We start from the raw sequence: 54,939 nt of genomic DNA, 5'->3' as shown, positions 1-54,939 counted from the left end.
AAGCGGTAGCGCAGCGTGTTCACGTGCACCGGAACGCTGCGCGCCGCCGCGGGAATGTTCATTCGGTTGTTCAGGTAAGCGCGCACCGACTCGAGCAGCTCCAGCCGGAATGCTCCAGCGTGCTCTAACGGCGCAATGTAACGCTCGCGCAACAGCTCGGTGGTCTCCGGCGACGTGTGCACTCCCAGCCGCCACGACAAAGAATCCAGGTCCACCAGGCCTCGCTGTCCGAGAGCCTCGGCCGCCCGCAATGCGAGCGACGCGGCATGAAACGACCTGGCAAGATTGTCCAGCCGCTCCGGCTGGCCGATGCCGACGGTCGTCTCCGGCTCCACCGCATCCTCGTCGATCTCCCCCATGACGATGCCCACGATCACGCTCGACTGCACCGACGTAATGAGGCGGACCCCGGCACGATTAGCCCACTCACGCAGGGAATTCGCTGCCCCCGCTTCCTCCTCGGCATGTGTCGGGGCAGCCAGCACGCGCAGCGGCACGTCAGTAGGGACGTTGTACATCGCCGCGCCCCACAACAGTTCGGAGATGTCTCGATCCTCCGAGACCGCCTTGCCGATCCACTCCGACCGCCGAGCCTCATCAGCCACCGCCCGCGAAATCTCCCGGTCGCGGTAAACGGACGTCGCCCGGGAGGAAAAGACATCACCGAGCGACCACAGCAAAGCCGAGCATTCCACCACTTCATCCGAGGGCACATCGAAATCCGGCGCCATCTCAATGAGCCGCCGGAGAATATTGATCATCGAGATCCGGAAGCCACTGAGCACGCTACCGAGCGGCACCCCCTGCCCCATCCGCTCATTCGCCAAAGCATCCGCCTCCGGCACCTCGTCGGGCCGGGGATCGACCCCAGCGCGAATGATACGGATGCTCAGGGCGATGTTTCGCCTTGCCGATGCGGCCAACGCCTCCCGGTTGACCATTTCGTAGCCCGGTACAGTTTCCTGCAATCGGCGCACAGTCCCCTCAACGACGACGTCATCCTCCGTGCACAAGGTCTCCAGGAGGGCGTCCCAGCGCGGCCCCTGCCCGACAGTGGTCTCGGCCACACTCCGGTCTGTCATGTCAGCGAGAATAATGGCACTCCCCTGGCTACGTCGGCATCGCCCCGGGCCGCCACATCGCCAGCTCCGGATCGTCATCGTCGGCCGGGAGCGGCGTCAATCCAAGCGGCACAAAGCCCATCCGCTGGTAGAGAGCCGCCGATTCCGGGGTCGACGCCTCCAGGTAAGCGGCCTCATCCCCCGCCCGATCGAGGCCGTGTCGCAACAGGGCCGAGCCCACGCCGGCCCCCTGCGCCTCGGGGCGCGCGCCGATCATGAACAAATACCAATGCGGGAACTTCGGGTGGTAGGCCTGGACCCGGAAACTCTGGATCGCCGTCTTTGCTAATCGACGCCCCAGTACCCCCACCACCGACGGCGCCATCGCCAGCTGGGCCCGCAGGCCCAGCGAAGAACCAGGTCGGTCCCACAAAGCAGCACCGACCACCTCACCGTCAGCGGCTACCGCCACGTCGACCTCGCCATCGGGAAAGTAGTAGAGCCGGATCAACGGCTCAAGCAGATCTTCCAGTGCCGTGCGGGTCTGTTCACGGGGACGGACGCCGACGATGCGGTGTGCCGCAGGGTCAGTGGCAAAGGCCTCGCTGAGCAGCGCGGCCACAGTAGGTAGCTCCGAATCGAAAGCGGGGCGCACGGTGATATCCATTGATCCTCAGCTTACGGATGACTTAGCATTCTCGAGCCAAAAGCACAGCCAAACTTCACCCTGCCTCGGCGGCAACATTCGCCCTGACCACACCCCACGCGAGCACAGCGATCTGCACGACGAACGCAGCAACGGGCACGACATACTCTCCACCCGCCAGGAAAGACAGAAGTGAAGCCAACGAGGTCACAACTCCGACAATCCCCACTAAGGCGGTCGCCCGAAGATATGGCCTCGCCGGAAGAAGGAATCGCCCAAGTCCTGATTCCCATAGCTTTGTCTCGTTCCAGGCTCCCCGACATCAACAGCAGCCCTATTACAAACGAAACGTATCCGAGTGCTTCCTGTCCACTTGCTTTGTGTGCCACAAGGCTAAGACAAGAGCAGGTAGGTATCTCGGATTCCACTCCCGTCGCGATCAGGAAGTCGGGATCTGCCAAAATTCTCTAGAATGCGAAAACTGTTTCTCTACGACCTGCGGAAACGGTAGATAGTACCATTCATTCTAGAGAATTTTGGCACCCCACCAGCGATCCGGGCACATGCGGATAGAGAGACAAGAAGTGCTGGGAATCCATCCTCACATCACCAACAGACCAGCGAGCAACAGATCTCACACGAGGCAGTGAACCTTGAGACCCTTCGGCTGGCCGACGATGGAAGACACCCAGGCATTCGAACTGCCATCACCAGCACCCTTCTTAGGTAGCTGCATCAATCAAGCAGCGGGCGGATCTGAGCTCTGACCAAGGTCGAGCCCCGGTGTCGTGCCGGAGGTCCAGCACACTTTGCCCCATGGCCCTTGCTGTCAGTCTGGTTGTGAAGTTATCCCCAGCTTCTAAGGAGACAACCATGACCGTGACCATCCCACCCACAATTGTTGTGTCCCGTGTTTAATGGAGGGTGCAAACCTGCGCATCCTCAAGGAATCTATCAATGCCTAAGAAGTACCCCGACGAGCTCAAAGCACGCGCCATCGAACTCGTCATCCACGCCCAATCCGACTCAGTCACCGCACGCGGTGCAGCCGGTCGGGTAGCTGAACAACTCGGACTCAACCGTGAAACCCTGCGTAGCTGGGTCAGCGCCCACAAGAAATCTGGTGCCACCACCGTCGATGAGTCCCTCGATCTAGAGGCAGAAAACCGGCGGCTACGTGCCGAACTCGCCGAATCCCGGCGTGCCAACGAGATCTTGAAGAGGGCTTCGGCTTGTCTATCGCGGCGCAGCCACGACCGCCCACACCGGTAATCGTCGCCTTCATTGACGACAACCGTAAGGAGTTTGGTGTCGAGCCGATCGTACGGGTACTAGCTAGTACTCCCGCGCGTATCGCGACGAGCTCCTATTACGCCTTCAAGTCCCGACCTACCTCGGCCAGGGCCATCCGTGATGTGAAGATCGTGGCTGCTCTTCGTCGAATCCACGCCGAGAACTACTCCTGTTACGGGGTGCGGAAGATGTGGCACGCGATCAACCGTGACGGCAGCTGCGGGCGTGTCGCCCGCTGCACCGTGGAACGGCTCATGCGTGAGGCCAGCCTCGATGGTGTGCGTCGCAAGCGGAAGAAACCATCCACACGCTCGGCTGACGCTGCTGACTGTCCTACAGATCTGGTTGACCGGGTATTCGGGGTACTGGCACCGAATCAGTTGTGGGTCGCGGACATCACCTACATTCCCACTGCGTTGGGCTGGGTGTATACCGCGTTTGTCTTAGATGTCTACTCCCGACAGATCGTCGGCTGGCAGGTCACCAATCACCTGCGGCAATCATTAGCTACTGATGCGGTGACCATGGCGTTAGCTGCCCGTCGGCGTGCGGGCGAGTCGGTCGCCGGGCTGGTCCACCACAGCGATAGAGGCGTGCAATACCGGGCGGTGCACTACACCGACACCCTGGCCGATAGTGAGGTTGTCGCCTCTGTCGGATCCAGGGGCGACTCCTACGACAATGCGATGGCCGAAGCATTGAACTCGGTGTACAAGGCCGAGTTGATTGACCGCCACCACTGGGACGGCCTCATCGATGTCATGGCTGCTACAGCGCAGTGGGTCGGGTGGTACAACTCTGCTCGGCTTCACTCCCAGATTGGGTATCGCACGCCTGATGAAGCTCACTCACAGTTGGCGGTTATGGCCGCTGCTGGTTGAGTTCTCCAATTTCCAGACCCTCCACAAAACCCGGGGCTTGACATTGTGTGTAGGTTCCCAACCCACACAAGGAGATAAGCCACAATGACTACCGTGACACGACGAGACCCGGCTGATAAAGCCAAGATTGACGCGATCGAAGCCAAGCTGCTCGCCAACCCAGAAATCGCCAAACTCATCGACGAGCTCGGCACATCAACAACCGACGCCAACGACCTCGTCCGGGGCATGCTCCAAGCATCAATCACCCGGGGGCTGCACACCGAAATGGACGCCCACCTTGGCTACGGCTGCGGTGACCGGCAAGCAAAGGCCGCGGCAGGGACCAATAACCACCGCAACGGCACCTACCAAAAGACAGTCGATTCCAACTACGGGCCAGTGACCATTGATATCCCCCGAGACCGGGCAGGAACGTTTACCCCGATGATGGTGCCGAAAGGCTCCAGACGTCTCACCGATGTCGATGACATGATCGTGAGCTTGTACGCCGGGGGCATGACCATCCGCGATATCCAACACCATATGGCCACTGCCATGCGCGTGGATATCTCCCACGAGACGATCTCGGCGGTTACTGATGCAGTCCTTGAAGAGGTCATGTGGTGGCAAAACCGCCAGCTTGACGAGTTCTACCCCGTGATCTTCCTTGATGCCTTGCGCATCAAAGTTCGTGATGGTGGACGAGTGGTCAATAAGTCCGCGTATATGGCCATTGGGGTGGATATGGATGGTGTCAAGCACATCCTGGGCTTGTGGATCGCGAAGGAAGAGGGCGCTTCCTTGTGGGCGCATGTATGCGCTCAGCTAGCTAATCGGGGTATCAAAGATGTGTTCATCGTCTGCTGTGATGGGCTGAAAGCCTTGCCGGAGGCAGTGGAGTCAACCTGGCCGGATTCGATGGTCCAGACCTGCATTGTGCACTTGATCAGGGCAGCGAACCGGTGGGTGAGCTACAGCGATCGTAAGCAGGTATCGGCTGCGTTGAAGAAGATCTATACCGCCCCGGATGAGGCTGGTGCGATAGCGGCGTTGGATGATTTCGCTGCGTCGGCACTAGGGGTGAAGTATCCGCAGTCGGTGAAGGTCTGGCGTGATGCTTGGGATCGGTTTACACCGTTTTTGCAGTTCCCGCCGGCGGCGAGGAAGGTGATCTATACGACGAATTCGATTGAGTCGTTGAATAGTCAGCTGCGGAAAGCTACGAGGAATCGGGTGCAGTTCACCAATGATGAGTCCGCGATGAAAACGTTGTGGTTGATGATCTGCACTATTGAGGACCGGCGTGCTGCCAAGCGGGCTAAGGAAGGTGCGCGTGCGTCGGCTACGGCTGGTCGATTGGTCGAGGGCGCGCGTGTTGCTGGGTGGAAGCAGGCCATTAATCAGATGGCTGTGGCCTACCCGGAGCGCTTTGAGGAGTACCTGTAAGAAATCCCCCGCACACAAACAACTTGACACGCCCCGCCGAAGGTCTGGACGGTGCCGCATGCGGTGACGATCAATCTTGCTAAGCCGCCTGAGGAGTTCGTCCTTGCCCAGTAGTCACCCCCCTTTTTTCTTCACAACTACTTGACACGCAGCGTGGTGGGCCTAAAACCGGCACTTCCTAACAACTCCGAGGTCAATCCCCCTTCCAAACCCGCCAAGTTGTTAGGAAGTGCGGGTTTCAATCGACCCAGTAGGCCTGAAGGGCTAAGTAGCAAAAAATGTGTCCCGTCTTCCTAATAGTCACAGCTCACCACCCCCAACGTCTTTTCCCGCACCTACCAACGAAAGACTCAGGGCCTCCCAACCGAAACCGGTGGGAGGCCCTGAGTATGACCATGTCCGTAGACATAAAATTGGTGCCCGGGGGGGGACTTGAACCCCCACGCCCTTGCGGACACTGGCACCTGAAGCCAGCGCGTCTGCCATTCCGCCACCCGGGCTGGGTGATTGATCAGCGTCGTGCTTGCGCGGTCTGCTGAGCGACTCAACTAAGATAACACGGCCGTCGGTTGTTAGTGCAAATGGCCTGGTCACAGTAAATTTCAGCAGGTCGTGACAGGCTTCCGTCTACGTTTCTACAGGGTTGGCACCCTATACTGGTCTTCGTCCTGTGCGCGAGGTCTTATAACTGCCATTGAATTTGCAGTGGCCTCGCGTCTGAAGCGTTTTCTTTGTGTGTGGGAGGAGGCCGCGCGTTATGGCCCTGATGGCTCAACTTGCCAGGTTGGATAGTGCTTTGCAGCGCGGTCTCGATAATGGGTTTGCCTTTATCTTTGGCGGCAAGATCGTGCCGGCGGAGATTGAGGAGCTGTTGAAGCAGGAGGCGGAGGACAACCTGCATGATGCAGGTTCGGGCGCTGAGGCCCCGAATGTATTCATGGTGGGTGTCTCGTCGAAGGATCTGGAGTCTCTGTCGCAGGCGGATCGGGAGTTACCGGCGTCGTTTGCTGATCAAATGACGCGCTTTATCCGTAATAAGGGTTGGCAGCTGGCTGGTCCGGTGGTGGTGCAGATTGCGGAGGAGTCGGGTTTGCGGACTGGGCAGTTACGCGTATCTTCCTACGTCGATGAGCAACCGGCGGACGATAGTGGCTTTGATGCGATCCTCGCTGACATCTCACAACCCACAGCACCCAATAAAGAGAGCACCCCGCAAGTGATCCAGGAGGAGAGCATGACTGACTATCTCGACGCCCCGACCGAGTTCACTGAGCTGCCGAAGGATCCGGTGGTGAGCCTTTTGTTGCAAGATGGTTCGTCACGGACTTATTTGGTGCATGAGGGTTCGAACATCATCGGGCGTAGTAATGATGCGGATCTGCGGTTGCCGGACACCGGTGTGTCGCGGCAGCACGCGGAGGTGACCTGGGATGGCCAGGATGCGGTGTTGGTGGATTTGCAGTCGACGAATGGCACGACGGTCAATGACACTCCGGTGGAGAATTGGCTGCTGGCTGACGGCGACGTCATTACGATGGGCCATTCCCATATTGAGGTCCGCATTGTGGACCCGAATAATAACTGACGCTCGCGAAGGAGGTAGTCGTGGATTCGATCGTTCTGCTGGTGTTCCGCATCGGCCTGCTGGTGCTGTTGTGGTTCTTTGTACTCATGGCCCTGCGCGCGATGCGCAAGGATGTCCAGGTGGCAGCAGGCGTGCCGACGTCCGCGACGGGCACCGTCGCCGCACCGCGGCGGGCGGCTGCGGCGGTGATACCGGGGCGTCGAGAAGCAGCGCGGCAGCTGACTGTCGTGGAGGGACCGTTGACGGGTTCCCACATGGAGGTGGCGACGTTGGAGTCGATCGTGTTGGGCCGCAGCCCGGACAGCGATTTCCAGTTGGGCGACGATTACGCTTCCTCCCGTCATGCGCGGTTGTTCCGGCGCGGTTCGGAGTGGTTCGTGGAGGATCTCGATTCCCGGAACGGCACTTTTGTTGATGGTTACCGTATTGATCAGCCCGAGCGCGTGGGCGTGGGCACCGACGTGAAGGTCGGTCGAACGACTGTGAGGCTGGTTCCGTGAGCGATAGACAACTAAGACTTAATTACACCGTCCGCTCCGACCGCGGTTTGGTCCGCGGCAACAATGAGGATTCGGCCTATGCGGGCCCCAACCTGCTGGTCATCGCCGATGGTATGGGTGGGCACGCGGCCGGCGAGGTCGCCAGCCAGCTCATGGTGCAGCATCTTGAACGCCTCGATGCGGATCCGGAAGACAATGACATGCTCGCCCTGCTCGGCGGGGTGGCGGATGATGCCAACCGGGTGATCGCGGAGACCGTGCGCCAGCAGCCGGAGACCGACGGAATGGGCACGACGCTCACGGCGCTGATGTTCAACGGGCATAAGTTCGGCATGATTCACGTCGGTGATTCCCGCGGTTACCGCCTGCGCGACGGCAAGCTGGAACAGATCACGATCGATGACACCTTCGTCCAATCGCTCGTCGATGAGGGCAAGCTCGACCCCGAGGATGTGTCCTCGCACCCGCAGAAGTCGCTGATCCTCAAGGCGTACACCGGGCGCCCCGTTGATCCGACGCTGCACAATCTTGATGCCCGGCCGGGCGATCGTCTGCTGCTGTGCTCCGATGGGCTCTCTGATCCGGTCACGGCCTCGACGATCGAGACCACGCTGTCCACCGGCACGCCCAACGACGCCGCGCTGCGCCTCATCGAGTTAGCTCTGCGCTCGGGTGGCCCGGACAACATCACGGTCGTCGTCGCCGATGTCGTCGATGAAACTTCGCTTGACGACGCCGCCCGCGCCGCCCTCCCCGGCACGCCCGTCACCGCGGGCGCTTTGCTCGGCGAAGGACAAGAAAACTCCCACCCGGACACCGCGGCCGGCCGCGCCGCCCTGCTGTCCCGGCAGCCGAAAACGATTTCCCCGGATGGTGACGTGCAGTCCCAGCCGCTCACGGGTGCCGCCCCGGTGCCCCCGACGGCGCAGGAGGATACCTCCGGCGGGGGTGATCAGCGCCGGCGCGGTTCGTTTCGACTCCCCGCGCTGATCATCGGCCTGCTGCTCATCATCGGCCTCGTGGCGGGCGGCTGGTGGGCCTATTCCACCATCGACCGCACTTATTACGTCGCAGTCGGCGAGGAGGAGCACCTGGTCATCGAACATGGTGTGGATTACTCCATCTTCGGCCGAGACCTGCATTCGCGCTACCAGGAGACCTGCCTCAACGCGGCCGGTGATCTGCAGTTCAAGGATGTCGGCAGTAGCCAAAGCTGCTCGCCGTTCTCCCTCCAGGATCTCCCGGAATCGGCCCGCTCCTCCGTGGATGGCCTAAGCAGCGGTTCCTACGACGAAGTGACCCAGCAGCTGCGGCGCCTGGCCGACCAGGCCCTGCCAGTGTGCATCGCTCGCCCCACCCCGGCCGCCGAGGGCGCCACTGCCGGCGGCGATCTTTCCCGCCCGGGCGTCAACTGCCGGGAGGTGGGCTAAATGTCAGCGCTCTTCTCGCGCCGCACAGAGATGGGCCTGCTCATCCTCGCTGCGTTGCTCCTCAGCGTCACCTTGGCCAACCTGGAGTTGAGCCAGGGCAACGCCCTCACCACGGATGTGCTGTGGCTCATCGGCGGGTTCATCGTGGTGTTCTCTGCCGCTCACATCGCGCTGTGTATTTTCGCCCCGCACGCTGATCAAATCATCCTGCCCGTCGCCTCGGCACTCAATGGCTTGGGGCTGGTGATGATCTATCGCCTGGACATCGCCAAGGGGACGGGCATGGCCACCCGCCAGATCATGTGGACACTAGTGGCCATCGTCCTGCTCATCGCCGTGCTTGCTCTCGTGCGCGATCACCGGAGGCTCACGCGCTACTCCTACCTCCTCGGCCTCATCGGGTTGTTCCTCCTGGCCTTGCCGCTGGTGTGGCCGTCCGCGATCAACGCCGATGCCCGCATCTGGATCACCATCGGACCTTTCTCGCTCCAGCCGGGCGAGTTTTCCAAGATTTTGCTCCTACTGTTCTTCGCCCAACTGTTGGTAAACAAGCGGGCGCTGTTCAACATCGCCGGGCGTCGATTCCTCGGCTTGGAATTCCCGCGCTTGCGGGACCTCGCCCCCATCCTCGCGGTGTGGGCCGTAGCCATGCTCATCATGGCCATCTCCAATGACTTCGGCCCCGCCCTGCTGTTGTTCTCTACCGTGCTGGGCATGATGTTCCTGGCCACTGGCCGCACCTCGTGGCTCATCATTGGCCTGGGCCTGGTCACCATCGGCGCCTTCGCCGTGTACCAGGTCTCCGACAAAATCCAAGAGCGCGTGATCAACTTCCAAGATCCCGTGGCCAACTACGATTCCACCGGCTACCAGCTCTCCCAGGCCCTGTTCGGCATGTCCTGGGGTGGGCTCACTGGCACTGGATTGGGCCAAGGCCACCCGGAGATCGTTCCCGTCGCGCATTCCGATTTCATCCTCGCCGCGATCGGTGAGGAACTGGGGTTGATCGGCATCGCCGCCATCCTCGTTCTCTTCGGCCTGCTGGTCTCCCGTGGTTTCCGTACCGCTTTGACTGTGCGTGATTCCTACGGCAAGCTCGTCGCCGCGGGCCTGGCCTTGACCATCGCCATCCAGATTTTCGTGGTCACCGCCGGCAACACCGCCCTCATGCCCATGACAGGCCTGACCACCCCGTTCATGTCGGCCGGTGGTTCCTCGCTCATGGCCAACTACATCTTGCTGGGATTGATCCTGCTGATCTCCAACGCTGCTCGGCGACCGGCCCACGAGTCGGCGCCAAACACCACTACCGACAGCGCCGGTCCTGGCACGGGCCTTTTCCCGCCGGTCGCACAGCAGGGGGTGAACGGTTAAATGAATCGTTCCATCCGACTGGTATCCAGCTTCGCGCTCATCCTCGTCATCATTTTGATCGCCAACCTCACTTATATTCAGGTGTTCAAGGAGGACGACTACGCCAAGAACGCGCTCAACCAGCGCGGTTTCTATGAGATGAAATCCATCCCGCGCGGTCAGATCTCGGCGGGCGGCATGGTGCTGGCCTCCAGCGCGGCCGATGCAGATGGCCTCTACCAGCGCTCATACCCCTCCCAAGACCCGGCAGCCTATGGCTCCGTGGTGGGCTACCTCTCTGATCAATACGGCGCTGCAGGCTTGGAGTCCTCCTACAACACTGTCCTCAACGGCACCGATCCGGCGTTGTTTAGCTCCCGGTGGATGGATACCCTGACCGGCAAGGGCACTACCGGCGCGAACGTCGAGCTGACGCTTAACCCACAGGTCCAACAAGTTGCCTACGACCAGCTGGTATCCCGCGGCTACGAGGGTGCCGTCGTAGCTCTCAAGCCCTCGACCGGCGAGATCCTGGCCATGGCGTCTTCGCCGAGCTATGACCCGAACGGCATCGTCAATCCAGCGACGGCTGAGTCGACCTGGGCGGAGCTCAACCAGAATCCGGGCAACCCGCTGGTTAACCATGCCAGCCAGGAAACGCTGCCGCCGGGATCGATCTTCAAGATCATCACCACCACCGCCGGCCTGGAGAACGGTTACACCTCCAACTCCATGCTCACGGGGGCAGCTGATATCACCCTCCCCGGCACCACCACGAAGCTGACCAACTACGGCGGCCAGCAGTGCTCCGGCGGAGGCCAGGTCACCCTAGAGACGGCATTTGCACTCTCGTGCAACACCGCCTTCGTCGAAATGGGCGTGGACGTTGGCGCCGACAACCTGCGCAAGGCCGCCGAGGCTTTCGGCGTCGGCGAGTCCTACGACTTGGGCGTGCCCGTGGCGGACGGCTCATTGGGCGATCTTCCCGACGGCGCCGCCGTCGGCCAGTCCTCCATCGGACAGTTCGACGTGACCATGTCGGCGTTGCAGGCAGCGGTGATGGGGGCGACCGTCGCCAATGATGGTGTACGCATGGAGCCCTACCTCGTCGACCGGGTGACCGGACGCGACCTCAAGGAGCTGCGCAAGACCAGCCCGCACGAGATCACCCGGGCCGTGAGCCCGGAGATCGCGGAACAACTCACCCAGCTCATGCTGGCATCGGAGCGCAATACCGCAGGTGGCGGCGCTAATGGCATCGCCTCGAAGACCGGCACCGCCGAGCATGGACCGGAGGGGACTCCCCCGCACACCTGGTACGTTGCGTTCGCGCCGAGCGATAATGCTGACGTGGCGGTCGCGGTCGTCGTGAAGAATGGTGGCGGTTTTGGCACCGGTGCCACGGGCGGGCAAGTCGCCTCGCCCATCGGACGTGCGGTTATTGATGCCGCCCGCAACGCCCAAGGGGGTGCCTAATGGCTAATATCGACGGCCGCGAACGGTTGCAAAACCTCATCGGTGAGGACTACCAGCTGCAATGGATCATCGGCCACGGTGGCATGTCCACCGTCTGGCTCGCCGATGACATCCGCAACGATCGCGAAGTTGCCATCAAGGTCTTGCGCCCCGAGTTCTCGGACAACCGCGAGTTCCTCGACCGCTTCCGCAACGAAGCGGCCACGGCGGAACTCATCGACTCCGACAACGTCGTTCACACCTACGACTACCGCGAGATCCCTGACCCCTCCGGGCACACCTTCTGCTTCATCGCCATGGAATACGTCCGCGGCGAGTCCCTCGCTGACCTGCTCGCCCGGGAAAAGCAACTCGATGAATCCTTGGCGTTGGACGTCCTCGAGCAGGCCGCCCACGGGCTGTCCATCATCCATCGCATGGACTTGGTCCACCGCGATATCAAGCCCGGCAACCTGCTGATTACGCAGAATGGCCAGGTCAAGATCACGGACTTCGGCATCGCGAAGGCGGCCGCTGCGGTCCCGCTGACCCGCACGGGCATGGTCGTCGGCACGGCGCAGTACGTCTCGCCGGAGCAGGCGCAGGGTAAGGAAGTCACCGCGGCGTCAGACATCTACTCGCTGGGCGTCGTCGGCTACGAGATGCTCGCCGGGCAGCGCCCCTTCACCGGCGACTCCTCAGTCTCCGTCGCGCTCGCCCACATCAGCCAGGCACCGCCGGCGTTGTCCACCGCGGTCAGCGCCGAGGCCCGCGAACTCATCGGCATCGCCCTGCGCAAGGACCCGACCCAACGCTTCGCCAACGGCAACGAGATGGCGCTGGCGGTCTCCGCCGTGCGCCTGGGCAACCGCCCCCCGCAGCCCAAGTCCGCCGCGATGGCCCAGGTCGCCCCCGAGCCCTCCCCGACCGAATCGACCCGGATGCTCGGCGCGGCCACGAATCCGACGACGATTCACCCGGCCACCTCGGTCACCGGAGCCGTGCCCGCTGCTGCCCCCACGGGCCAGGGTCGTCGCCGGGCGGAATCCTCCGGCGGTGGCTTCGGCACCGGAGTCCTCATCGCGATCATCATCGCCGCCCTCCTCGGCGGCGGCACCTTCCTCGCCGCTCAGACGGGACTATTCAGCGGCATCTCCGGGGGCACGTCCTCGACGCAGCCGGTCACCAGCGAACCTGAGGTGGTCACCGAGTGGGTCACCCCGACGGAGGAATCCTCCCCGGTCCCCACCACCATCACGCAGTGGGTCACGCCGACCACCGAGGAGCCAACGCCCACGGCGGAGCCCACGCCCACTCCGACGCCAACCCAGCCGGTCACGCCGACGGCCCCCGCCTTGCCCACCCTTCCCTCGCTCCCCGGCCTGGATACCCTCACGGGAGGTAACGGATGACCCTCATTGGCGGACGCTACCTCCTGGCCGAGGTCATCGGCACCGGTGGCATGTCCGAGGTCTACGCTGCGCAGGACACCCTCATCGGCCGCGATGTCGCCGTGAAGATGCTCCGCCTCGAGCTGGCACGCGACGTCAACTTCCGTGAGCGTTTCCAGCGCGAAGCCGCGAACTCCGGCAAGCTCAACCATCCCGCAATCGTCGCCGTCTTCGACACCGGCGAGACGACCATCGAGGGCATCGATGTCCCCTACATCGTCATGGAGCGCGTCCACGGCCGCACGATCCGCCAGGTCATCCTCGACGAGGGCCCCATGTCGGCCACCCGCGCCGCCGAGACCCTTCTGCCCGCCTGCGCCGCCCTGCAGGCCAGCCACGATGCCGGCATCATCCACCGCGACATCAAGCCCGCCAACATCATGGTCACCAACACCGGCGACGTGAAGGTCATGGACTTCGGCATCGCCCGCGCGCTCGACGATTCGACGCACGCCATGACGCAGACCTCCGCCGTCATCGGCACCGCCCAATACCTCTCCCCCGAGCAAGCCCGCGGCAAGGCCGCCGATGGTCGCTCGGACATCTACGCTCTCGGCTGCGTCCTCTACGAAATGGTCACCGGGCATCCGCCCTTCGAGGGCGAAACTCCGTTCGCCGTCGCATTCCAGCATGTCCAGGAAAACCCGACCCCACCGTCCGAGCTTATCGACGCCCCCCTATCTCCCACCGCCGCACTCAACCTCGATGCCGTGGTCCTCACCGCCATGGCCAAGCACCCGGCCGACCGCTATCAAACGGCGACCCAGTTCGGCGAAGACCTGCAAAAGCTAGCCCGCAACGCCGTCACCAACGCTGCTCGCTCGTACGTCTCCCCGGATGATCCAGCCCCGACAACTGTGTCGGCGGCCGTCGTACCCGCGACCACCCCTGCACCGGCTGCCGTCCCTGCGGCAGGGGCGCACCGTCGAGAAGCAGATACCCGTGGCAACCGCCGGCTGACCTGGGTCGCAGCCGTCCTCGCCCTCATCGCGATCGGCATCGGCGGTGCCTTCGTCTGGGACCTCGTGCAGACCCGCAACGAACAAAACCTCATGGCCCAAATGGTCACCGTGCCCGACCTGACCGGCAAATCCCGCGACGACGCCATTGCCGAGCTCGAAGCCCTCCAACTCGTCGTCAACATCAACGAAGAACCCAGCCCCGACAAACCCCGCAATGAAGTCCTGCGCACCAACCCCGTCTCCGGCTCCCAACTGCAACGCGGAACCAACATCACCTTGACCGTGTCCACCGGCAAAGAAATCACCGACGTCCCCGACCTCAAGGGCATGACGCCCCAAGAAGCCGCCGACGCCCTCGCCAAGTTCGACCTCCAACTGGAACAACAAGTCCGCGAGGCCACCTCTGATGAGGTCGAACAAGGCCGCATCATCGAGCAAAATCCCACCGCAGGCTCACCCCTGCCCAAGGGCTCGAAGGTTTCTATCACCGTCTCCACGGGCGCCGAAACGACCCGCGTCCCCGTCCTCAGCGGCCTCCAACTTGCCCAGGCCGAAGCGACGCTGACCTCCCTCGACTTCGTCGTCCAAGTTCGCCGCATCGACTCCATGGAACCCGACGGCCAAGTCATCCGCGCCCAACATGAAGGCGCCGAAATCCCTACCGGCTCCACCGTCGTCCTCGAAGTCTCCAACGGCATGCTCATCCCCATGCCCGACCTCTCCCGCCTCGACGAACGCCAAGCCCTCGCCGCCCTCCGCGCCGCCGGCTGGACCGGGCGCGACGACCAACTCATCACCGGTGCCGACGTCTCGACCGGTGCCCTCGTCGACCAAGGACGCATCGCTTCTACCAACCCCAGCCCAGGAGCCGGAGTCCGCAAGGACGGCACCATCACCGCCCGCTACTGGGTATTCCAACTCGACGCCCTCGTGCCCGGCAACTAAGGAACCTACCCGCGCTGCTACCCTAGGTTCACAATCTCTGAAAGGCCCTGACATGCCCAAGGCAAAAATCACCAAGAGCTCCATTCCCCAGACCGCCGCAGCTTCCACCGCCGACCGGACTCCCGTCAAAATCAACACCGGCGGCACCCCCACCTGGTACAAGGTCATCATGCTTGGCCTCATGCTTCTCGGCCTAATCTGGCTGGTGGTGAACTACCTCGCCGGCGAGAACATCCCCTTCATGGTAAGCCTCGGCGCGTGGAACTACGGCGTCGGCTTCGGCCTCTTCATCGTCGGCCTGCTGATGACGATGGGCTGGCGTTAGCCGCTACACTGCTGGCAGTCCTGGTGAAGCTCGGTGCCTGCGATGCTGAATCTTCAGAGTCGCGGTACCGGGCTTTTTCGGTCCACCATCCGGACGGGAGTTGGCTTCCCTCTCGTTGTTGCTGGTCACGGCGTTGAAGTGTGCGCAGCTGCGCACACGTGGATGCCTTGGGGTGGTGTTGAAGTGAGGCGTTGGCTCCGACTGCGTCGGCCGCTCGCGCCAAATGACAATTCGACGAGACGCGCTAATCGCGTGGCGGAGGATCACTACTCGATTAACGGGTCAACCCGAATTGTCCTTATGGCCAGCCCTATCAACCAGGGGTGCAGCGACCAACTGCATGCGTTGTAGTGCCTCAGTGAAATTATGAGGGCCCCCGGATCGCCAAAACCAAAAGAGCTCGTCGTTTCAGCTGGTCACAGGGTCGTACTGTGCGCAGCTGCGCACACCCGGCGAAAGATCATCGCAAGACTTCTAGCTGCAAAGTGGGCGCCAGACCCTCAACGGGGACCGAGCGCTTGGTTCATCAGCGGAGCGAGACACGTGGGTTGTCCCCAGCCCCGTGGACAACTTCGGCGTGTTATCCACCGATTTTCCCCATCCCCCAGGGGAAGAGTTTGTCCACAGGAGTTATCCACACTGTGGATAATCACAAAGTTGTCATTTATCGAATGGCGCGCCGCAGAGCCTGAAAAGCGTGTCAACATCATGCTAAAACCCTGGGAAACTCGAACATTCGTGCAGGTGGGGAAAACTGCCCACAGGTTTTTCCACAGGGTGTGGGAAAACTATCCACCGAGGCTTAACGATAGTGATTTCACAGTTTTACCCACAGCCTGTGGATAACTTTGCGGCTAAACAGCCACTACTAGTGCACAACCTACGACGAGGACTCCCACTACTCCACCCCAACGGACCGCCCGCCGCGAGGAGAAGAGGAAGGGGAGCATGAGCACCCCGGCGACCAGCCCGCCAAGATGTCCCCACAGGGAAACGCTCGAGCTGATGAAGGTATACGCCACGTTGACCCCGATGAGGACGAGCGGGGCGACGAGGTCAGCACCTCGGCGTCGGAAAACTCCCACGAGCAGCACCATCAGAGCGAACAGGGCTCCGGATGCACCAGCTGTTGGAACTCCGTAATCCATCCATAGCACGGCCCCGGAGGCGAAGATTCCGCCCGCGAAGTAGGCCACGACGTACAACCGCGTACCGATGGCCCTCTCGATCTCACGGCCAATGAGTGCGAGCATGAAGCAGCTGATCGCCAAATGCCCCACGCCCACATGGAGGAACATCGACCCGATGGCTCGGAACCAGGACACTCCGTCCTGGGAGACGTAGGGACCCCACAGCAGCCAATCATCGGCGAGACGGGAATTGGATAAGTTCCCCATCAACGAGCGAGACTGCACGGCCGTGATCAGCCACACGAGAATGCTGGCCGCGATGAGGACAGTGGTGGCGGGAACGTCGCGGTACCAACGGCGGAGGATCTCCACTACATACTCCTGACATGACAAGGCCCGCGCGACGTCACCAGGGACGCTGCGCGGGCTGAACTACCCCTAAAAAATTAGGAGATGGTGATGGACTCGATGACGACCGGCTCGGTCGGGCGGTCCATGCGGTCAGTGGCGGTGGTGGCGATGGCATCAACGACCTTCTGGGACTCCGCGTCAGTGACCTCACCGAAGATGGTGTGGTGGTTGTTCAGGTGCGGGGTCGGGCCAACGGTGATGAAGAACTGGGAGCCGTTGGTACCGGGGCCAGCGTTGGCCATGGCCAGCAGGTAAGAACGGTCGAAGCGCAGTTCCGGGTGGAACTCGTCGGCGAACATGTAGCCGGGGCCGCCACGGCCGGTGCCGGTGGGGTCGCCGCCCTGAATCATGAAGCCGTTGATCACGCGGTGGAACACGGCGCCGTCGTAGAACGGACCGGTCTTCTCGCCCTTGGCGTTCTCCGTCTTGTATTCCTTGGAGCCATCAGCCAGGCCGACGAAGTTCTCGACGGTCGCGGGGGCGTGGTTGCCAAAGAGGTCAATGACGATGTCACCACGGTTGGTGTGCAGCGTTGCAGTTGCGGTCTTGTTGGTCATGCGGGCCATCTTAGCGAAATTCACTCTGGCAGGATTAGTTCATGAACCAGTTTTGGAGGCGCCTCCTCAACGTTCCCCTACCCGAGATCCTTTGTGTCCTCATCGGTTCCATGGTGTTTGTGGTGGACATTGATCCAGACAGCGGCTACTACGGCTACTTGTGGCTGTCGCTGCTGGTAGGTGCCATCGCCTTGGTGCTGGCCTTTCCCCTCCAGCCCTCCGCCCGAGGAATGCTTTGGTTCGTGGTCCCGCTCATTGTCGTGTTCGTGGGGGCGGGAACTGTTCTCTACTTCTTACTTTTCGTTGATGGGCCGATCATCTTTGGAATTATCCTTCCCATCGCCGGGCTCAGTGCGAGTTTAGCGGGAATGTCACTAATGGCACGGAGAGCACTAAAGATGAAGTTTCCGGCAGAACCGGACCCCGGCACGAGGTCCAAAGGCGTCCGGTAAGAACGACGAGTGTTCCATCCAAGGGCGCACTAAATGAGCCAAGTCAGGAGTTGAAGCAGCAGTGCTAAAGCACGATATGGCAAGAACATCAATGGCATGCGCACTGGTCGGATTAGCGGTGCTCAGTATTGGAGCCATCGGGATCGGGTCAAGCATTGAGGCATTTCCACGGTGGCCTGTGCTGGCATTCATGTGTGGAGTTTTTACCTGCTTTGCCGGCATGGCAACCTACAGCATCGTTGCCTTCATTCGGCCACCTTCGCTGGTACCTACCGGGGTCACCGCAGCCATGGGTTGCACGCTCGTTGTCGGTTCCGCCGCCTGGGCTCTACAAGTCGCGGAGGAGACTGTGATCTTTCATCCTTCCGTTGTCAGCTCGCTGACTGGATTCGTGGCGTGTGCGCTATCAGCAGCATTAGGACTGCGCTACTTCTGGCAGAGCTCAAAGGGCTAGTTGTCCTTGCCAACAATCGCACAAGGGCCCGACCCCACCACACGGTGGAACCGGGCCCTTCACTAGCCGGAAGCGTTACAGGCTTTCAACCACGAGGTCGCGAGCGAGGACCATGTTGCGCAGTGACTGCTCGGTTTCTGCGTAGCCGCGGGTCTTCAGGCCGCAGTCGGGGTTGACCCAGAGACGCTCGGTGGGCACGTTGACCAGGGCAGCCTTGATCAGCTCGGTGAGCTCGGCTACGTCGGGCACACGCGGGGAGTGGATGTCCCAGATGCCGGGGCCGATCTCGGAGTGGAAGGACTCGTCGAGGTCGGCGAGTAGTTCCATGCGGGAGCGAGCGGCCTCGATGGAGGTGACGTCGGCGTCGAGGGCGGCGACGGCGTCGATAATCTGCCCGAACTCGGAGTAGCAGAGGTGGGTGTGGATTTGGGTTTCCGGCTTGGCGTCGAGGGAGACGAGGCGGAAGGAGCGCACGGCCCAGTCGAGGTAGGCGGGGCGGTCTTCGGCGCGCAGCGGGAGGAGTTCGCGGAGGGCGGGCTCGTCGATTTGGATGATGTCGATGCCGGCGGCTTCGAGGTCGGCGACCTCGTCGGCAAGCGCGACGCCGATTTGATCGGCGGAGACGGACTTCGGGACGTCGTCACGCGTGAAGGACCAGGCCAGGATGGTGACGGGGCCGGTGAGCATGCCCTTGACGTGCTTGTCGGAGAGGGATTGGGCGTACTTGGCCCATTCGACAGTCATGGGGGCGGGACGGGAGACGTCGCCGACGACGATGGATGGGCGGGTGCAGCGGGAGCCGTAGGACTGGACCCAGCCGTGTTCGGTGGTGACGAAGCCGTCGAGAAGCTCGGCGAAGTACTGCACCATGTCGTTGCGCTCGGGCTCGCCGTGGACGAGGACGTCGATGCCGAGGCGTTCCTGCAGGTCGATGACGGACTTGACCTCGTCCTTCAGGGCTTGGGTGTACTGCTCGTCGGTGAGGTTGCCGTTGCGGTGGTCGGCGCGGGCCTTGCGGATCTCCGGGGTCTGCGGGAAGGAGCCGATGGTGGTGGTCGGCAGCTGCGGCAGGCCGAGGGCCTTCTGGGCTTCGACGCGGCCGGCGAAGTCGGGCTGGCGGGCGACCTGGCCGTCGGGAAGCGCGGCGACGCGGTCCTGCACGGCTTGGTTGTGGGTGCGGGCGGACTCGGAACGGGTGCGCACGGCGCGGTCGGAGCGGGCGAAGGCGTCCGCAGCGGCGACGGCTCCACCGTCGAGTGCGGCGGCCAGTGCCTTGGCCTCGGTGATCTTTTCGTCGGCGAAGGAGAGCCAGCCGGCGACGTCGACAGGCAGGGCCGTCTCGACGGCCACGGAATGCGGCACGTGCTGCAGGGAGACGGAGGTGGTCACAGAAAGCTTATCGACGCCCGCTTCCTTCAGCGTCTCCAGAACGCCGAGGCGTTCGCGCAGGTCGGCGGCCCAAATGTTGCGGCCGTCGATGACGCCCGCGGCGAGGGTGATGTCGGTGCCTTCCACGGCGGCGGCGACGCGGGAAACGTAGGTCGGGTCGTTGGCCAGGGTGACCGGCGCGAGATCGACCTGGAGGGCCTCGGGGTTGGCGCCGACGAGGGCGTCGAGACCCTTTCGCAGGGAACCATAAGGGGTGGTGACCAGGACCTGCGGGCGGTTCTCCTCAGCCAGGATCGCGCGGTAGGCGAGGGAGGCGTCGGCGGCGAGGTGCTCGTCGCTGGCGATGGTGAGGTCGGCGACCAGGGCGGGCTCGGCGAGCTGGACCCACTCGACTCCGGCCTCGGCGAGGGCGGCGAGGACGGTCTGGTACGCGGCGATGAGATCTTCGAGGCGGGCCAGCGGGCTGAAATCAGCGGCAGCATCCTCGGTCGGCTTGGACAGCGCGAGGAGGGTGACGGGGCCGACGAGGAAGGGGCGCACGATGTGGCCGGCGGCCTTGGCCTCATTGACGATGTCGATGATGCGCTGCGGGCGCGGGGTGATCACGGTGTCATCGGAGATCTCCGGCACCAGGTAGTGGTAGTTGGTGTCGAACCACTTGGTCATTTCCAGCGGGGCGCGCTCGGAGTTGCCGCGGGCCAGGGCAAAGTACTCGGTGAGGTCGATGTCGGCTGCCTCGCCACCGATGAGGCCCACGGTCACGGCGGTCTCGAGGACCTGGTCGTAGAGGGCAACGTCGGCGGGGATGGAGTAATCCTGGTCCAATCCCAGGTCACGCAGGCGGGCGTAGTTCTCCAGGCGGATGGAATGCGCGGAGGAGACGAAGGTGGCTTCGTCGATGCGGCCGGACCAGAAGGACTCGAGGGCCTTCTTCAGTTCGCGGTTAGCGCCGACGCGGGGGTAGCCCTCGATGGTGAAAGTGGGGAATGCAGCAGACATGAAGAAAGGGTGCCTTTCGGGAAAAGTGTGGTGTTAACGGGGTGTTAGCTGGGGCTCAGGCCGATGCTATCGAGCATCTCGCGGGTCGTGTCCGAGCGGTTGAAGGTATAGAGGTGCAAGCCGCCAGCGCCGGCGCCCAAGACGGTCTGGGCGAGTTCCGCGGTGAGTTCGAGCCCGACCTCGTATTCGCTCTCCGGCCCGGCTGCTTCCAGCCGCCGGATGAGGCGGTCGGGAACAGTCAGTCCGGAGAGCTGGCCCATTCGGCGCAACCTCTGCACCGAGGTCATGGGCATGATTCCTGGGATGAGTGGGATGCGCACACCCGCCAGTTCGGAGCGTTCCTTGAAGCGGAGGTAGTCCTCGGCGTCGAAAAACAGCTGAGTGATGGCGAAGTCCGCACCGCAGCGCTGCTTGGCCAGAAGGACATCAAGATCCTCATCGACGCTGGCCGACTCTGCGTGGCCACTGGGGTATGCGGCGACTCCGATGGCGAGGCGACCTGCGCCGAAGCGGGCGGCCTGCCGACCTTCGATGTCGCGGATGAGCCGGACGAGCTCATTGGCGTGGGGGAGGTATCCGGCGGGAAGGGAGTGCTGTCCTTCGGCGAAGTCCCCGCGCAGGGCGAGGAAGCCGCGCACGCCGGCATCCATGAGCCGGTCGATCCAGACACCCAGCTCCTGGCGGGTACCGGCGGTGCAGGCCAGGTGCGCGAGGGTGCGCATGCGCGTGGTGGCCGTAATCTTCGAAATGAAGTCCGTGGTGCCTTCCAGCCAGCCGGAGTTCCGGGAGCTGGTGACGGATACGTAGTCCGGGTTGTAGGACTCGAGGGTGTCCAGCAACTCGGCGATCGTCGCCTGATCGGCATCCCGGCGCGGCGGCATGACTTCGAAAGACAGAGCTGTCCGCTGGGGGCGGCGGAGCGGGGTGTCGGCATCGTCGAAGTGATCGAGCGGCGCGGAGGCTGAGAAGCGGGAATGTGCACGGTGGCGGGGCATTGTGGGGTTCATCCTCGCCTCCTTGAGCTGCTGTGGGTCTACCGTCGTTTCCGCCCTGTTGGGCAAGTGCATGTGAATGTAGCAAGGGACAGGTTTGCTTCGGGTAATGTTGGTTTTCCGCCATCATCCAAAATGCCTTGTGAACTGGGCGAATCACCTACCGTCAACGTGAATATAAATACCGAAAATCCCCGGAAATCGGCGCGAAAATGGACCAAGCTGTTCATTTTTGTGACGTGCGGGAATAGCACCATTATTTTTCGGCTACCGCCCGGCGGCTGTGACCCTTATCAACCCTTTACTCGCTACGCTTAAGGGCACACGACCATGACCCACCACGAAGGAGTCGCAATGAATCCCGCAACCTTGAAAATGGCTCTATCCGCGGCCTCGTCCCTCCGCGATCGCATCAAGGATTACCGCGAGGAGAAGGCTCGCGAGGCTTATGATCTGCTTTCCGATGCCGCCGCTTCCATCGACGTCGAGGAGCTGAAGAAGCGCTCCAGCTCCTTCGTCGACGAGTCCCGCCGTGAGGCCGGGAACGTCACCCAGGCAGCCCGGGTTCGTCTGGAGAAGGCCCTGGAGGAGCTAGAGTCCCGCCGCGACGAGGCCGAGAAGAAGACCCGGAAGGGCATCACCAAGGCCAAGAAAAATCTGCCCGCGCAGAAGAAGGCCGCTGCCAAGCGCCGCAAGGGGTGGACCATCGCGGGCCTCGTCGCGCTCGCTGCTTCCGTGGCCGCCGGTGCCTACTACTGGTTCATCCAGCGCCAGTCTCAGCCCGGAGATACTCCGCCGCGCGTGGAGGATTTCTCCGCCCCCAGTGCTGAAGAGACCCAGGAATCGACCCTCGTCTACTCCACGGTCACCCCCACCGAGGAGACTCCGGCCGAGCGCGACGAGGACCTGCTTGGCCCGCTCGAGGAGCAGCTGGAAAAGCACCGCGCCGCTGCCCTGGACGAGGCCGGGGAGAAGGAAGAAGAGGAAGAGAAGTAGCCTGCTAGCAGGTCTGTTCGTGTGATTGGTGGTCGGGCGTTTCCAGCTGAATGGTGGAATGCTCGACCCCAAACTCGCGCAGCTGTTCTTGCGCGCGGTCGAGGACGCCGCAGCTGATGTCCTTGCCTCCATCGACGACGATGTGGCACGTCGCTAGCGGCGTCACCCCATCCGTCGACCAGACATGGAGGTCGTGCACGGCGAGCACGCCTGGCACGGCCTCCAGGGCTCCCTGAATCTGTTGCGTATCGACGCCCCGGGGGGCCCGCTCCAGCAGCACCTCCGCCGACTGCCACAACAGCTGGAGGGAGCGCGGCAGGACCAATGCCACGATGATGAGCGAGGCCACGGTGTCGGCAGCCACCCATCCGGTCGACTTAATCACGATCGCGGCGACGATGACAGCAACCGATCCGAGCATGTCGGCCATGACGTGCAGCAGGGCCCCGCGCACGTTGAGACTTTCGCCCGCCGCCCGCGATAGCACCCACGCCGAGGCGGCATTGGCCACCAGGCCGACGATGGCGACCCCGAGCATGACGTTCGTGTCGATGGCATGGTCGCCGCCCACCCGGCCGATCGCCTGCACGAGGATCCACACCACGACGCCCGTGACGGTGATGGCGTTGACGAGCGCTGCCATCACTTCAATGCGGCGGTGCCCATAGGTGGCCCGCCCCGATGCCACCCGCCGGCCGACTATTGATGCCACGAGGGCGATGATGAGCCCAGCGGAATCGGAGAGCATGTGCATCGCATCGGAAAGCAACGCCAGCGAGCCAGAGACGAGCCCGCCGATGAGCTCGCCGAAGAAGACCACGGCGGTGATCGCGAATGCGATGCCGAGCGCCTTCGTCGGGGTGGCTGGCATGCGCGAGTGATCGTGATCGTGGTTGCTTCCCATGGACATCAATATAGCCCCTTTTCGGCTTATTGAAAACCTATTGGTAATCGATTGTCTGATTCTGCAGCGCAATCAACCCGACCGTCACGATGGCCTCCGGGTCAACAGGGTGGGTTTTCTGCCATCGGGCATACTCGGGGGCTAGCTCCGGATCGACTGGCGCGGCCCGCTCATCGTCGGCCATGGCTGACGTCAGCGCGCTCCCGATGACAAAGTTCGACAGAATATAGGCCGCACCGAGCGGATCTCGCGCTCCGGCTTCGGCAAGCAAGACCACCATGCGCTCTGAGAGCACAAGGTAGCTTGGCCCCCTCGGCGCACGCATCCCAATGATCTGACCAGCCCACGGGTGGCGGACCAGATGCCGGTAGTAGGCCAGCATGAGGTCCAATAGTTCAGCGTCCGCTACTGCCCGATTCACCGCATCATCGCGGCTTAACGCGTGATTCAATGCCAGATCGAAGAGATCATCGACGGACTCCACCCGGGAATACAAGCTGGCCGGCGCTACTCCAATTTTCCCAGCCACGGCACGGACCGTTAAGGCCCGCAATCCCCCTTCATCAAGCAGGTCGGCGGCAGCAGCAGCCACCTCATCGACGTCGACGGCACGCGAACGCCGAACCGGCTTAGGGTGCTCCCAGTAACTCATGCCGCTCAGACTATCCGAACTATGTTAGTTTTGAAATCATGTTGGATCTATCGCCCTTGCCCCTCGTCACCGAACGCCTCCAGCTGCGCCTCCACCGGCCGGACGACGATGTCTGGCTCCACGACATCTACCCCCAAGCCGAGGTGGCACGCTTCCTCCTGAAGGAACCCTGGACTCGGGAGGAGGCGGGCCAGCACTTGGACACGCGACTGGCCAAAACCGATCTGGATGGACCCACCACAGCCCTCGCCCTCGTGATCGAACACGAGGGATCTCCCATCGGTGACATCTCTCTGTGGATGACCAACGCTGAGCGTCGAGTAGCGGAGATCGGGTGGGTTCTCGACCCACGCTTCGGCGGCAAAGGATTCGCCCGAGAGGCAGTGCGCGCGGTGGCGGACATGGGCTTCGATCATTACCGCCTGCACAGGATTGCGGCGCAGATGGATGCGCGGAACACCGCCTCCGCCAAACTGGCCGCGACCGTCGGCATGCAGCAGGAGGCGCACTTGCGCCAAGACTGGTGGAACAAAGGTGAGTGGACTGACACCCTCATCTTTGGCGCACTGTCCTCCGATCCCCGCTCACCTCTCGCACCTTTGGCCTAGCGGTTAATATCAGGGGAAGCCACCGTCCGAGCCTGCGGCGAGTACCCCACGAGGTGAGAGGAGAGACCCCTGACTCTCATCGCTGCCATCTGCCTCATGGTGGTTTCTTCCTTCGGTTTCGCTGGTGGGGCGGTGCTCCAGCACACGTCGATCCGCGGCAAGCAGAAGCCCGGCGCGCCGACGGCGATGACGGTGCGGCAGCTGCTTGGCCAGCTGCGGGAACCGAAGTGGTTGCTCGGCTTATCCCTGGTCGGGATCGGAACGGCGCTCCACATTTCGGCGTTGTTTCTCGCACCGGTCACCATGGTCCAACCCATCGGCATCCTCGCAGTTCCGTGGTCGGTTCTCTTGGCGGCCAAGATCGGCGGGTATCGGCCGTCCCGGTTGGGATGGGTGGCCGTGGCCGTCACCATGGTGGGGGTGGTGGGCTTAACTGCGCTTTCGGCCCGCTTCTCGCACGACAAGATTTCAGCCATCGAGTTCTCTCGCGTGGTCGTGGCCGTCGCCTTGTGCGCGCTGATCAGTCTGGTGTTGCTCGGGATCAACTTGTGGGTGTCTCCCACATTCCGCTCCCTCGTTCTAGCCTCGGGCGGAGCGGTCTTATTCGGCATGACGTCTGCCCTGCTCAAGACCCTGTTCGTCTGGATCAAGGTGGGTGAGCCAGTACTTTCCACCCAGGCCGCCCTCATCATCGCAGGCGTCGCAGGCACTGCCCTAGCTGGCGGGTGGATGGTCCAGCAGGCCTACGCGGTGGGCCACCCGGAAGTCGTCGTTGGCTCGCTCACCACCATCGATCCCCTCGTCGCCGTGTTGTACGGGCAGATCGTCCTCCACGAGGGCCTCCACATCGGCGCGGTGCCGATGGCCGCGATGGCCTTGTGTGGAGTCGTCGCCATCCTCGGGGTCGCTGGCCTGGCCCAGCATCATCCGGAGGTGCACCGCCGCAAGCTCGTGACCTCCGATACCGGGCGGGAGTGAGTGCCCATGGTGCGCCGCGTGGCCGTCGTCAGTGATTATTCCTTGACCACCCTCGGTGGGGCGGAGACCGCCTTCGCCGAGCAAGTGAGCCTGCTCTCCGCCGTGGCGGAGGTGCTGGCGGTGTGCCCGCCGAGCCGGCGGCTGGATGAGTTGGCGGTGCAGGAGGGCGTCGATAAGCTGGCGGTTCCCGTGACATTTGTGGTGCCTGGCCTGGGCTTTCCCGTGGCGCGCAATTCGCCGAAGCTGCGGGCACTACTGCGGAAGGCTTTCGCCGATGTCGAGGTGGTGCATGTGCATTCGGAGTTCGGGATCGCCGCCGCGGCCATCGCCGCTGCCCGTGAGCTTGAGATTCCGGTGGTACAGACGGTGCATACGTTCTTTTGGCAGACCACCGCACCCGTACAGACGCTCCTGGCGCTCGGTGGCCCCCCAGTGCATCGCCTGCTCACCGGGTGGCGCTCCCCTGCTCGCCAACTCGCCCAGAAGAAGGGTGACTCAGCCTTGCGGAACATGACTCTCGCCGCAGCTCAGGCAGTAGATCGGGTAATTTCCCCCTCCGCGCATCAAGCAGAGCACCTGAGCGCAGCCGGCTTAAGACATATCGATGTCCTCCCCAACGCCGTGAGCCATAATGCCGCCGCCGAGCCGCTGAACAGCATCGACGGCCCCCTGCGTGTGCTGTGGATCGGGCGTTTCTGCCCAGAAAAACGCATCTTCGATTTCCTCCGCGCCTGCCAGCGCGCACTCGACGAGGTCGGTCCGGACAAGCTGCTTATCGACGTCCTCGGCACCGGCCCCCAATTCCCCGCCGCCCAGCGGCTGGTCAGGGAACAACCCGGCATTCGCCTGCATGGGCGCGTCCCCCACGCCGACATCCCCGCGTGGCTGGAGCGCAGCCATGTCACCGCCGTGACCTCGATTGGCTGGGACAATCAACCAATGACGATCGCCGAGTCCGTCATGGCGTTGCGCGGGGTCATCTGGTGCGACCCCGCCCTCACCGAAGGGGTGGTACCGGCCGGCATTCCCGCGTTCGACGGCACCCTCGCGGACCGCCTCATCGAGCTTGCCCGCGATCCCGGTGCGGTCGTGGCCGCTTCCCAGTCCGCCGTCGAGGCGAGCGCGATCTTTAGCCCGGAGTACTTCACCCGATCCGTCCTCGACGTCTACCGGCACGCCATTCTCTCGCCCGATTCCGAAAGAACCCCATGAAGATCCTGATCGGCACCGACACTTACCCGCCCACCGTGAATGGTGCGGCGCAGTTTTCCCAGCGTCTGGCCCGGGGGCTCGCCTCCCGCGGCCACGAGGTCCACGTCGCCTGCCCATCACCCACCGGCCGTCCGAGCCGAATCGACACCGACGACGGCATCGTCGTCCACCTCGCGCGCTCCTTCCACTACCCCAAGTACCAGAACTTTCCGGTGGCCCTCCCCGGCACCGTCGGACGTTTCGTCCGCCGTCTGCTTGACGACGTCGACCCCGATGCAATCCACCTCCAAGACGGATTCTTCCTCGGCAGAACATTGCTCAAGCAGGCCCGCAAGCGCGGAATTGGCGTCGTGGCCACCAACCACCTCATGCCCCAAAATGTGGTCGATCACCTGCCTATTCCTACCTTCCTGCACAGCGTGACCGCCAAGCTGCTGTGGTGGGACCTGGCGCGCGTGTACGGCGGCGCCGACGTACTGACCTCGCCAACCCCGAAGGCCGTGGAGCTGTTGGAGGAGTCCACCGGCCTGCAGGCCATCGCGGTGTCCAACGGCATCGACATTGCCCCCTACCTGCCCACCACTGAGCCCGCCACCGACGAGGAGGCACCGGCAATCATGTTCGTCGGCCGCCTCGACCCCGAGAAGCGCGTCGATGATCTGCTCCACGCCATGGCACGGCTTCCCGAGGGCATTCCCGGCCGCTTGGAGATTATCGGGAAGGGCCCCCAGGGCGATGCCTGGAAAGCCCAGGCCCGCCAGCTGGGGTTGCAGCCGAACAGGGTGGTCTTCCACGGATTCCTGTCGGAGGCGGAACTACTTGCTGCTTATCGACGCGCCGCCGTATTCACCATGCCCAGCATCGCCGAGCTCCAAAGCCTGGCCACCCTCGAGGCGATGGCCGCCGGCACTCCCGTCGTCGCTGCCGACGCCATGGCCCTGCCACATCTGGTGCACCACGGTGACAATGGCTTCCTCTACGCCCCCGGCAATGTCACCGAACTGACCCACCACCTGACGACGTTGCTGCAGGATGCGCAGCTGCGCACCTCAATGGGCGTGCGCAGCCGCGAGATCGTCTCTGATCACTGCCTCGAACGGACCTTGGAGACCTTCGAGGGCCTCTACTCCGACGCTATGCGCTCTGCGCGGCTTCCTCGATGAGGTCACACACGGCGATCGGCTGCGACGCCAGGGAAGCATGGCTGGCATCCAACTCAATCGTCTTACGTGTTCCCTTGCGCTCCGCCATCCGACGCTGATTGTCCGGGTGCAACATCCGGTCCTGCGCCGACACCAGGAACCAGGTGGGCTTGACCTTCCACGCCGGCTCCGTCACAGCATCACCAAAGGTGGAAGCCACCGGCGCCTTCTGCGTCACTGCCATGACCAGCGCCTGCTCCTCGGACAGATCCTGACCAAAGCTCTCATGGAACTTGTCCTGCTTGATCCACAGGTATCCATCCGAATCGGTGGCCAAGTTCTCGATCGCTACCGGCGGAAGCTCCTGGCTGATCCCGCCCGCTCTTTCACCCGCATCGGGAGCGAAGGCCGCAATGTAGACCAGGCCCTGGACATTCGGCAGGTCACCGCATTCGGTGATCACTGCACCACCGTAGGAATGCCCCACGAGCAGCACCGGACCTTCAACCTGCTTGATCATCTTGCGGGTGCGCTCAGCATCATCAGCCAGGGAGGTAAGCGGGTTCTCTACTGCCTGAATCGCCTCGAACCCCCGCTTGCGGAGCTCCACGATGACCCCCGCCCAATGCGCAGCCCCTCCCCAAAATCCATGCACCAAAACAATGGTCGGCTTTGTGGTCATAATGAACCCCTTTCCAAGGACGCCGGGCCACCGAGGATCAGCAACCAATATCGACGCTGGTTAAATCGTATGGACAAAGTTCTCGGCGATCTACGGCAAACAGGCATTATGACCCCTAGGCTGTTCCTAAAGAGATCTAGGGGTTGCCCTCGCGTGGCACAGTGGAAGCATGGTTGAACCGTTGGATTCCGTCCGGGCGCAATACAGCGCGAGAGCCAGCGAGTACATAGCCGCCCTCGGCAGCATCCAACAGGTATCCCCCGTGGATCTGGCCTTCATTGAGACGTGGGCGCGCAATCTCGACGGATTAGTGCTCGACGTCGGGTGCGGGCCCGGCCACTGGACACATTTCCTCACCTCCCTCGGGCTCACCGTTGAGGGCATCGACCCCGTGCCTGAGTTCATCAACAGTGCTCGGGCAACCTATCCAGGTGTGCGCTTCAGAGTGGGGCGCGGGGACGATCTCGACGTTGCCGACGGATCCCTCGGGGGTGTGTTTGCCTGGTACTCGCTCATTCATGTTCACCCCGGCGCTGCACTCCTCGAGTTCGCTCGCTGCCTCCGACCAGGTGGAGGCCTCGCCCTCGGATTCTTCACCGGGCCACAACTCGCCCCCTTCGACCATGCGATCACCACCGCGTACTACTGGCCAGTTGATCTCCTCACCGCCGAAGTCGAAGCAGCCGGATTCACCGTGACGCAGTGCGAGACCCGCACCGATCCAGGCTCCAGGCCCCACGGCGCGATCCTGGCCATCCGCTCCTGACCTACCCGGCGCGCTCGATGGTGACCGACTGATCACCCTCCATGCGGTCAATGCGAGCGATCCCGTTCCAGAAGCCCACCTCGCCCGTATATAAGACGACGACGCCGTTGGGTGCATAGTACCCAAGGTCACTGACCTCTGGATCATCACCACTCGGCATGCCCTCCATAGTGAGCCCACCATCGACGGTTGCCAATGCGAGAATGGTCGCTATGGACGGCGAACACACCGTAATCTTCATCCACGGGCTCGGCGACAGCCCCGAAGCCTGGAACCACCAGGTCAACCACCTTCCGGCCGGATTCACCGGCATGGCCATCAGGATTCCTGGCCTCAGGGCGGGTGACGAGATCAGTGGGGAGTTCTCACTCCCGGCCGCATCGGCGGGCATCCTCTCGGAGCTTGACCATCGCGGCGTCGATAATTTTCACCTGTGCGGGTTGTCGTTGGGGGCGATGATCGCACTGCAGATCGCCATCGATCACCCGGAGCGAGTGCGCTCCCTCACCCTGGCGGCCGGACAGGTGACGCCACCGCGAACTGTGATGCGGACCCAGACTGCCATCATGCGGCTCGTGCCGGCGCGGTTGATTGCAAGGAGTGGCCTGCGAAAACCCCAACTACTGTCCGTTCTGCGCGGCGTAGCGAAAGTTGACTTTTCCACCCGCCTGGCTGAGGTAACCGCACCGACATTGGTACTCTGCGGCTCCAGAGATCGGGCAAACCTACCAGCCGCGCGTGCCCTCGCCGCCGGCATCCCCGACACCGATCTCCACATCATCGGCGGCGCCGGGCACCAGGTGAATACGCAGAAGCCCGAGCTTTTCACTTCTGCTCTGAACGGGTTTTTGGTTGAGAGATTCTGACGTCAACCGGGTCTGATCTCGTTTGGGATGGTCATGTCGGGGTGGCCATGTAGTCTGCCTTCTGTAACAACATCTTGCCTGTTGACCAAGGGGAAGTGGACGTGATGACCGTACACATTGATGTCGGCCCTAACCTTTTCCTCTGGGCAATTAGACGGGCAGGATGGGATGAGGAAACAGTAGAGCGTCGGGCCCCCAAGGTCGGAAAGTGGATTGCTGGAACACACCGTCCCACGCTGAAGCAGTTGCAGGCGTTTGCCAAGGACACCCACACTCCGTTCGGAATGTTCTTTCTCTCCGATCCACCCGTGGAGAACGTTCCAATCCCCGACATGCGCACCATTGGCAATGCGGCAATCCCCCAACCATCCGCCGACCTACTGGACACCATCTACCTTTGCCAGGAACGCCAGGATTGGTACCGCGCTTACGCCCGAGACAACGCGATCGTCGAACCCGAGTTCGTCGGCTCCGCAACTATCCGGACTCCGACGTCGTACGTAGCTAGCCAGATGCGCCATCTCCTCACATTTGAGCTGAGCGACCGACACCTGTTCAGGAATTGGCAGGACGCTTTACGGCAGCTGATTGACCGTATCGAAGACATTGGCGTCTTAGTGATGGTCAATGGCATCGTGGGTGCAAATACGCATCGTAAACTTAATCCTCGTGAATTTCGTGGCTTCGCCCTAGCCGATCCACTAGTACCCCTGATTTTTGTCAACGGAGCCGACACTAAAGCCGCCCAAATCTTCACCAACATCCATGAACTGGCGCACATTTGGCTCGGAGAGAGTGCTTTGTCCGATGCTGCCATGACCGCCATAGGCGGCGAGGCCGAGGAACTGTGGTGCAACCTGGTCGCTGCCGAAGTACTCGTCCCACTTAGCGCGCTGCGCGATGACTACCGTGGTGAAGCAAGCACAGAAGAGCTGGAACGCCTGGCCAAGAAGTACCGTGCCAGCACATTGGTAGTACTCAAACGAATATACGACGCTCAGCTCTTGAACTGGCACGAGTTTCGCCAGCTCTACGACGAAGAGCGAGAACGAGTCATCCATATCCTGGAAACACAACGTGGCGATAGCAGCGGTGGAAACTACTACTACACGCAGCCCTTGCGACTCAGCCGTCGATTCGCCCAGGCGGTAGTCTCCAGCACCTACGAGGGATCCACCACCTACCGAGATGCGTATCGGTCAAGTCCGCGGGAGTGGTGTTTCTGCCTTTCGATAAAACAGGCAGGATGACGGTGCAAGGGCCGTCCCGAGCCCGGTAGTGGTGTCGACTCATGCGACCTCCTGAGTGGATTCGCCGGCATCGATGACGGTGGCGCTCATCATGGCCTTCGTCTGCTCCAGTGCCGTGAGCGACATGTAGCGCTTCTGCTGTATCCAATCGTCATGCTGCTCGGCCAGGACCGCGCCCACCAGACGCACCACGGCGTCCCGGTTGGGGAAGATCCCGACGACGTCGGTACGCCGGCGGATCTCCCGGTTCAGCCGCTCGGTGGGGTTATTCGACCAGACTTTTTTCCACACGCTCTTCGGGGCGTGGGTGAAGGCCAACAGCTCGTCTAGGGACTCCTCCAGGTAGTCGGCTACGTGCGGGAACTTCTGCTCGCAGAAGGTCACGACTTCGCGGGCCTGGGCCCACACCGATGCTGCATCCGGTTGCTGGAAGATCGTGTGGAACATCGCCGATAATGTCGGCCACTGCGTCTTCGACACCAGCCCGGACAGGTTCTTCGCAAAATGAGTGCGGCACCGCTGCCACGACGCATTCGGCAGGACCTCGCCGATCGCGTGCTGGATACCCACGTGCGCATCACTGGTGACCAGGTACACCTCATCTAGGCCCCGGGCCTTGAGATCGCGGAAGAAGCCGGTCCATGAGGCGACTGACTCGGATGTGGCGACCTGCATGCCCAGCAATTCCCGGTAGCCTTCGGCGTTGACGCCGGTGGCCAGCAGCACGGAGGTCTTGACCACCCGTCCGCCTTCGCGGACTTTCATGGTTAGGGCGTCACACGAGACGTAGAGATACGGGCTGGTATCCAGCGGCCGGGTGCGGAAATCCTCCACCATGGAGTCAAGATCCTTGGCCATCTCGGATACCTGCGACTTCGACAGGTTGGATATCCCGAGGGTGGCGACCAGGTCGTTCATCCTGCGGGTGGACACGCCCTTCAGGTAGCAAGTGGCGATGACGGTGGTCAGGGCCCGTTCGGCTCGGGTGCGTCGTTCTAGCAGCCAGTCCGGAAAGAATGAGCCGGTGCGCAGCTTCGGCACGGCGACATCCACGGTGCCGACGCGGGTGTCGAGGTCGCGGTGGCGGTAGCCATTGCGGACGTTGACGCGAGCATCACTGGTGGTGGCGTAATCGGCGCCGCAGACCTGGTCGGCCTGGGTCGACAGAATCTGGTTGATGAAGCTTTGGAGCATCTCGCGCATCAGGTCCGGCGAGGCCTGGGAGAGTAGATCGTCGAGGTAGGTGGTCGGGTCGATAGAATGGGGGCCAGCGGCCATCGTGGGTTCCCTTTCGAGGAGAGGTAAGAGTTGATTCGAAAGGTACTGCGGTGGTCGCCCACATTTTCTCTGGGGGTCGTCACCGGCAGTTACAGATACACCACGCTAAAGGACGTAACCGAGTCCCTAAGGCTTTTAGGTTCGAGATTGGAATTCCGCTCGAGATCGCTCAGCATCGAAACCACGGCAGGATAGGCCCACCAGATAACGCACATCGCCTAATGTGTGGGGTAAATGTGGGGTTGGGCCCTGAACACCACGAGGGCCACCGCCGGCACTTGGCGTTTGTGCTGGTAGTGGCCCTTTTTTGTGGACGCAATGGAGTACTACGGGAACAGACGACCTCGGGTTGAGAGGCTTGTTTCCGCGTGGAATCAGGGCATCCGCGAAGATGCAGACCCTGCCGGAGAGCTGGACGAACCATTGATCGGCGCGTCGGCGGAACCAAAGAAGCGACCTCGAACACGCCTCACAGACACCGAAGTGGACGCTATGCGAACGGCCCGAGCGCAAGGGATCAGCGTGAATACTCTGGCGCGTCAGTTCCGGGTTCACTGGGGCACGGTGTGGTTTAAGACGCGGTAGGCCGACGAGTCGCAGCCATTCAGTCGCGCGTGATCAGTAGGGGCCGTAGCTCCGGTAGCGAGCCGGAGTGTGCGTCCAGCTACGTCGCCCCACGATGAACCTGGCGAACTAGGCCAAGGTACCTTGGTGATACTCCGCGATCCATCCGCGCGACGACCAGCGCCAGATCGTCGAGCGTCGGCTGCGCCTGCCCTCCTGGTCGAGTTCGTAAGTAACGAGGAAAAGGCCATCGGCCAAGCTACGCACTTCGAACTTGTCGATCGTCCATAGATCCTTATACGGATGGGCGTATCGCTCGACCAACGTCTCGATGACGTACTCCCGCGCATAGACGCGACCGCTCGCCCCGACCTCCCAATAACCCGCGGCGGTCATCGACTCGAAAACCTCACGGCCGGAACCAACCTCGGCACGATGGAAGATCGGCTCCAGAGCGCGGAGCTGCTCCGTCACCTCCGCGTGGTCATTGGTCTCCACTTTCCCATTATCCCACACCACTGTTCCACCTCGGGCGAACCCAGCCCGACGGGTCGTATGCCTATGCGACATCGTTCCTGCTACGCGGGGGCGTTCGTGAAACGGTCCCGTCACCGGCTGAGCGACGGCCCGCTGTAGCGGTCGCCGTGGTCGCGGGAGTACGGCGCGGAACCGAGCTGGCGTTGGCGCTCGTTCAGGGTACGCTCGGCCGCGTGACGCTGTGCCTGTTCCGCCGCGCGGGTCTGATCGATTCGCTCGACTGCCACGGCGGGGGTGAGGGCGCGTAGCGCTTCGATTTCGGCGCGAGCTTGCTGCGCGGTGCAGGCCTGGTTCTCAGCATGGGCGTGCGGGCGAGCATCGACGTAGTAGCCCCTTCGCTTCGCCACGGTGTCCGCTCCGAAGATGCGGGCGTAGACACGCAGGCGCGGGAGGTCGTCGGGTCGGCAAACGCCGGGCAGCACAACTCATCAAGCAGGATTGCCAACGACGATCCGGCCCCAGCGACGGGCGCCCGGTAGGATTCGACACCGGGATCGAGCGCTCACAGTCCCAGTGGGTCCGCCAGGGCTGGGCCGGACGATCCCACTGACAAAGACACACAAAATGTCCCTTAAGTCGACACGCCGCAAAGACACACATTTTGCTACTTAACCCGTAAATGTGGGGTTGGGCCCTGGACACCACGAGGGCCACCGCCGGCACTTGGTGTTTGTGCTGGTGGTGGCCCTTTTTCTGTGGAGCATAGGAGAATCGAACTCCTGACCTTCTGCTTGTGATTAGCTATCTTGTTCTAGTATCCAATGCACACTGTTGCGCGCTATTGCGCCGGTCAAAATAGGTTTTGTAAATTGGCATGCTATTCGAACATTCCGCTAGATTGCCCCACATTTACTCCAATTTGTGGGGTAAATGTGGGGCAATTAGGAACTACCCACCTGCTCCAGTGGCTCCAGACCTGTCTTCCCCGCCCGTGGCGGTCGATAGTTCACTTGTACGAAGGCAATTAGTGGCCCGTCTCGCTGCTGTGGCTGCACGCGCCCTAGCCGTCTCGGGATGATGACGCTTCCGATCAACCGGCTTCCGCGTCACGGGAACCTCCCTCACTTCCCGATGCATCCGATACGCCGAACGGCAACACTGACCCCACCCCTGCGCGTAATGCATAGCCATCCCCTCGGGGACCTCTCCCCGCGTCCATGGCACCATCGGCCTCCCACACTCACGACACTGAGACGGTGGGCGAAACCGTGGCCGTGACACCACATAGGCAGGGGGCCGAACCCTAGCGATCTTGGCGAGTTTGCGGGCCACCGGCCAAACGTCATCATTCGACGCGTCACCCTTCGGGAGGACATGCCCGGCGGCGATCACCTCCCGGCCCAACGTGACAATGCTGTCATCAAGGGTGGAGCCGGAGCGCAGCGCCTCTAGGGCACACTCCCGGATCACAGGGCATTGGGAACACATCTTTTGCGCGGCCCGGATAGACCGATCGTGTGCCCCGTAGGGGTTGATGAATGCTTTGTTCTTGCTTCGGTGGCATGGTGCGCTCTCTCCCATGTTCGGGATGATTCAACACCCTGCTCGGCGGTTAGACGGTCAACTTAGGCGGGACGGTCCTCGGGGCTTGCGAACGCGCCCTATGGCCGTGCAGCGGCGCGGTGAGGGGGCTAGGTGGGCTCGCCTAGCGCGGCAACCTTATCGAGGACGCGGTTAGCGCGTGCTATCTCCTCATCAGTCCACTCGTCAGGGTTGGTGAGCACCTTCCGTGCATTCTCGATCACATCATGCGGGACTGGGGTCACCTGCACGCGGTCGAACATGTCGAGGAGGTCCTCCACGCCGTTCCAGTACTCGCCGTATCCCATGTTGATAGAGGCACGGTAAGCCCAGTCCGCATCATCGGCGTAGCGAAGGAGAGCAGCCTCAGCCGAGGCGTAACGGTCGATGCCGGGGAGTAGCTCGTTATTCATCTGCTCTCACCTCTTCGTTATCATTCGAATAATTGATACCCGTTTCGTGCTGCTCAGCACGGGTATTCGTCACAGTGTCAAAACATGCCCTAGCTGCAGTACGCCCTAGAAACCATCATATTCATCGGAATAGTCGTCCACATCCTCTAGATCGTCTAGCGGCTCGGAATCCAGCGTCGCGAAACTCCCCCGCAACGTCTCCAACACGGCCGCCAACTCTTCAGTAGCACGATCCCCCGACACTCCCGTCGCATTGAACAAAGCAAGGTCACTACGCGACGCTGCTTCCGCAGTAAGGACAAGACGGCGCCGCTCAGCAGTGTCCTCTTCCTCCAGCAAGGCGCGGGTCACGCAGTCGAGGGCGACCTCACGGAAACCGTCACCCAAGTCCCGCCGCTCATTTTCAGCGGCCTTGCGGCGGGCGGTGACAGCTTCCTCGGTCATGTTCGTGTTCCACTCCAACCCAAGTTTGTCGGCGACGCGATCAACCTGACGGCGGGAGACACCCAACCGGCGGGCAGTCTCGTTGCGGCCACACCCAGCGGCGTGGAGGCGCTTCACGTCGGCGGGCTTCGGTTTTTTCACGGGGTGGACTGGCACGGTCTAACCTTCCCTCTCTTAGCCCTCCAAGACGCCGGTGACCGTCCGGGCGATAGCGGCGAGCTCGGTCACGTCGGTATCCTTGGTGGGGTCTAGTGCTGCAATTTCTCGTTGGATCATGGTCACGAACTCACAGGTCATGGGGTCCGTGGCGTGCTGTTGGGGGTTAGTTGTCATCGCTTGCCCCATCGTTGCGGGCGGTGCCGTCGTAGTTGATGACCTTGCCTTCTACGATGACAGCGCCCATGCCGCCGATGTGGGTGTCGTAGAGGGACTTACCTACCCGGGTGTCGATCATGTAGTCACGGTGGCCGTAGTGCTCGTTGATGTAGTCGTAGAGCTCTTGGCGTTTAGCATCACGGGTGGCTTTGATCTGGTTGTAGGCCCGTTGGGCTTCGGTGAACGCGGTTGTGGCGTCTACCAGGTCGGCGTGGGCGGCCTTGAGGTCGGTGAGCAGCTTGGTGATGACGGGCTGGTGGGTGGCGTTGTGCTTGCTGTGGTGCTTTTTGAAGGCGGCTTCAGCGGCGGCCTTATCGTCGGCGAGCTGTTGATCCACGGCGGCGGCTTCGATTTGCTGGTCGTGGTCGTGCTTGGCGTGTGCCAACTGTTGGGGGTCGATGTAGTAGCCGTGTTCGATGCGGGCAAGTAGGTCTGTGTAGTGGCTCATGGTGGGGGTGCTCCTAGCGGTTGGTGAGGGATCGGGCGTTGATCTTGCCGGAGGTATGAAGCGTGAGGTCTTCGTGGACGTCGCTCAGTCCAACGGCGGAGTTGCCGGGGTACTTGTGGTGGCTGACCCACGTCTCGGCGTTGGCGGCGCGTTCGGCTTCTTTCAGCAGGGGACGGAGGACAGCATTGAGGCCCATGGTCATCTGCAGGTGGAGGTCCATGGCGGCTTTGTAGCGTTCGTTGGCGGACAGGGCGGCGTCCACGATGTCGGTGGAGAGTCCGCGGGCGGTGAGCTCTTCGGTGAGCAGTGTTGCGGCGGTGGTGCCGAACTTCGGGGTGATGGTCTCGATGTAGCGCTTGTGGTCCCAGGTGCCGGGGCGGGCGAGGATGCGGGCGGCGGCGAGTTCATCGGCGGTGGAGTACGCGCCGGTTACCGGCGGGAGCAGCGCGGCCTGTTCGTAGGTGGCGACGTTGTTGAGGGCATCGGCGTAGGTGTCGATGGTGGCCCGGATGGTGGTGAGCTTGAGGGCTGTTTTCTGGGTGCGGGTGGTGAAGGCGTTGGCGAGTCCTTCGGGGGTGTAGTCGGCGCGGTGGGCGGCGAGTGCTTTCCCGGCGGTTTCGTAGTCGCTGATGGTGTACCAGAGTTCGGTTTCGATGTTGAACGGGTCGATGATGGTCATCGGGGGGTGTCTCCTTGACGGTGTGCGGGTTGGGTTGGGGTGATGTGAGGTTTGGTTACGGCGGTGGGCGGGCGAGGTATCTCATATGGGTGTCCGAACTGTCCGAAGTGTCCTAATGGCTGGTCAGGCTGCTAATCGGTGGTGAGTCCGTTTCGGACATGTCCGAATTGTCCGAATCGAAAAGTGAGTCTTTTAGCCCTGTGACCTGGGAATCGGACACTTCGGACACTTCGGACAGCGGTTTATAGGTACCTCTTCCCGCCTTGGCAATACGGCCGTCTTTCATCAAGCGACGCAGATACTTACCGGCCATGTCGTTGCCGATCCCTAAGTCTTCGGCGACGTCTTTCGCTGTGATCGTCTCACCGGGTCCAACGTCGTTGACGGCGCGGAGAATGGCCTGTGTCTGGTCGCCGTAGCGTGCCCGTGATGCCGCTTCCACCTGGTCGGCTTTGACTTCTTGCGCTGCGTCTTCGGCTTCTGCGAGACTGCCACCCTTTAGTACCCACTTCCCGGCCTCCGAAGTAATCGCGTACTCGGTCTCATGCTCGATGTCCCGCCCCGTGATTGAGAGCACGGCGTCATCTGATTTGCGGGCGCGGTTGAGGACTAGGACGGCATCACACGCGCCGGTGACACCTTGGGTGCCTGAGACGCTGTTGAGGAAGTCGGAGTGTTCGCCCTTGTTGGTGTGGTGGACTGCAAGGACGGTGGTTCCTGGTACGCGTTTGGCGAGGTTTTGAAGTCGTGAGCCCACGCCGTATTCGGCATCGTATTGAGACTCGTTGCCCTTGCGTCCGGGGTTCACTTTTCCAAGGGTGTCAACGATAATGAGCGGGGGCAGTGTCTTGTCTTGTAAGCACAGGTCTTGAAAGTGCTCAGCGAGTATCACTAGCTCGTTGAGGTCTCGGACTTCTAGGATGCGGTGCATGGCTCGGGGAATGAAGTTACAGCCCTCCAGCTTGCGGAACCTATCTTGTAGGCGCCGGTCGCCGTCTTCCAAGGCGAAATAGAGCACGGGGCGCGCCTCCACGCGGATGCCGCCTAGTGCGTAGCCCCCGGCGGCGCACGCCAACCCAACTCCGGCGACAAGCCAGGACTTTCCAGCCTTCGGTGGGGCGACAAGCATGGCGTAGCCCTCGGGGAGGATGTTGGGGACAGACCATTGCAGGGGGTCGAATACCTGATTGTTAAGCCACGTGCCGCTTCTGATCCGTTGGTTCGCAAGGTCTTCTACGAACGCGGCGGCGGCTTCTTCGGGGCCCATGGCAAGGTCTTCGACGTGGGGGACGGTAGTGAGGTGAGGGGAGGTCATGCGGCCCACCCGTCGCGCTGCAGGTAGGCGACTGCCTCCAACATCGTCCGGCACTTAGGGTGAGCCCTCCACGCGGCCCGAAGCTGCTCAGCGGACAGCAGACCACCCTTTTCAGCGATTGACACAATCGTTCGTGTGTCCATGGTTGGGTTAATGGTCCTGCTCCTATCGGGATCACGCTGGTTGTATCCGGGAAGTGGCGACAATCTGTCAGCGGCTTTGTATCGTCGCCGTGCGCACTCCAGTACGAAGGATTGTTGAGCGTCGTTGCGGTGTGTTAGTGTGTTCATCGTTGGTTTGTTCCCTTCTGGGAATGTTCCCCGGTGTCGTGAGCGCGCACCGGGGTTTTTCTTTGCCTGGCTAGACGGCCTGGGGTGTGGGGTAGAACAGGGCGTCTAGCTCGGTGACGGACAGTAGGACCCTGTGGGGGTTGCCCGGCTGTCGGTAGCGGGTGAGCAACCCGTCACTGAGTCGGCGGTGGAGGGTGCGCAGTGAGATGCCGTAGCGAGTGGCTGCTGTGTGGATGTGGATGAATTGCGGCGGGGTATCCATGGCGTTAACTGTCACACGTTGGCATTGGCGGTCAGGGTTTTAAGAGCGATCCTGTGGATAACTCCGATAGTTCACGCCCAGAAAACCCTGTTCACAAAGGGGCAATCAGTAGTTTGAAACTTCACACGTCAGCTAATTATGTGCTTTGACCTGCTATTTCTAGGTCGGCACTTTGCTGAAGTAGTCCATTTCCTGTACTACCCCACATAAACCCCACATTTACGCAGTCGCCACCGGCCAAAACGGCACCGGCTCCCGCTGTTCCAGGACGGCCAACCCCGCTTGAAGCTCAGCAATGAGTGACCGCGTTTCTTCCTCTGTGAGGTCCGTGCAGTCCTCCGGCTGACCTTCCAGGGACACACACACTCGCATACGGATCATGTGGCGTTCGGTCAATGAAAACGTGGACGCGCTTGCTGACCTCTTCAATGAAGTTCGGGGGTTCGTAGCTGGTAGAATTCATAGTGATCTGCCTTCCAGTGATTTGGTGATCGTTTCCCTGTGGTGCTGCAACACCACAGGGTTTTTCTTGTTTGCGGGGGAGTTGGCGAGTGGCTCGGGGGGTGCTCATGTCGTCTCGATGTGGAGGACCGGGGCGATGATGTGGCTCACCTTCGGGTCATAGGCCGATGGGTGGACGATGTGTCCAGCCTCCGGGGTGTTCGGGTTGAGGGAGGGGGTAAACCGGGCCCTACGGCCCCATTCCCGGCGGACGATGGTCTCCACGCTTTGCCCGCTGTACGTTGCCCCGCCCTGCAGGGTGATCGTCGTGCGCTTACCCACGGCGATCACCGTTGACGGACTCGTAGGACTCGTTAATGAGCTTCACTAGCTCGGCCTGTCGCGGAATGATCTGTTCGTCCATGGCGGCGAGCTCTTCGTCAGTCCCGTTGTCCAGCAGGGCCATGTACTGCCTGTTCAAATCGTGAAGCTCAGTGATTAGTGTGTCGATGCGGTCGTGGTGGCTCATGCGGTTCCCTGCTCAGCGTTGCTGTGGTCCCCGTTCGTCCCCCGGTCGAGGATCGACGTGGTGTCAGTGTCATCCCATGGGCGGGTGAGTCGGGCGTGGAGGGTGCTGGTGAGCTTCGTGGCAAGGGCCAGGGCGGCGGCATCGTCTAGGCGCCATGCGCCGGTGGGTGTGGTGATGGTCAGGCCGTCGGCGGTTTCGGTGACGGCGCCATGATCGGTGTGGTGATCGACCATGACTACGCCACCTCGGGCGTGGTGTGGGTACGGCGGTTGGCATCGACGTAGGCGGTGATGTCATCGGGGTGGTAAAGCACCCGGGCGCCGATCTTGATGAACGCTGGCCCTGTTCCGTTCATACGCATTTTGGCCAGGGCCTGGGTGGACACTCCCAGATGTTGGGCCGTCATCTTTGCGGGGATGAGGGTGAAGTCTTGTTTCGGCTGCAACTCAGCCATCCTTTCAAGGTCTGATTGTGTGCTGTCACATATGACTGTGCCAGATATCATTGTAATGTGCAGGGCCACACATGTAGTGTTGGGGTTGCTTGGACCCCCACAGGAACCGAAAGGAATGGTGACGACGTGACGTTGACTACGCTTAAACCCATGTCAGAATGGTCAGAAGATCTCGTGAAGCGCTTTGCTACCGCCGCTCGTGCCAGGCGGAAACAACTCGGACTCACTACACAAGAAGTGTCAGAGCGCACTTCCCAGTTCGGACACGCGATTAGCCGAACAGCGATTACAGACTTCGAACTTGGCAGACGCAAGGATCGCCTAATGCTTGGCGATGCCCTTGCATTGGCCTACGCCCTGCGCACCCCGTTTGTTGCGTTGCTCTATCCCGATCTACCTGACGGTGAGGTTGAAGCTTTTCCCGGCTACACCACGAGTTCCGTGTGGGCAGCTCACTTGACCTCTGGAACCGATCGTCCTGAGACTCCACACAAGGAGTTTCGGATTGTTGAGAATGAACAGGGGGCGAGATACATACACCCGGATGATGAGCAGGAAGCCACGGAATGGGATTCAGGGAGGCAACTCATCGATCGCTCACTCTTCCTAGATAGGGCGCGCTTTGAGCTCTCACAAGGTGAAGAGGCCCTAGCTAGCTATCTTGAAGATGGCGACCTAGAAGAGGTTGAACGGCAGCGAAGCTTGAATCACGTACTACGACACTCCATTGAGCTTTACATCAAACGCGTTCAAGAGGCGGGCGGTGTAGTGGAAGATGCCTAGACCTCGGCTGACTATCGGGGAGCACGGCAGGATCACAACCGTTCGTCTGCCAGGAGGCCAATACCGGGCACGGGCCCGTTTCCGGGGACTCGATGGCACCATGCGTGATGTAGAAGCCAATGGCGCAACTAAGCCGAAGGCTGAACGCGCCCTAAAGGCGAGGGTCAAGGAACGTGTCGGAGAACGTGACAGCAAACTTGGCGGCGACACTCGACTACGAACCCTTGCCAATCGATGGTGGGAGACCATCGAACGGCGCGTGGTTGACGGTGACCTTAACCAAGACACTCGCCGCGAATACATCCGCTACCGCGACTACGTGGTTGAGGCATGCGGGGAGCTAGCGATTAGAGAATGCACGGTAGACCGGCTAGAACGGGCTGTACTGACCAAGGCCGGTTCGAGGAAGCGTGTACGTGCGGAAATGAAACGTACCCTGACATCAATGTTCAGCTATGCGATCCGCTTAGGTGCTGTAGACCACAATCCGGCCGCCAACATCGACGTTGGCCGCGATGAACGTGACCCAACGCGAGCTCTCACCCTAGATGAACTCACTGAAATGCGTAGGCGCATCCATGAGTACGAAACCACAGGTGGCCCTCGCGCTAAAAGGGCTTCGGGCGCCGGAGCTGGTGGCCGTCCCCGTGCGGTCTATCTCATGGACGTATTTGACCTCCAGCTTGCCCTAGGGTGCCGTATTGGCGAGCTGCTAGCCCTTCAGTGGGAGGACGTGGCAGACCTAGAAGGCAACAGCCCCACCGTCACGATCAACGCAACTTTGAAGTGGCGTTCAAAGGCCGAAGGTCAGCGTCTTGGTCTGCCTGGGGGCCTGTATCGCCAAGACAAGCCCAAGACGGAGGCCGGGCGGCGTGTAGTGGTTATCCCAGCTTTCGCCGTCGTAATCCTCCGTCGGCTCAAGTCTGAACGCGTACCCGGTGTGCCATGGATCATTGCCACATCGGAGGGCACTCCACGACAACCTGCAAACGTGAATACCGCTTTGAGGAAGGCACGGGGACCGGAGTTTGAATGGGTGACATTCCACAGTCTCCGGCGAACAAACGGTACTCACATCACTGCAACCACCGGCAACTCGCTGGCCGCGGCCAAGGTCCTAGGCCATTCAAACACTCGTATCACTGAGGCTGCTTACACGGACTGGCGTCACGTCAATTCGGATGTATCCGATGTGGTCCAGGGCCTGGCTCCGAAGGTCACCTATTTAAATGAAAATGTGGGGTAAATGTGGGGTTGGGCCCTGGACACCACGAGGGCCACCGCCGGCACTTGGTGTTTGTGCTGGTGGTGGCCCTTTTTCTGTGGAGCATAGGAGAATCGAACTCCTGACCTTCTGCTTGCAAAGCAGATGCTCTACCAATTGAGCTAATGCCCCATGTTCCTGTGGGCCTAGCAAGAATCGAACTTGCGACCTCATCGTTATCAGCGATGCGCTCTAACCGACTGAGCTATAGGCCCTGGGAACAGAGAGTACATTACCCAGACGGGGACAATTAAGACAAATCGCCTGGTTAAACACGTTAAAGTGTTTAACCAGGCGACGGCCCCTACTACCTTTTAGGCTTCTTCTTGCAGGCGCATTTGGAGGCCTCCGAAGAGGTCGACAATGGCGTTGTAGATGATGGCGCCGAGGGGGGCCAGGACGGTCACGAGGATCGCCCAGATGGCGCCGAGGAGGGCTGCGATGGAGATGACGAGCCCGAACCCGATGACTTGGTCTGCGCCGACGTCGCCGATGAGGGAGTTGACTTGGTCCCAGACTCCGGCGGCGTCCATGCCGATGTAGAGCAGGACGACGGTGAGGAGCCAGGCGACGAGTCCGACGAGGGACATGGCGAGGGCGACTCGGAACGCGGAGAGCGGGGCTATCCGGGTGATCGTTACGTCACGCTTGGCCATTGCCTACTCCTCGTCCTCGGTGAGGTCGTCCAGGGTGGTTTGGTTCTTCTTGGCCAAGTCGGCGGGTCCGTCGGCGACACCCTTGGCCACTGCTTCGGCTTGTTCTTCGCCTTCGCCCTCAACGTTTTTGTCGATGGCGAGCAGTTCGACGCCGTCTTCGAGGTTAACCAGGCGCACACCCATCGTGGCACGAGAAGAAGGACGGATCTGGTTGACCTCGGTCCGGATGACTCCGCCGACGGAGGTGATGGCGAGGATTTCGTCGTCTTCGTCGACGGCGAGAGCGCCGATAAGGCGACCGCGCTTCGGGGTGTACTTGAAGGTGACCACGCCGAGGCCGCCGCGGCCCTGGGAGGTGTATTCGCTCAGCGCGGTGCGCTTGCCGTAGCCGCCGGAGGTGGCCACGAGGAGGTATTCACCGTCGCGAACGACGCACATGGCGAGGAGCTGGTCGTCGCCGCGGAAGCGCATGCCCTTCACGCCGGCGGTGGCGCGGCCCATGGGGCGTAGCTGCTCGTCGTCGGAGCTGAAGCGGATGGACTGGCCTTGCTCGGAGACGAGGAGGAGGTCGTCGTCCTCGGAGCAGAGGGCGGCGCCGATGAGGCGGTCGTTCTCGTTGAGGTTGATGGCAATCAAACCAGCGGAGCGGGCGGACTCATAGTCCGTCAAACGGGACTTCTTCACACGACCGTGGGCGGTGGCCAGGACGAGGTAGGGGGCATCTTCGTAGCTTTGGAGCTGGATGACCTGGGCGATGCGCTCTTCCGGTTGGAACTCCAGCAGGTTGGCCACGTGCTGGCCGCGGGCGGTGCGGGAGGTTTCGGGCAGTTCGTAGGCCTTGAGGCGGTAGACACGGCCGAAGTTGGTGAAGAAGAGAATCCAGTCGTGGGTGGAGGAAACGAAGAAGTGGCGGACCACGTCGTCCTGCTTGAGTTCCGCTCCACGCACACCCTTGCCGCCGCGGCGCTGCGACTTGTAGGCGTCGACCTTGGTGCGCTTGGCGTAGCCGGTGGAGGTGATGGTGACCACGACGTTTTCGCGGGCAATGAGGTCTTCCTCGGACACGTCGCCGGTGGCGGCGATGATCTGGGTGCGGCGTTCGTCGCCGTACTTGTTCACGATCTCTTCGAGCTCGTCGTGGACGATGGAGCGCTGGCGCTCGGGCTTGGCCAGGATGTCCTTGAGGTCGGCGATCTTGAGCTCGACTTCGGCCAGCTCGTCGACGATCTTCTGTCGTTCGAGGGCGGCGAGGCGGCGCAGCTGCATCGCGAGGATGTGGTCGGCCTGGATCTCGTCGACGTCGAGAAGCGACATGAGGCCGGAACGGGCCTCTTCCACCGTCGGGGAGCGACGGATGAGGGCGATGACCTCGTCGAGCATGTCGAGGGCCTTGACCAGGCCGCGGAGGACGTGGGCGCGTTCTTCCTTTTCGTCGAGGCGGAACTGGGTGCGCCGGACGATGACCTCGATCTGGTGCGCGACGTAGTAGCGCAGCATCTGGTCGAGGCGGAGGGTGCGCGGCACGCCATCAACGATGGAGAGCATGTTCGCGCCGAAGTTGGTCTGCAGCTGGGAGTGCTTGAACAGGTTGTTCAGCACGACGCGCGGCACGGCGTCGCGCTTGAGGGTGACCACGATGCGCAGGCCCACGCGGTCGGAGGATTCGTCCTCGATCTTGGAGATGCCCGCGAGCTTGCCCGAGGCTACCTGCTCAGCGATGTTGGCGATGAGGTTATCGGGGTTGACCTGGTAGGGGAGCTCGGTGATGACGATCGTCTGGCGGTTGTTGGTCTCCTCGATGGAGGTGACACCGCGCATGCGGATCGAACCGCGTCCGGTCGTGTAGGCGTCCTTGATGCCGGAGTCGCCGACGATGAGCCCGGAGGTCGGGAAGTCGGGGCCCTTAACGAAGGACATACAGGCCTCCAGGGCCTCCTTCTCATCGGCGTCGAAATTCTCGAGGAGCCAGTAAATGGCGTCGGCGAGCTCGTTGAGGTTGTGCGGCGGGATGTTCGTCGCCATGCCCACGGCGATGCCGCCGGAGCCGTTCATCAGGAGGTTGGGCACGCGCGCCGGCAGGACGTCGGGCTCCATGGTCTTGCCGTCGTAGTTCGGGGAGAAGTTGACGGTGTTCTCGCGGATGTCGCGGACCATTTCCATGGCCAGCGGCGACATCTTGCACTCGGTGTAACGCATGGCGGCGGGGCCGTCGTTGCCACGGGAACCGAAGTTGCCCTGGCCGTCGACCAGCGGGTAGCGCATGTTCCACGGCTGGGCAAGACGGACCAGCGTGTCATAAATAGCGACGTCGCCGTGCGGGTGAAACTGTCCCATGGTGTCGGACACGGGGCGGGCCGACTTCACGTAACCGCGCTCGGGGCGGTAGCCGGAGTCAAACATGGCGTACATGATGCGGCGGTGCACCGGCTTCATGCCGTCGCGGACCTCCGGCAGGGCGCGACCCACGATGACGGACATCGCGTAATCGATGTAGCTGGTCTGCATCTCCTCATTGATATCGATGGGGAGAATCCGGTCGAAGAGGTCTTCTCCTCCGGTGTTATCGTCGCTCATGGGAGCCTTCCTGATAGGGGTCTAGACCCAGGCAATTCTACCCCTTGCCGCCCCACAAGGGCGTCTTGGCGCCATAAAAGAGATTTTCGACGTCCCCGTGCTACCACTCTGGTATCAATAAGGCATGGCGATGACCCTACGTTTAACCCCGGAACAAGACCGCGCGCTCACCCTCCTCGCCGAGGCCCAAGGCTCCAGCAAGCACGAGGCCGCCGTCCGCGCCATCCTCAGCTCAGCGTCCCGCCTGCTTAACGACGCCGCCGTGGCCCAACTCGCCCACGACCTCATCCCCGGCCGCGCGGCCCTCGAGGCCCGCCTGCGGCAGGCCCGGGGATAGGACCGGTTGAGATGCGTCCACTGAGTCCCGAACAACTCCTGCTCGTCGCCGACGAATTCTGCGAGTTCCATCGCTGCCAGGTTCGATCCTTCTCGGCCCTCGTCGCCGCAGCGGTCGTGCCCGGCGCCCGCCTCGATGGGGTGTGGGTGCACGCCTCCGTGCCGACGGCGGCTGCCGCCCTGGAGGAGACGGTGGTTCAGCTTCAGCCGCTGGACAGGCACAATACGGAGTTCGGGGCGCTGTGCCGTGAGGTATATCTCCATTGGGCGACATAACGCTCACCAGATCTTGCTCAGAGATCACGGGAGTGTGTAGAGTTTGTAACCGTTGTGGTTGCAGTGAATTAGAGTGAATAATGTGACTCGAGGTTCCTGTGGCGGAAGAACCACAACAGCAGCGATCCCCGTCGGTGAGTTCAACCACGGTGATCGCTTTTTGCTGTCTCAGATCAAGGTCTCAGATTAAGATGGGTGCTTCACATCACAAGACGAAAGGCTCCCCATGTCCGATTTGTCCCAGTTGCTCAATGATGACAAACGCCCGGCCGTCGTCGCCGACCTGGCCGCTTTCGCCGACGCAACTGTTTCTGCCCAGTCCGGCATCACCGGCGCCGCCATCAAGGGCGCAGTCGGCGCAGCGAAGGAGGTGGACGGTGACATCATGACTAAGGGAGCTCGCCGCACGCTGCCGGAGATCCTCGGTGACCTCCAACCCCACTGGCAGGCCTACCAAGAAGATCCCGCCGGGGCAGCCGACTTCGGTACCTTCCTCGAAGGCCGACGCGACCAGGTCGTCGATTCGCTGATGGGCGTGGCTGACCGCAACGCCGAGCAAATCACCGTCCCGGCGTTGGCCAAGGCCTACAACGCCCTGCGCGGCAAGGGTGCCAAGGTGCTGGAGCCGACCGTCCCCGAGTTCGGCCGACTCCTGGAAAAGCACATGATCTAGACGTCGAGGAAACGGACGTCCTTCGCCTTGCGGGTGATGAAGGAACGGCGAGCCGCCACATCATCACCCATGAGGATGGAGAAGAGCTCGTCGGCTCGCTGGGCGTCAAGCAGATCCACGCGGCGCAGCAGACGAGTGTGCGGGTCGAGAGTCGTCTCCCACAGCTCGGAGGGGTTCATCTCGCCCAGGCCCTTGTAGCGCTGGATTCCGTCGTCGGTGTTGATCTTGCGGCCAGCGGCCAGGCCCTCTTCCAGCTCCCGGTCGCGCTCAGCGTCGGAGTAGGCGTAACCGGGCTCGCCCGAACGCCACTTGAGCTTGTACAGCGGCGGATTGGCCAGGTAGACGTGGCCTTCCTCGATCAGCTGCGGCATGAAGCGGAACAGCAGGGTCAGCAACAGGGTCGCGATGTGCTGGCCATCGACGTCGGCGTCAGCCATGAGGACGATCTTGTGGTAGCGCAGGCGCGAGATATCAAATTCCTCGTGGATGCCGGTGCCCAGCGCGGTGATGATGGCCTGGACTTCGGCGTTCTTGAGCACCTTATCCATGCGGGCCTTCTCCACGTTGAGGATCTTTCCTCGCAGCGGCAAAATTGCCTGGTACATGGAGTCACGGCCCGCCTTTGCGGAACCACCTGCGGAGTCACCCTCCACGATGTAGAGCTCGGAAGCGCTCGGATCCTTGGAGCGGCAATCAGCCAACTTACCGGGCAGACCACCAAGATCGGTCGCGGACTTCCGGCGCACCAATTCGCGCGCCTTGCGGGCAGCAATACGCGCCTGCGAGGAGGACACGGCCTTGCTCACGATGGCCTTGGCCTCCGCAGGGTTGGCCTCCAGCCAGTCACCGACATGGGAGTTGACCATGCGCTGGACAAAGGACCGGATCTCGGTGTTACCCAGCTTCGTCTTCGTCTGGCCCTCGAACTGCGGGTCGCCCACGCGGACCGCAACGACGGCGGCGATGCCCTCACGGCAATCCTCGCCGGTGACGTTGGGATCCTTGTCCTTGATCAGCCGGTGATCGCGGGCGTACTTGTTCACCAGCGACGTCAGTGCAGAGCGGAAACCCTCTTCGTGGGTGCCACCCTCATGGGTGTTGATGGTGTTGGCAAAGGTGTGCACGGACTCCTTGTAGCCGGAGTTCCACTGCATAGCCACTTCAACCTCGTGGTCATCGCCCTTGGCTTCGAAGCCGACGATCGACGGGTGGATGACCGACTTCGACTTGTTCAAGTGATTGACGTAGTCGACCAGGCCGTCGGGGTAGTGGTAGACGACCTTCTTTTCCCGCTTCTTCGGTGTCTTCGGAGCAGCACCGGCCGGGGCCTCCTCCGCCTCGATGTCATCGAAGGAGGAACCGTCGATCGGCTGGGCGGTGTCACCTTCCTCGGCGAGAGCCTCCAACTCGAGTTCTGCCTCGGAGACGCGCTCATCCTTGAGCGTGATGGTCAGGCCCTTGTTGAGGAAGGCCATCTCCTGCAGGCGGCGCGCGATGACGTCGTAGTTGAACTCGGTATCTTCGAAGATCTCACCGTCCGGCCAGAACCGAATCGTGGTGCCGGTGCCCCGGGCGTTGCCACCCTCGACGAGATCCTCGGGCACGGCGTTGTTGAAGTTCTGCAGCCAGTGCTTGCCCTCGCGCTTGATATCCGCCTCAACGCGGGTCGACAGCGCGTTAACAACCGAGATACCGACGCCGTGGAGGCCACCGGAGACAGCATAGGAATCGGAATCGAACTTGCCGCCGGCGTGCAACTGGGTCATGACGACCTGGACAGTTGGTGCTCCGGACGGGTGCATTTCGACGGGGATGCCGCGGCCGTCATCGACGACCTGGACTCCGCCGTCGTGGAGCAAGGTGACCTCGACCTTGGTGGCCTCACCAGCCATCGCCTCATCGACCGAGTTGTCCACGACCTCCCACACCAGGTGGTGAAGGCCGCGGGTACCGGTCGAACCGATGTACATGCCGGGGCGTTTACGGACGGCTTCAAGACCCTCGAGAATCGTGATCGATGACGCGTCGTAATTGTGTTCAGCGTTTGCCACGTGAAACGAACACTCCTCGCTAGAAGTTAATGTCAGACTTTCTCATTCTACACCCAGTGGGTTCCTACTAGCTAAGGGGTCGCGCGCGTCGGAGGGCCTTTCTCGTGCGTTTTTGGGCGGGTCGCTTTATCCGTACGTATCGCGGGGTCCTCGACCCTTGACGTGGAGTGGGCCCTTCCGCCAACTCGGGGCACGGGGACCAAAAATCTTCAACTCGGTGATGATGCCGGGGCCGACTTTTTCCGCGATGACCTGCAGGATCTGTCGCTGCATCATCCGCAGGTTTGTCGCCCAGGCCGTGGAATCACACGTGATAAACAGCGACGTTTCCTTGATCATTTCCACCTTCGTGTGCTGCGCGATTTTCTCGCCGACCAGCTCATCCCAGTGGCCATTGACCCAACCTCCGGCCATCCCCTTCTTCCAGCCGCGATTGTCGATCTCGCGCCCAAGGATGGAACCAAACGTATCGACGTCCAGGGGGCGCCGTGGCGCCCGCCCGTCCGGCCCACTGAGCCGTCCGGTCCTCTTCTTCTTCCGCACCGGCTGCCGAGGCGCAGCCGCCGCCCGCTTCCCGGCCGCTTTGAGCATCTGCTCGAAGGCTGCGGAGACTGGATCCGTCATGGTTGCTCCTGCAGCACACTCATCCGCCCGCCCTCGCATTGTTCGACGGAGACCGTGAAGCGGTTGACGGCGGCGTCGGCAAGCGACGAAAGGTTGGCGGGCAGATCCCCGTCGACGGCGACGGTGATGAGCACCTGCTCGGCGTCGGCCGCGAGCTCGACGAGCTTTTCGCGGCGGCGGGCATCGAGCTCGGCGAAGACGTCATCGAGGATGAGGACGGGATCGGTGCCATCGGAACGCAACAACGAAAACTCGGCGAGGCGCAGCGACAGCGCATAGGACCAGGTCTCCCCGTGGGAGGCGAAGCCCTTGGCGGGTTCGGCGCCAAGGTGGAGGAGGAGATCATCGCGGTGGGGCCCGACCAGGGATATCCCGCGCTCGATCTCCCGCTGGCGCTTTCGACCCAGCTCAGCGAGCATTTCGGCTTCGATGAGCTCGGGATCGGTGGCCTCGATGTCTACCGTCGACCGATAGCTCACGGAGACTTCGCGGGACTCCGGGGCGATCCCCGCATAGGCCGCGTGGATGTGGCCGGCGAGCTCGGCGAGCAGCACCCGACGGGCGGCAATGACCTGCGACCCAAAGCTCGCCAGCTGGCCGTCCCACACATCGAGGGTGGCCAACACGTTCGCGCCATCGGCGTCGTCATAGCCCCGCCTCAGCGCCGACCCCGCGGATTTGAGGAGGGCATTGCGCTGGCGCAGCACCTTGTCATAATCCGCTTTGACCCCGGCCAAGCGCGGAGTACGGGTGGCGATGATGTCGTCGAGGTAGCGCCGACGCTCCGCCGGCTCACCCCGGACCAGCGCCAGATCCTCCGGGGCAAACAACACCGTCTTCACCACGCCGAGAATCTCGCGCGGATATCCCAACTTCGTGCGATTGATCTGCGCCTGATTCGCCGCATGCGGCTTGATCAGCAGGTGAGCGGTGAGTTCGCGGCCCTGATTCACGGCCGTAGCGGAGATCCGAGCATTGGACGCACCGGAGCGCACCAGCGGGGCGTCATGGGACACCCGATGGGAACTCAGGTGGGCGGCGTAGCCCAGGGCCTCGACAATGTTGGTCTTGCCAAAGCCATTGCGGCCCACGAACAGGGTAATTCCCGGTTCCAGCTCCAGCGTTAATTCCGCCCAGGAGCGGAAATCACGCAGGTCAAGGCTCTTGATGAAGATGCTACAGTCACCCCTCTCGGGATCTGCCAGGGTTTAGCCCGGCAGGCGAACCGGCATGAGCAGGTAGGTGAAATGAGTCTCCGGGGTGGGGAAGGTGCCGTCCTCGTTCGCCTCCGGCAGCTCCTCCGGCTCGGGCACCAAAATGGCGGGGCGGGAGGGCTCGGTGAAGCCGAACACCACGCGGTTGCTGTGCACCACGGCGAGGCCGTCGCGCAGGTAACCGGGGTTGAAGGCGATGGTCAATTCATCGCGGCCCACAAACGCACAAGGCAGTCGCTCCTCTGCGTGGCCGGAGTCGGTGCCGCCGGCCGAAAGGATGAGCTCACCCTCGGAGAATTCCATGCGGATCTGCGCGTTGCGCTCGGTAACCAGGCTGACACGGCGAATCGCTTCCTGCAGCGGAGCAACCTCGACGGATGCCATCGACGTGTGGGTCTTGGGCAGCAGCGGCTGGATGTTCGGGAAGTCCGCATCGAGCATGCGAGTGGTGGTTTCGCGGTTTTCGGTGTGAACACCAAAAAGTCCGGCGGCGCCGATCTGATCGCCCTGGCCCACGGCGATCTCCACCGGATCGCTGGCCTGGGCATCAAGGGTGCGGGCGTTATCCAGCAACGTCTTCGCCGGGATGAGGAGCTTGGCGCTGACATCAGGGGACGTGGGAGTCCATTCGCAGGTGCGCAGTGCCAGGCGGAATCGGTCGGTGGCGGCTAGGCGCAGCTGGGCCCCCTGGACCTCGACGTGCACGCCGGTGAGCATGGGCAGCGTGTCATCCTTACCCGCCGCGGCGGCGACCTGGGTGACGGCCTCGGCGAACAGGCGCGGGTCGATGGTGCCGGTGACCTCGGGCAATTGCGGGATTTGTGGGTAATCATCCAGCGGGATGAGTGGCAGCTCGAAGCGGGAGGAACCACAAGCGACGATGGCCTTGGAGCCGTCGGATTGCACGTCAACCGGCTTGTTGGGCAGGGTGTTGACGATCTCGGCGATGAGCTTGCCGGCGACCGCCACTCGACCCGGCTCGGCTACCTCGGCGGCGATGCGCACCTTCGACGAGACTTCGTAGTCGAAGCCCGCGAATTCCAAACCAGCATCATCGGCCGTGATGAGCATGGCCCGCAGGACCGGTTGCGTCACCTTGCTGGGCAGGCCTTTGGCCACCCAGGCCACGGCATTGGCCAGGTCATCCCTGGACACCCGGAATGACACTGCTTGTGACTCCATGCTTTCGGGACTCCTCAAACGTCGCTTTCTTGCCACTCAAATAACAATCACCAACGTACCCTACGCAGCCGCCATCTCAGCACCCAAGATTGTCATTCGCTCCTCGCTGCTTCAGGCACGCTGAGCAGTTCTCCCCACATCCTCTTTCTTCTAGTTAATTGAGAGTTAAAAAGCTGGTAGTAACAGTAGGTCCTGTGCAAGCTGTGGACGGAGCCCTAAATGACAAGGTCCGTGGACTCATCCGGGTTGTGATTCGCGTGTGGGATTCTTGTGGATAAATCGAGGCACATGTGGACAACTCGCGCGGGTGGGAATTTCTTCACAGATGACGGGTGGTTGTTCCCCATTCCACTAACAACAAAACCGGGGTTGTCCACATGGCCCTTGGGCTGCGTCCGGCCAGCAAATAGTGCGCTGAATCACTGAATTACAATTCTGTAATTACACAGGTGTGGATAACTCTGTGGACAAAGAAAAACCGCCAGTCTCCTGGCGGCCAATTTCTGCTTATCGACGTCCGCGGGTCTTAATCCGCTGCGTCAGCAGCTGAATTTCGTCGTAAGTGTCCCGCTTTTCAGTCATCTCCTTGCGGATCTTGCGATCCGCGTACATGACGGTGGTGTGGTCCTTGCCGCCGAACTCCTGCCCGATCTTGGGCAGAGAAAGATCGGTGAGCTCGCGGCATAAATACATTGCCAGCTGCCGGGCGTGGGCGACGGAGCGGGTCTTCCCAGCACCTGTGAGGGTATCTTGGGAAATCTCAAAATGCTCCGCGGTCACTTCCATGATGGTGGTGGCGGTGATGTCGATGTCGTCGGCATCGGGAAGGATTTCCCGTAGCGCGCTTTCGGCCATGTCCATGGTGATGGGCTCGTTGATCAAGGAGGAGTACGCCGAAACGCGGATGAGAGCCCCCTCGAGCTCGCGGATCGAAGAATCAAAACGCGAGGCGATGAGCTCCAAGATGGCGCGATCGATCGTCGTGCCATCCGCCTGGGCCTTCTTCTCCAGGATCGCGATGCGTGTTTCCAGATCCGGAGGCTGAATATCCACCGGCAGTCCGCTTTCGAAACGGGTGCGCAGGCGATCCTCGAGCGTGGTCAATTCCTTAGCCGGACGGTCCGAGGACAGTACGATCTGCTTATCCGCCTGGTGGAGGGCGTTGAAGGTGTGGAAGAACTCTTCCTGCGTTCCCTCTTTACCCGCGAGAAACTGGATGTCATCGACCATGAGGATGTCGAGGTTGCGGTAGCGGCGTTTGAAGGTTTCCTGCCGGTCATCGCGCACTGAGTTGATGTAGTCGTTGGTGAATTCTTCACTGGAGACGTATTTGACGCGCAGTCCCGGTTGCAACACCTGCGCGTAATGGCCGATGGCGTGCAAGAGGTGGGTCTTGCCCAGCCCTGAGCCTCCCCAGATGAACAGGGGGTTGTAGGCGCGAGCCGGATTTTCGGCGACGGCGACCGCAGCGCTATTAGCGAAGCGGTTGGATGAACCCACGACGAAGCTTTCAAAGGTATAGCGCGGGTTGAGGGATTTCTCTCGGTTGGGATCGTGCGCTGGCTTCTCACGCGGCATGCGTTGGCTTTGTTTATAAACAGCGGGAGGTTCTGGTGTCACTGGCGTCTCGACGACGGCGTGAGTCGTTGTCCATCCGGCCGTCACCGTTGGCGTCGGCATGAATTGGTCAAGTTGCATTTCAGCTTGCATGGCTGGGGGTTCGATGCTCACAGCCAGGCTGCACGGGCGGCCAGTGCGTTCGGTGAGCACCTTGACGATGTGCTCCCCCAGCTCGTTCTCAATGACCTGCTTGGCCATGGCATGGGGGGTCGCGAGAACGGCGTAGCCGTCAACGAGCACGATCGGCTGGGCGAGTTCCAAAAAGGCCTTCTGCTGGCGAGTGAACGTAGGAATCGGCGAGTCCGGTCGATCGGATTGCTGGAGAAGATCGATTTTGATCTCCACCCAGGTGTCAATCAGCGACGCATGTTGTTCGGCCAC

Annotated in this window: 60 protein-coding genes and 3 tRNA genes (1 of these 63 only partly in view); 26 read left to right on the top strand and 37 right to left on the bottom strand. The window is 62.0% G+C overall.

Annotation, left to right across the window (positions count from 1 at the left end; genetic code table 11):
* Window positions 1–1,082 carry the 5' portion of a PucR family transcriptional regulator gene (locus CATRI_RS00310; protein ID WP_290218547.1) on the bottom strand. It extends 103 nt beyond the left edge of the window, so 1,082 of the gene's 1,185 nt are visible here — the first part of the coding sequence; it begins with the start codon at window positions 1,080–1,082; its stop codon lies beyond the left edge, outside the window.
* A gap of 28 nt (window positions 1,083–1,110) precedes the next feature.
* Window positions 1,111–1,728 carry a GNAT family N-acetyltransferase gene (locus CATRI_RS00305; RefSeq protein WP_290218545.1) on the bottom strand — a complete coding sequence of 206 codons (618 nt, stop codon included), beginning with the start codon at window positions 1,726–1,728 and terminating at the stop codon, window positions 1,111–1,113.
* Window positions 1,729–2,664: 936 nt separating this feature from the next.
* On the opposite strand from CATRI_RS00305, the gene CATRI_RS00300 reads away from it, so the two are divergent.
* The 3 genes from CATRI_RS00300 (at window position 2,665) to CATRI_RS00290 (ending at window position 5,309) form a co-directional block, all read left to right on the top strand.
* Window positions 2,665–2,979 carry a transposase gene (locus tag CATRI_RS00300; protein WP_290218543.1) on the top strand — a complete coding sequence of 105 codons (315 nt, stop codon included), beginning with the start codon at window positions 2,665–2,667 and terminating at the stop codon, window positions 2,977–2,979.
* Window positions 2,940–3,881 (top strand): IS3 family transposase, encoded by a 942-nt coding sequence (locus CATRI_RS00295; protein WP_290218539.1) that lies wholly within the window; start codon window positions 2,940–2,942, stop codon window positions 3,879–3,881. Before CATRI_RS00300 ends, CATRI_RS00295 begins: the two co-directional genes overlap by 40 nt.
* Window positions 3,882–3,965: 84 nt before the next feature.
* Window positions 3,966–5,309 (top strand): IS256 family transposase, encoded by a 1,344-nt coding sequence (locus tag CATRI_RS00290; RefSeq protein ID WP_290218537.1) that lies wholly within the window; start codon window positions 3,966–3,968, stop codon window positions 5,307–5,309.
* Between the two features lie 414 nt (window positions 5,310–5,723).
* Here the strand turns inward: CATRI_RS00290 and CATRI_RS00285 are convergent.
* A tRNA-Leu gene (locus tag CATRI_RS00285) sits at window positions 5,724–5,809 on the bottom strand.
* Window positions 5,810–6,066: 257 nt separating this feature from the next.
* On the opposite strand from CATRI_RS00285, the gene CATRI_RS00280 reads away from it, so the two are divergent.
* From CATRI_RS00280 to crgA, 8 genes are read left to right on the top strand one after another with little or no spacing between them, the layout of a single operon-like run.
* The gene (locus CATRI_RS00280; RefSeq protein ID WP_290218534.1) at window positions 6,067–6,894 is read left to right on the top strand and encodes an FHA domain-containing protein; all 828 of its coding nucleotides are present in this window, start codon (window positions 6,067–6,069) and stop codon (window positions 6,892–6,894) included.
* A gap of 20 nt (window positions 6,895–6,914) precedes the next feature.
* The gene (locus tag CATRI_RS00275; protein ID WP_290218531.1) at window positions 6,915–7,394 is read left to right on the top strand and encodes an FHA domain-containing protein FhaB/FipA; all 480 of its coding nucleotides are present in this window, start codon (window positions 6,915–6,917) and stop codon (window positions 7,392–7,394) included.
* The gene (locus CATRI_RS00270; protein ID WP_290218529.1) at window positions 7,391–8,824 is read left to right on the top strand and encodes a PP2C family protein-serine/threonine phosphatase; all 1,434 of its coding nucleotides are present in this window, start codon (window positions 7,391–7,393) and stop codon (window positions 8,822–8,824) included. Before CATRI_RS00275 ends, CATRI_RS00270 begins: the two co-directional genes overlap by 4 nt.
* The gene (locus CATRI_RS00265) at window positions 8,825–10,198 is read left to right on the top strand and encodes an FtsW/RodA/SpoVE family cell cycle protein (protein ID WP_290218526.1); all 1,374 of its coding nucleotides are present in this window, start codon (window positions 8,825–8,827) and stop codon (window positions 10,196–10,198) included. It begins immediately after the preceding gene.
* A complete protein-coding gene (locus tag CATRI_RS00260; protein WP_290218522.1) occupies window positions 10,199–11,653 on the top strand; it encodes a penicillin-binding transpeptidase domain-containing protein in 1,455 nt (484 codons plus the stop codon). It abuts the gene before it with no gap.
* Window positions 11,653–13,044, top strand: coding sequence for a serine/threonine-protein kinase (locus CATRI_RS00255; RefSeq protein WP_290218519.1), 1,392 nt, complete (start codon window positions 11,653–11,655; stop codon window positions 13,042–13,044). Before CATRI_RS00260 ends, CATRI_RS00255 begins: the two co-directional genes overlap by 1 nt.
* Complete coding sequence (gene pknB / locus CATRI_RS00250; RefSeq protein ID WP_290218516.1) at window positions 13,041–14,990, top strand: Stk1 family PASTA domain-containing Ser/Thr kinase; 1,950 nt, start codon at window positions 13,041–13,043, stop codon at window positions 14,988–14,990. Before CATRI_RS00255 ends, pknB begins: the two co-directional genes overlap by 4 nt.
* Before the next feature lie 52 nt (window positions 14,991–15,042).
* Window positions 15,043–15,315, top strand: coding sequence for a cell division protein CrgA (crgA, locus tag CATRI_RS00245; protein ID WP_290218513.1), 273 nt, complete (start codon window positions 15,043–15,045; stop codon window positions 15,313–15,315).
* A gap of 854 nt (window positions 15,316–16,169) precedes the next feature.
* Here the strand turns inward: crgA and CATRI_RS00240 are convergent.
* Both CATRI_RS00240 and CATRI_RS00235 read right to left on the bottom strand, forming a co-directional pair.
* Window positions 16,170–16,817, bottom strand: coding sequence for a rhomboid family intramembrane serine protease (locus CATRI_RS00240; RefSeq protein WP_290218511.1), 648 nt, complete (start codon window positions 16,815–16,817; stop codon window positions 16,170–16,172).
* A 74-nt stretch (window positions 16,818–16,891) separates the two neighbouring features.
* On the bottom strand, window positions 16,892–17,413 hold the full coding sequence (locus CATRI_RS00235; protein WP_290218508.1) for a peptidylprolyl isomerase: 522 nt from the start codon (window positions 17,411–17,413) through the stop codon (window positions 16,892–16,894).
* 41 nt (window positions 17,414–17,454) lie between these two features.
* On the opposite strand from CATRI_RS00235, the gene CATRI_RS00230 reads away from it, so the two are divergent.
* Complete coding sequence (locus CATRI_RS00230) at window positions 17,455–17,865, top strand: hypothetical protein (RefSeq protein WP_290218504.1); 411 nt, start codon at window positions 17,455–17,457, stop codon at window positions 17,863–17,865.
* Between the two features lie 220 nt (window positions 17,866–18,085).
* Window positions 18,086–18,319 carry a hypothetical protein gene (locus CATRI_RS00225; RefSeq protein ID WP_290218502.1) on the top strand — a complete coding sequence of 78 codons (234 nt, stop codon included), beginning with the start codon at window positions 18,086–18,088 and terminating at the stop codon, window positions 18,317–18,319.
* Window positions 18,320–18,394: 75 nt separating this feature from the next.
* Here the strand turns inward: CATRI_RS00225 and metE are convergent, their stop codons facing one another.
* Both metE and CATRI_RS00215 read right to left on the bottom strand, forming a co-directional pair.
* Window positions 18,395–20,707: a 5-methyltetrahydropteroyltriglutamate--homocysteine S-methyltransferase gene (gene metE / locus CATRI_RS00220; protein WP_290218498.1), complete on the bottom strand. Its 2,313-nt coding sequence runs from the start codon at window positions 20,705–20,707 to the stop codon at window positions 18,395–18,397.
* 44 nt (window positions 20,708–20,751) lie between these two features.
* Complete coding sequence (locus CATRI_RS00215; RefSeq protein ID WP_290218495.1) at window positions 20,752–21,714, bottom strand: methylenetetrahydrofolate reductase; 963 nt, start codon at window positions 21,712–21,714, stop codon at window positions 20,752–20,754.
* Window positions 21,715–22,053: 339 nt separating this feature from the next.
* Here CATRI_RS00215 and CATRI_RS00210 point away from each other — a divergent pair, with 339 nt between their 5' ends.
* Window positions 22,054–22,695, top strand: coding sequence for a hypothetical protein (locus CATRI_RS00210; protein ID WP_290218492.1), 642 nt, complete (start codon window positions 22,054–22,056; stop codon window positions 22,693–22,695).
* 4 nt (window positions 22,696–22,699) lie between these two features.
* Here CATRI_RS00210 and CATRI_RS00205 read toward each other — a convergent pair whose 3' ends face one another.
* Both CATRI_RS00205 and CATRI_RS00200 read right to left on the bottom strand, forming a co-directional pair.
* Window positions 22,700–23,599 carry a cation diffusion facilitator family transporter gene (locus CATRI_RS00205; protein ID WP_353959729.1) on the bottom strand — a complete coding sequence of 300 codons (900 nt, stop codon included), beginning with the start codon at window positions 23,597–23,599 and terminating at the stop codon, window positions 22,700–22,702.
* A 37-nt stretch (window positions 23,600–23,636) separates the two neighbouring features.
* A complete protein-coding gene (locus CATRI_RS00200) occupies window positions 23,637–24,251 on the bottom strand; it encodes a TetR/AcrR family transcriptional regulator (RefSeq protein ID WP_290218487.1) in 615 nt (204 codons plus the stop codon).
* Window positions 24,252–24,289: 38 nt separating this feature from the next.
* Between CATRI_RS00200 and CATRI_RS00195 the strand changes: the two genes are divergently transcribed.
* The 4 genes from CATRI_RS00195 to CATRI_RS00180 all read left to right on the top strand — a co-directional run bounded on the left by CATRI_RS00195 (window position 24,290) and on the right by CATRI_RS00180 (window position 28,212).
* A complete protein-coding gene (locus CATRI_RS00195) occupies window positions 24,290–24,859 on the top strand; it encodes a GNAT family N-acetyltransferase (protein ID WP_290218485.1) in 570 nt (189 codons plus the stop codon).
* A gap of 96 nt (window positions 24,860–24,955) precedes the next feature.
* Window positions 24,956–25,837, top strand: coding sequence for a DMT family protein (locus CATRI_RS00190; RefSeq protein ID WP_290218482.1), 882 nt, complete (start codon window positions 24,956–24,958; stop codon window positions 25,835–25,837).
* A gap of 6 nt (window positions 25,838–25,843) precedes the next feature.
* Complete coding sequence (locus CATRI_RS00185; RefSeq protein ID WP_290218480.1) at window positions 25,844–27,049, top strand: glycosyltransferase; 1,206 nt, start codon at window positions 25,844–25,846, stop codon at window positions 27,047–27,049.
* The gene (locus CATRI_RS00180; RefSeq protein WP_290218478.1) at window positions 27,046–28,212 is read left to right on the top strand and encodes a glycosyltransferase; all 1,167 of its coding nucleotides are present in this window, start codon (window positions 27,046–27,048) and stop codon (window positions 28,210–28,212) included. Before CATRI_RS00185 ends, CATRI_RS00180 begins: the two co-directional genes overlap by 4 nt.
* Here the strand turns inward: CATRI_RS00180 and CATRI_RS00175 are convergent.
* On the bottom strand, window positions 28,184–28,873 hold the full coding sequence (locus tag CATRI_RS00175) for an alpha/beta hydrolase (RefSeq protein ID WP_290218475.1): 690 nt from the start codon (window positions 28,871–28,873) through the stop codon (window positions 28,184–28,186). The genes CATRI_RS00180 and CATRI_RS00175 overlap by 29 nt on opposite strands.
* A gap of 169 nt (window positions 28,874–29,042) precedes the next feature.
* Between CATRI_RS00175 and CATRI_RS00170 the strand changes: the two genes are divergently transcribed.
* A complete protein-coding gene (locus CATRI_RS00170; RefSeq protein ID WP_290218474.1) occupies window positions 29,043–29,639 on the top strand; it encodes a class I SAM-dependent methyltransferase in 597 nt (198 codons plus the stop codon).
* A gap of 1 nt (window position 29,640) precedes the next feature.
* Here CATRI_RS00170 and CATRI_RS00165 read toward each other — a convergent pair whose 3' ends face one another.
* Window positions 29,641–29,835 carry a cyclophilin-like fold protein gene (locus CATRI_RS00165; RefSeq protein ID WP_290218472.1) on the bottom strand — a complete coding sequence of 65 codons (195 nt, stop codon included), beginning with the start codon at window positions 29,833–29,835 and terminating at the stop codon, window positions 29,641–29,643.
* 16 nt (window positions 29,836–29,851) lie between these two features.
* Here CATRI_RS00165 and CATRI_RS00160 point away from each other — a divergent pair, with 16 nt between their 5' ends.
* A complete protein-coding gene (locus tag CATRI_RS00160) occupies window positions 29,852–30,505 on the top strand; it encodes an alpha/beta fold hydrolase (RefSeq protein ID WP_290218469.1) in 654 nt (217 codons plus the stop codon).
* A 104-nt stretch (window positions 30,506–30,609) separates the two neighbouring features.
* Window positions 30,610–31,755 (top strand): ImmA/IrrE family metallo-endopeptidase, encoded by a 1,146-nt coding sequence (locus CATRI_RS00155; RefSeq protein WP_290221204.1) that lies wholly within the window; start codon window positions 30,610–30,612, stop codon window positions 31,753–31,755.
* 39 nt (window positions 31,756–31,794) lie between these two features.
* On the opposite strand, the gene CATRI_RS00150 is transcribed toward CATRI_RS00155, so the two are convergent.
* The 17 genes from CATRI_RS00150 to CATRI_RS00075 form a co-directional block, all read right to left on the bottom strand.
* Window positions 31,795–33,033 (bottom strand): IS256 family transposase, encoded by a 1,239-nt coding sequence (locus tag CATRI_RS00150; protein ID WP_290218465.1) that lies wholly within the window; start codon window positions 33,031–33,033, stop codon window positions 31,795–31,797.
* 693 nt (window positions 33,034–33,726) lie between these two features.
* Entirely contained in the window at window positions 33,727–34,095 is a 369-nt protein-coding gene (locus CATRI_RS00145; RefSeq protein WP_290218462.1) for a nuclear transport factor 2 family protein, read from the bottom strand.
* Between the two features lie 110 nt (window positions 34,096–34,205).
* Window positions 34,206–34,556: a hypothetical protein gene (locus CATRI_RS00140; protein WP_290218460.1), complete on the bottom strand. Its 351-nt coding sequence runs from the start codon at window positions 34,554–34,556 to the stop codon at window positions 34,206–34,208.
* Between the two features lie 466 nt (window positions 34,557–35,022).
* The gene (locus CATRI_RS13550; protein WP_353959728.1) at window positions 35,023–35,655 is read right to left on the bottom strand and encodes a WhiB family transcriptional regulator; all 633 of its coding nucleotides are present in this window, start codon (window positions 35,653–35,655) and stop codon (window positions 35,023–35,025) included.
* 110 nt (window positions 35,656–35,765) lie between these two features.
* Window positions 35,766–36,068, bottom strand: coding sequence for a hypothetical protein (locus tag CATRI_RS00135; protein ID WP_290218457.1), 303 nt, complete (start codon window positions 36,066–36,068; stop codon window positions 35,766–35,768).
* Between the two features lie 105 nt (window positions 36,069–36,173).
* Window positions 36,174–36,653: a hypothetical protein gene (locus CATRI_RS00130; protein WP_290218453.1), complete on the bottom strand. Its 480-nt coding sequence runs from the start codon at window positions 36,651–36,653 to the stop codon at window positions 36,174–36,176.
* Between the two features lie 33 nt (window positions 36,654–36,686).
* Window positions 36,687–36,845: a hypothetical protein gene (locus tag CATRI_RS00125; RefSeq protein WP_290218450.1), complete on the bottom strand. Its 159-nt coding sequence runs from the start codon at window positions 36,843–36,845 to the stop codon at window positions 36,687–36,689.
* Window positions 36,835–37,335: a hypothetical protein gene (locus tag CATRI_RS00120; protein WP_290218447.1), complete on the bottom strand. Its 501-nt coding sequence runs from the start codon at window positions 37,333–37,335 to the stop codon at window positions 36,835–36,837. Before CATRI_RS00120 ends, CATRI_RS00125 begins: the two co-directional genes overlap by 11 nt.
* Window positions 37,336–37,348: 13 nt before the next feature.
* Window positions 37,349–38,014, bottom strand: coding sequence for a hypothetical protein (locus CATRI_RS00115; RefSeq protein WP_290218444.1), 666 nt, complete (start codon window positions 38,012–38,014; stop codon window positions 37,349–37,351).
* A gap of 112 nt (window positions 38,015–38,126) precedes the next feature.
* Window positions 38,127–39,329: an AAA family ATPase gene (locus tag CATRI_RS00110; RefSeq protein WP_290218441.1), complete on the bottom strand. Its 1,203-nt coding sequence runs from the start codon at window positions 39,327–39,329 to the stop codon at window positions 38,127–38,129.
* Window positions 39,326–39,454, bottom strand: a complete 129-nt coding sequence (locus CATRI_RS00105) for a hypothetical protein (RefSeq protein ID WP_290218439.1) — start codon at window positions 39,452–39,454, stop codon at window positions 39,326–39,328. The genes CATRI_RS00110 and CATRI_RS00105 overlap by 4 nt, the downstream gene beginning before the upstream one ends.
* Before the next feature lie 235 nt (window positions 39,455–39,689).
* Window positions 39,690–39,881 carry a hypothetical protein gene (locus tag CATRI_RS00100; RefSeq protein ID WP_290218437.1) on the bottom strand — a complete coding sequence of 64 codons (192 nt, stop codon included), beginning with the start codon at window positions 39,879–39,881 and terminating at the stop codon, window positions 39,690–39,692.
* A 219-nt stretch (window positions 39,882–40,100) separates the two neighbouring features.
* Window positions 40,101–40,262, bottom strand: coding sequence for a hypothetical protein (locus CATRI_RS00095; RefSeq protein WP_290218434.1), 162 nt, complete (start codon window positions 40,260–40,262; stop codon window positions 40,101–40,103).
* Window positions 40,263–40,448: 186 nt separating this feature from the next.
* Complete coding sequence (locus CATRI_RS00090; protein WP_290218432.1) at window positions 40,449–40,664, bottom strand: hypothetical protein; 216 nt, start codon at window positions 40,662–40,664, stop codon at window positions 40,449–40,451.
* Window positions 40,657–40,851, bottom strand: coding sequence for a hypothetical protein (locus CATRI_RS00085; protein WP_290218429.1), 195 nt, complete (start codon window positions 40,849–40,851; stop codon window positions 40,657–40,659). The genes CATRI_RS00090 and CATRI_RS00085 overlap by 8 nt, the downstream gene beginning before the upstream one ends.
* The gene (locus tag CATRI_RS00080; RefSeq protein ID WP_290218428.1) at window positions 40,848–41,084 is read right to left on the bottom strand and encodes a hypothetical protein; all 237 of its coding nucleotides are present in this window, start codon (window positions 41,082–41,084) and stop codon (window positions 40,848–40,850) included. The genes CATRI_RS00085 and CATRI_RS00080 overlap by 4 nt, the downstream gene beginning before the upstream one ends.
* 2 nt (window positions 41,085–41,086) lie before the next feature.
* On the bottom strand, window positions 41,087–41,305 hold the full coding sequence (locus CATRI_RS00075; RefSeq protein ID WP_290218426.1) for a helix-turn-helix transcriptional regulator: 219 nt from the start codon (window positions 41,303–41,305) through the stop codon (window positions 41,087–41,089).
* 150 nt (window positions 41,306–41,455) lie between these two features.
* On the opposite strand from CATRI_RS00075, the gene CATRI_RS00070 reads away from it, so the two are divergent.
* Together CATRI_RS00070 and CATRI_RS00065 are read left to right on the top strand one after the other, a co-directional pair.
* The gene (locus CATRI_RS00070; RefSeq protein WP_290218423.1) at window positions 41,456–42,088 is read left to right on the top strand and encodes a hypothetical protein; all 633 of its coding nucleotides are present in this window, start codon (window positions 41,456–41,458) and stop codon (window positions 42,086–42,088) included.
* A gap of 100 nt (window positions 42,089–42,188) precedes the next feature.
* The gene (locus CATRI_RS00065; RefSeq protein ID WP_290218420.1) at window positions 42,189–43,334 is read left to right on the top strand and encodes a site-specific integrase; all 1,146 of its coding nucleotides are present in this window, start codon (window positions 42,189–42,191) and stop codon (window positions 43,332–43,334) included.
* A 77-nt stretch (window positions 43,335–43,411) separates the two neighbouring features.
* On the opposite strand, the gene CATRI_RS00060 is transcribed toward CATRI_RS00065, so the two are convergent.
* From CATRI_RS00060 to gyrA, 4 genes are all read right to left on the bottom strand, one after another.
* Window positions 43,412–43,484: transfer RNA gene (locus CATRI_RS00060), tRNA-Ala, on the bottom strand.
* A 9-nt stretch (window positions 43,485–43,493) separates the two neighbouring features.
* A tRNA-Ile gene (locus CATRI_RS00055) sits at window positions 43,494–43,567 on the bottom strand.
* A gap of 99 nt (window positions 43,568–43,666) precedes the next feature.
* Window positions 43,667–44,008, bottom strand: coding sequence for a DUF3566 domain-containing protein (locus CATRI_RS00050; protein ID WP_290218417.1), 342 nt, complete (start codon window positions 44,006–44,008; stop codon window positions 43,667–43,669).
* Between the two features lie 3 nt (window positions 44,009–44,011).
* On the bottom strand, window positions 44,012–46,582 hold the full coding sequence (gene gyrA / locus CATRI_RS00045; protein WP_290218415.1) for a DNA gyrase subunit A: 2,571 nt from the start codon (window positions 46,580–46,582) through the stop codon (window positions 44,012–44,014).
* A 124-nt stretch (window positions 46,583–46,706) separates the two neighbouring features.
* Here gyrA and CATRI_RS00040 point away from each other — a divergent pair, with 124 nt between their 5' ends.
* The 3 genes from CATRI_RS00040 to CATRI_RS00030 all read left to right on the top strand — a co-directional run bounded on the left by CATRI_RS00040 (window position 46,707) and on the right by CATRI_RS00030 (window position 47,867).
* A complete protein-coding gene (locus tag CATRI_RS00040; protein ID WP_290218413.1) occupies window positions 46,707–46,919 on the top strand; it encodes a CopG family transcriptional regulator in 213 nt (70 codons plus the stop codon).
* Between the two features lie 11 nt (window positions 46,920–46,930).
* Complete coding sequence (locus tag CATRI_RS00035; RefSeq protein ID WP_290218410.1) at window positions 46,931–47,194, top strand: TetR family transcriptional regulator; 264 nt, start codon at window positions 46,931–46,933, stop codon at window positions 47,192–47,194.
* A gap of 226 nt (window positions 47,195–47,420) precedes the next feature.
* Window positions 47,421–47,867 (top strand): DUF6918 family protein, encoded by a 447-nt coding sequence (locus CATRI_RS00030; RefSeq protein ID WP_290218408.1) that lies wholly within the window; start codon window positions 47,421–47,423, stop codon window positions 47,865–47,867.
* Here the strand turns inward: CATRI_RS00030 and gyrB are convergent.
* The 5 genes from gyrB to dnaA form a co-directional block, all read right to left on the bottom strand.
* The gene (gyrB, locus tag CATRI_RS00025) at window positions 47,864–49,918 is read right to left on the bottom strand and encodes a DNA topoisomerase (ATP-hydrolyzing) subunit B (protein WP_290218406.1); all 2,055 of its coding nucleotides are present in this window, start codon (window positions 49,916–49,918) and stop codon (window positions 47,864–47,866) included. The two genes, CATRI_RS00030 and gyrB, sit on opposite strands and share 4 nt — an antisense overlap.
* Window positions 49,919–50,044: 126 nt before the next feature.
* Window positions 50,045–50,542 (bottom strand): DciA family protein, encoded by a 498-nt coding sequence (locus tag CATRI_RS00020; RefSeq protein WP_290218404.1) that lies wholly within the window; start codon window positions 50,540–50,542, stop codon window positions 50,045–50,047.
* Window positions 50,539–51,717, bottom strand: coding sequence for a DNA replication/repair protein RecF (gene recF / locus CATRI_RS00015; RefSeq protein ID WP_290221201.1), 1,179 nt, complete (start codon window positions 51,715–51,717; stop codon window positions 50,539–50,541). Before recF ends, CATRI_RS00020 begins: the two co-directional genes overlap by 4 nt.
* Before the next feature lie 33 nt (window positions 51,718–51,750).
* Complete coding sequence (dnaN, locus tag CATRI_RS00010) at window positions 51,751–52,938, bottom strand: DNA polymerase III subunit beta (RefSeq protein ID WP_290218401.1); 1,188 nt, start codon at window positions 52,936–52,938, stop codon at window positions 51,751–51,753.
* A gap of 507 nt (window positions 52,939–53,445) precedes the next feature.
* Complete coding sequence (gene dnaA / locus CATRI_RS00005) at window positions 53,446–54,891, bottom strand: chromosomal replication initiator protein DnaA (protein WP_435384210.1); 1,446 nt, start codon at window positions 54,889–54,891, stop codon at window positions 53,446–53,448.
* Window positions 54,892–54,939 lie beyond the last annotated feature (48 nt).

The organism is Corynebacterium atrinae (genome assembly GCF_030408455.1).
Classification (GTDB): Bacteria; Actinomycetota; Actinomycetes; order Mycobacteriales; family Mycobacteriaceae; genus Corynebacterium; species Corynebacterium atrinae.
The sequence above is the reverse complement of the archived record's forward strand: the minus strand, read 5'-3'. Positions and strand labels throughout refer to the sequence as shown.

Excerpts from the sequence above, each read along its gene's own strand:
- CATRI_RS00305 (WP_290218545.1), bottom strand. The coding sequence starts at position 1,728 with ATGGATATCACCGTGCGCCCCGCTTTCGATTCGGAGCTACCTACTGTG.
- CATRI_RS00300 (WP_290218543.1), top strand. The coding sequence starts at position 2,665 with ATGCCTAAGAAGTACCCCGACGAGCTCAAAGCACGCGCCATCGAACTC.
- CATRI_RS00290 (WP_290218537.1), top strand. The coding sequence starts at position 3,966 with ATGACTACCGTGACACGACGAGACCCGGCTGATAAAGCCAAGATTGAC.
- CATRI_RS00280 (WP_290218534.1), top strand. The coding sequence starts at position 6,067 with ATGGCCCTGATGGCTCAACTTGCCAGGTTGGATAGTGCTTTGCAGCGC.
- CATRI_RS00265 (WP_290218526.1), top strand. The coding sequence starts at position 8,825 with ATGTCAGCGCTCTTCTCGCGCCGCACAGAGATGGGCCTGCTCATCCTC.
- CATRI_RS00260 (WP_290218522.1), top strand. The coding sequence starts at position 10,199 with ATGAATCGTTCCATCCGACTGGTATCCAGCTTCGCGCTCATCCTCGTC.
- CATRI_RS00255 (WP_290218519.1), top strand. The coding sequence starts at position 11,653 with ATGGCTAATATCGACGGCCGCGAACGGTTGCAAAACCTCATCGGTGAG.
- pknB (WP_290218516.1), top strand. The coding sequence starts at position 13,041 with ATGACCCTCATTGGCGGACGCTACCTCCTGGCCGAGGTCATCGGCACC.
- crgA (WP_290218513.1), top strand. The coding sequence starts at position 15,043 with ATGCCCAAGGCAAAAATCACCAAGAGCTCCATTCCCCAGACCGCCGCA.
- CATRI_RS00235 (WP_290218508.1), bottom strand. The coding sequence starts at position 17,413 with ATGACCAACAAGACCGCAACTGCAACGCTGCACACCAACCGTGGTGAC.
- CATRI_RS00230 (WP_290218504.1), top strand. The coding sequence starts at position 17,455 with ATGAACCAGTTTTGGAGGCGCCTCCTCAACGTTCCCCTACCCGAGATC.
- CATRI_RS00225 (WP_290218502.1), top strand. The coding sequence starts at position 18,086 with ATGGCAACCTACAGCATCGTTGCCTTCATTCGGCCACCTTCGCTGGTA.
- metE (WP_290218498.1), bottom strand. The coding sequence starts at position 20,707 with ATGTCTGCTGCATTCCCCACTTTCACCATCGAGGGCTACCCCCGCGTC.
- CATRI_RS00215 (WP_290218495.1), bottom strand. The coding sequence starts at position 21,714 with ATGAACCCCACAATGCCCCGCCACCGTGCACATTCCCGCTTCTCAGCC.
- CATRI_RS00210 (WP_290218492.1), top strand. The coding sequence starts at position 22,054 with ATGAATCCCGCAACCTTGAAAATGGCTCTATCCGCGGCCTCGTCCCTC.
- CATRI_RS00205 (WP_353959729.1), bottom strand. The coding sequence starts at position 23,599 with ATGGGAAGCAACCACGATCACGATCACTCGCGCATGCCAGCCACCCCG.
- CATRI_RS00200 (WP_290218487.1), bottom strand. The coding sequence starts at position 24,251 with ATGAGTTACTGGGAGCACCCTAAGCCGGTTCGGCGTTCGCGTGCCGTC.
- CATRI_RS00195 (WP_290218485.1), top strand. The coding sequence starts at position 24,290 with ATGTTGGATCTATCGCCCTTGCCCCTCGTCACCGAACGCCTCCAGCTG.
- CATRI_RS00190 (WP_290218482.1), top strand. The coding sequence starts at position 24,956 with ATGGTGGTTTCTTCCTTCGGTTTCGCTGGTGGGGCGGTGCTCCAGCAC.
- CATRI_RS00185 (WP_290218480.1), top strand. The coding sequence starts at position 25,844 with ATGGTGCGCCGCGTGGCCGTCGTCAGTGATTATTCCTTGACCACCCTC.
- CATRI_RS00180 (WP_290218478.1), top strand. The coding sequence starts at position 27,046 with ATGAAGATCCTGATCGGCACCGACACTTACCCGCCCACCGTGAATGGT.
- CATRI_RS00175 (WP_290218475.1), bottom strand. The coding sequence starts at position 28,873 with ATGACCACAAAGCCGACCATTGTTTTGGTGCATGGATTTTGGGGAGGG.
- CATRI_RS00170 (WP_290218474.1), top strand. The coding sequence starts at position 29,043 with ATGGTTGAACCGTTGGATTCCGTCCGGGCGCAATACAGCGCGAGAGCC.
- CATRI_RS00160 (WP_290218469.1), top strand. The coding sequence starts at position 29,852 with ATGGACGGCGAACACACCGTAATCTTCATCCACGGGCTCGGCGACAGC.
- CATRI_RS00155 (WP_290221204.1), top strand. The coding sequence starts at position 30,610 with ATGACCGTACACATTGATGTCGGCCCTAACCTTTTCCTCTGGGCAATT.
- CATRI_RS00150 (WP_290218465.1), bottom strand. The coding sequence starts at position 33,033 with ATGGCCGCTGGCCCCCATTCTATCGACCCGACCACCTACCTCGACGAT.
- CATRI_RS13550 (WP_353959728.1), bottom strand. The coding sequence starts at position 35,655 with ATGGGAGAGAGCGCACCATGCCACCGAAGCAAGAACAAAGCATTCATC.
- CATRI_RS00135 (WP_290218457.1), bottom strand. The coding sequence starts at position 36,068 with ATGAATAACGAGCTACTCCCCGGCATCGACCGTTACGCCTCGGCTGAG.
- CATRI_RS00125 (WP_290218450.1), bottom strand. The coding sequence starts at position 36,845 with ATGACAACTAACCCCCAACAGCACGCCACGGACCCCATGACCTGTGAG.
- CATRI_RS00120 (WP_290218447.1), bottom strand. The coding sequence starts at position 37,335 with ATGAGCCACTACACAGACCTACTTGCCCGCATCGAACACGGCTACTAC.
- CATRI_RS00115 (WP_290218444.1), bottom strand. The coding sequence starts at position 38,014 with ATGACCATCATCGACCCGTTCAACATCGAAACCGAACTCTGGTACACC.
- CATRI_RS00110 (WP_290218441.1), bottom strand. The coding sequence starts at position 39,329 with ATGACCTCCCCTCACCTCACTACCGTCCCCCACGTCGAAGACCTTGCC.
- CATRI_RS00100 (WP_290218437.1), bottom strand. The coding sequence starts at position 39,881 with ATGGATACCCCGCCGCAATTCATCCACATCCACACAGCAGCCACTCGC.
- CATRI_RS00095 (WP_290218434.1), bottom strand. The coding sequence starts at position 40,262 with ATGATCCGTATGCGAGTGTGTGTGTCCCTGGAAGGTCAGCCGGAGGAC.
- CATRI_RS00085 (WP_290218429.1), bottom strand. The coding sequence starts at position 40,851 with ATGAGCCACCACGACCGCATCGACACACTAATCACTGAGCTTCACGAT.
- CATRI_RS00080 (WP_290218428.1), bottom strand. The coding sequence starts at position 41,084 with ATGGTCGATCACCACACCGATCATGGCGCCGTCACCGAAACCGCCGAC.
- CATRI_RS00075 (WP_290218426.1), bottom strand. The coding sequence starts at position 41,305 with ATGGCTGAGTTGCAGCCGAAACAAGACTTCACCCTCATCCCCGCAAAG.
- CATRI_RS00070 (WP_290218423.1), top strand. The coding sequence starts at position 41,456 with ATGTCAGAATGGTCAGAAGATCTCGTGAAGCGCTTTGCTACCGCCGCT.
- CATRI_RS00065 (WP_290218420.1), top strand. The coding sequence starts at position 42,189 with ATGCGTGATGTAGAAGCCAATGGCGCAACTAAGCCGAAGGCTGAACGC.
- CATRI_RS00050 (WP_290218417.1), bottom strand. The coding sequence starts at position 44,008 with ATGGCCAAGCGTGACGTAACGATCACCCGGATAGCCCCGCTCTCCGCG.
- gyrA (WP_290218415.1), bottom strand. The coding sequence starts at position 46,582 with ATGAGCGACGATAACACCGGAGGAGAAGACCTCTTCGACCGGATTCTC.
- CATRI_RS00040 (WP_290218413.1), top strand. The coding sequence starts at position 46,707 with ATGGCGATGACCCTACGTTTAACCCCGGAACAAGACCGCGCGCTCACC.
- CATRI_RS00035 (WP_290218410.1), top strand. The coding sequence starts at position 46,931 with ATGCGTCCACTGAGTCCCGAACAACTCCTGCTCGTCGCCGACGAATTC.
- CATRI_RS00030 (WP_290218408.1), top strand. The coding sequence starts at position 47,421 with ATGTCCGATTTGTCCCAGTTGCTCAATGATGACAAACGCCCGGCCGTC.
- CATRI_RS00020 (WP_290218404.1), bottom strand. The coding sequence starts at position 50,542 with ATGACGGATCCAGTCTCCGCAGCCTTCGAGCAGATGCTCAAAGCGGCC.
- dnaN (WP_290218401.1), bottom strand. The coding sequence starts at position 52,938 with ATGGAGTCACAAGCAGTGTCATTCCGGGTGTCCAGGGATGACCTGGCC.